The organism is Chroogloeocystis siderophila 5.2 s.c.1, from assembly GCF_001904655.1.
Classification (GTDB): domain Bacteria; phylum Cyanobacteriota; class Cyanobacteriia; order Cyanobacteriales; family Chroococcidiopsidaceae; genus Chroogloeocystis; species Chroogloeocystis siderophila.
Genome location: NZ_MRCC01000010.1, coordinates 57,672 through 115,342 on the forward strand (window position 1 = coordinate 57,672; position 57,671 = coordinate 115,342).

Genomic DNA, 57,671 nt, shown 5'->3' on the forward strand with positions numbered 1-57,671 from the left:
GAATATAAATATAGAAAACCGTGCTTACCGCCCCCCAAAAGAGAAACCAACCCGTATTTGTAATTTCAAAATATTGCCCGATGTATCCGGTATAAATCATCAACAAGCCAGCAGTAATGAAGCGAAACCGCAACTTGCGGAAACGACCAGGTGTTACATCAATCACAAACAACATCTGAGTCAGCAAACACGGTACATCAATCGACCAATTGAGGTAACGATAGCCATTCGAGAAAGTACTTTCTGTATATCTTTCTGCGGTACCGACACCCAAGCCCCAAACTTGTCCATCAAAGGCAAACGCTGACAGCCACTCCAACAGTTGCAAGCCCAAAATCAAAAAAGCTGATACCATGACAACCGCTGATAGCGTTGATGATGGCTGAAAGCGTGGTGAGGAACGTTTATTTGTTGTAATAAAGTAAACAAAACCTACCGCCATTGCACTCACACCAAGTGTTAATAAATGCGATATCAATTGGTGCTGTACTGGCGAGTAAGTCAATAGATTTTCCATAATTGTACCTTCTGGTACAACTACGGTTTGTGCTATGAAATTGTACGAACTTAGTAAGTTTGTTGGTAAATTCCAACTAAACACTTATTTTCCTCCCTAGTTGATAGTTTTTGGTGAAAAAATTAAGTCAAAAATATATAGATCTAATTTTTGATGTGAAAATAACCTTAATGAAATATATCTGTAAATTACTACTTGTAAACTCACTTTTCAACCATCAAAGCTTGTGAAAATACTCCAAAAACCAATGAGATTAGGTATTCTTGAGCAAATCTTATCTATTAAATATTTTATGATATCTATCTCAAGATAGATTATCTTGAGCAGATGACCTTTATAAGAGCTCAAAATCTCGATGAATGGTATATTTTTTTGTGCATCAAGTGCTGAAGTTACTAGTGCGAGAAAACTTGCTCTAGTAAATCTTGATGCATCAACGCTCGATCTACCAAAGATTGTATTTGATCAGAAGTTAGAGAATTGCCGTTGGCATAACATTCGAGCAATGTATTGCAAATTACATAATAATCTTCTGGAATTTCAGTTAAATTCCATCCTGGCAAATCAAGTTCTATCATCAATTTACTGACTTTAGGATCGTAACTTAAGGCAAAACAGCGACAACCTTCCGCCGCAGCCATAATTAGACTGTGGAGGCGCATTCCGATCGCCATTTCGACACCGCGGAAAACCCCTTTTAAAGCTTGAGGATCTTCAAGACAAAGAACTTTATGAACACCAGGAAGTTTTGATGCAACAGCTTCGGCGATCACCAAATCTTGACTTTGCTGAAATGGCACAAGCAAAATACAAGTTTGCGTTGCTTTTTGAAAATCAATCAACGCCCGCGTGAAATTATCAAGGCGAGTTGCAGTTAATTGGGGATGCGATCGCAAAGTTACCGCGACTCTCGGCGCAGGTAAATCCCATAACCCTGGTACGGATGCAGATTCTAACGCCCACACTGGATCGGGGGCGAGAGTACACGGAATTCCCCACTCTGATAATAAAGCTGCACTGCCCTGATCGCGAACACTCACTGCCGTACACTTGCCAAAAGATCGCCGTGCTAGGTTCACTGTCGTATTGCGCTTTAATGGACCAATTCCCTGCGCCCAAGCGATCGTTTTCAATCCAAGCTGTTGCGCTAGAATCATCAATCCACCGTAGTACAACGGGCTAATCGCACTCGTGACGTCTTGAAGCAAACTTCCACCGCCCCAAACGAATGCATCTGATTGGCGCAAAGTTTGGAGTACGCTGAACAAATTCATGCGATCGCACGCTTCAACGTGATAGCGATCGCGCGTCTGTTGTGGATTACCCGAAAGGACAACTGGCGTCACATGGTTTGGTAGCATTTGCAATAAGGTTGCAAGCAAAGCCTCATCGCCACCGTTGCCTTTACCATAATAGCCACACAAAACTACTCGCATCTTGCCCACGTCATTACCTCAGATAACCTAACAAAAACTCTATCCGAGATTGTCATTCCTCAAAAAATTCAAAGTAGTAGCATAATAAAGCACTGAAGTATCTATTTCTTCATCCTGACCTCCGACCCCTGATCCCTTATTATGCACGCCCTGTCAATTCCAACTTGGATTATTCACGTTTCTAGTGTGATTGAATGGATTGCCGCAATTTGGTTAATCTGGACATATGGTGAAGTCACTCATAATCGTAGCTGGTGGGCTTTATCTGTTGCGATGTTACCCGCACTTGTAAGCGCGATGTGTGCTTGTACGTGGCATTTTTTTGATAATGCTGAGTCGCTAGAGTGGCTAGTGACACTGCAAGCGACAATGACAGTTGTTGGTAATTTCACGCTGTTGATTGCTGCGTGGTTGATTTGGCGTTCTACAACCGAAGGAGAGGTCAGAGGTCAGGAATCAGGAGTTAGGGATATAGGAAAGAACTAAAACCCAAGGAGACAATCAAAAATGTCTATAGGCTCAAATCTCGTAGTTGTAACTGTAGGAATTCTCCAATTTCTGGTCTCTGAGTCGTCTTCATTTCAGTGTTAGCCAAAAGGCAAAATTATGATTCAAGATGTCTCGTTCCTTATACACCCTTCCAAAGAAACGCTATTTGCGTTATCGTTGTTTCCTTACTTGGGTTTTTTATGGTTTCTCACGCGTACTCCCCAAATGCCACGTTTAGCATTGATTGGCTTTTACTGCACATTAGTATTTGTTGGTGTCACCATTCCTGCTGGAATTTATGCTCAAGTTCACTATGGTGAATCATTAGCAAACGTTGATTGGTTACACGGAGGTGCAGAATTTTTCTTGACGCTATCGAATATTTTAGTCGTGCTAGGCTTCCGACAAGCCATCAAAGAAAGAGAAGCAAAAAGTTAATCACAGCGAATTACTAGTTACCCTTATGGAAGTTATACCAGCGATAGATTTACTTGCAGGCAAATGCGTGCGGTTATATCAAGGAGATTATGCGCGATCGCAAGTTTTCAACGATAATCCCGCAGACGTAGCGCAGCAATGGGTAGAACAAGGCGCAACGCGATTGCACGTTGTCGATCTCGATGGCGCGAAGCAAGGTAACGTTGTCAATCTAGCTGCAATTGAGGCAATTACTGCGGCGGTATCCATACCAATTCAAGTTGGTGGAGGATTACGCGATTCCACTAGCGTTGCACAGTTATTAAACTTAGGCGTACAGCGCGTGATTGTAGGAACCGTTGCTGTTGAACAACCGCAATTAGTCGCCGACTTATGTCAAGAGTTTCCTGGGCAAATCGTTGTTGGAATTGATGCGCGCAATGGTAAAGTTGCAACACGCGGTTGGTTAAAAACATCGGAAGTGTTAGCAACGCAACTTGCAATGCAGATGCAAGAATTGGGTGTTGCTGCAATCATTTATACTGATATTCACCGTGATGGTACGCTATCAGGACCTAATATAGACGCACTCAGAGAACTTGCAACACAAATTTCGATTCCTGTTATCGCTTCGGGTGGTGTTAGTTCTATCACAGATTTATTAAGTTTACTCGCGCTCGAACCGTTGGGAGTTACTGGTGCGATTGTTGGTCGGGCATTATACACTGGAGATATTTCGCTCAAGAGTGCAGTGCAAGCTGTAGGGCAAGGTAGGTTACAAGATATTCCACCCGATTTAGGATTTTCAGCATTTGCTTAAGTGACAAGTTATGGAAACATTAGCCAAGTGGACACTAGACGATTATCACCGGATGATTGCATCTGGTATTTTAGACGATCGCCGCGTTGAACTATTGGCGGGAAAAATTTACGAAATCACCCCAGAAGCACCACTGCATACATTTTGTGGAGGAAACTTAGCTGATTATTTCCGCGATCGCCTCAATCGTCAAGCCTTCGTTCGCGAAGCCCGTCTAATTACACTTATAGATTCAGAACCCGAACCCGATATTGCAATTGTACGGGGTTCTTGGAGCGATTACCGAGAGCGTCATCCTGGAGCAAATGACATCTATCTGGTGGTAGAGATATCTAATTCAAGTTTAATAAAAGATTTAGAACAGAAGCAGCCCATATATGCAGTAGCAGGAATCTCAGAGCATTGAATTTTAGACCTTACTACGCTACAACTAATTGTATTTCGCGATCCACAAGAAAATGAGTATCAATCGCGGCAAGATTTTAAAGCTGGAATAGTATCTCCACTTGCCTTTCCAAAGATTAACATATCAGTCGAGCAATTATTTTCTGTTTAATGACAGTTGTAGTTCAGAGATTAGTAGAATCATCTAAGCCTGAAAGAGCGTAAGAGATAGAACGATTATCAAATCAAGTTGTGGTTGTAGTTGGAGGCAGATCAGGAATTGGATTAGCTGTGGCAAAACTTGCTCACGCTGAAGGTGCAAGTGTCACTATTTTAGGACGTTCATTAACAAAACTCGAACAAGCAAAAGATTTAATTGGGCAAAATGTCAGAGCGATCGCAACAGATACTATGGATGAAAAGGCAGTTAATCGAGTATTTGCAGAAATTGGAACTTTCAATCATTTATTCATTTCTGCTCAAGAGGCTTCCACTGCGCCATTATCAGAAACTACAATCGAAAAACTGCGTCCTACCCTGGATAGTAAAATTTGGGGAGCCTTTCATGTTGTGAAACACAGCATCTCTCAAATTCGTGCTGATGGCTCAATTACATTTATTTCGGGTTTAGCTGGGCATCGCGGTTATCCTGGCTTAGCAGTAGCAGGAGCCGCGAATGCAGGAATTGAAGCGGTTGCGCGGAATTTAGCGGTTGAGTTAGCGCCAATACGAGTACAATACAGTTTGTGCTGGTGTCGTTGATACAGAAATGCTTGATAGAATATTTGGCGAGCAACGTGCAGAGGTTGTAAAAGTGATCGCGCAAAAACTTCCTGTCAAGCGAATTGGAAAACCTGAAGAAATTGAGGCGGTGCAGTTTTATTTTTAATGGGTAACGGCTTTATGACAGGAACTACTTTGCTAATAGATGGTGGCGATGCATTAGTTTAACTGCGTATAAATACACTAAAAAATAGATATATCGCTATGCAATTTAAGTCTCTGATTACGTAGCATAGGATAATATCTGTGTCTTTAAAAACATTTTTATTATGACTGATTCGCATAAAACTAAAGCACAGCAATGGTTATCAATCGGATTGCCGTTTCCTTTAGTTATCTTAAATGGTTGGTTATTGTTACAAGTTTTCGAGTATTTTCAACCATTAGTGAGTATTTTTGTTTTAGCTGCTATTTTAGCTTTTATTTTAAATTATCCTGTTGATTTTTTGCAACAACGTCAAATTCAACGGAAATATGCTGTTGGAATTGTTTTTATCACAGCTTTAGTCATTTTAGTTGGTTTAGGTATCACTTTAATTCCACTCTTTTTAGAAGAATTAAATGAAAGTGCTAAACTACTACCACAGTGGATTGATTCAGGAAGTGAAAAACTTCACGCCGTTGATGATTGGGCAGCATCGCGAAATTTACCAATTAATTTTACTGAATTAGCGAGTCAAATAACAGCACGTCTACCTGAAGAATTAGAATCTTTAGCACAGCGTTTTTTAGGAGTGGCACTAGGCGCAATCGATAGCGTCTCAGAAGTTATTGTAACAGTCGTTATTAGTTTCTATTTTCTATTAGATGGCGAACGAATCTGGAAAGGAGTTCTTAAAAGATTTCCACCACGTTTTGGTATTGCTTTACAGCAATCTTTAAGACAAAATTTCCAAAACTACTTTGTCGGGCAAGTTGCTTTAGCAGTCATTGTTGGGATTGCAATGACTTTAGTATTTCTCTTTTTAGATGTTCCTTTTGGCTCAATTTTTGGTTTAGGCGTAGGAATTCTTACCCTAATTCCTTTTGGCGATGTTTTGAGTTTTAGTTTGGTGAGTTTATTAGTTGCTTCGCACGATTTTTGGCTCGGAGTGAAAACATTAGCTGTTGCACTTGTTGTCGATCAAATTATCGATCAAATTGTTGCACCTAGGCTACTCGGAAGTTTTACCGGACTTAGTCCTGTAGGAATTATTGCAGCATTAGCTATTGGTACAAAACTTGCAGGGCTTTTAGGATTACTCGTTGCTGTACCTTTAGCAAGTTGTTTGAAAGACGTGTTAGACAATATGCAAGATGAACCTGAAGAAACTAATTCCGCAGTAACCGCAGACCGCTTAGTGTCACAATAACAGTTGAACCTTCATGCCCAATTACACCCAAAGGCAAGGTAATATTACCTACAAAATTCGCAATTAGTAGTAATACAATAAACCCCAAAGCAAACACAATATTTTGTTTAATAATCGATTGCGATCGCCTTCCTAATCGAATCGCTGCAACTAACTTATCCAAACGATCCGCCATTAACACTATATCCGCCGTTTCCAACGCCACATCACTTCCCGCCGCCCCCATGGCAATTCCCACCGATGCTTGAGCAAGTGCAGGTGCGTCATTAATCCCATCACCCACCATCGCCACAGTTTGATATTGCTTCTGTAAATCGCGAATCACATTGACCTTATCTTCCGGTAAAAGTCCCGCATAAACGCGATCAATACCGATATCTTGGGCAATATGACGCGCAGTGCGTTCATTATCCCCCGTCAGCATCACAATTTGCTCAACACCCAGATGCTTTAAGTACGAAACAATTTGAAAAGCTTGCGATCGCACCGTATCCGCCACCGCAACAATTCCTAGTACCTGATTTTCTCTCGCCACCCACACCACAGTTTTCCCTTCAGCTTCGAGTCGCTGGCTGGATTTCCCCAACACTCTTTGGCAAAGGGGTCTTTCTTCGCAGACGAATGTTGCTTTTCCGACTCGAACTTCCTGATTATCTATTTCTCCGCTAATCCCCAATCCAGGATGCGAAAGCACATTCTCTATCTTCTCTTCTCTGCGTTCTCTGCGTCTGTGTGGTTCGTTCCCCGCCTGCACAATCGCCTCACCAATGGGATGTTCCGAATAAGCCTCCAACGCCGCCGCTACCTGCAACACCTCCTCTTGTGTCACCCCATCCGCCGGAATCACCGCTACAACCTGTAATTTCCCCGTCGTCAAAGTTCCTGTTTTATCAAAAGCGATCGCTCTTACTTTTCCCATCATCTCCAACTGTGCGCCACTTTTAAATAAAATTCCCTGACGCGCCCCATTGGCGATTCCCGATAATAATGTAGGCATAATCGCCGCCATCAATGCACACGGCGACGCCACAACTAAAAAAATCAAAGCCCGATAAATTGTTATTTCCCAATTCCAACCCCAAATCAACGGTGGTAAAATTGCCAGTAGAATTCCACATACCACAATTACCCGTGCATATCCGCGTTCAAAACGCTCAATAAATAACTGCGATGGGGGTGCTTCGGTTTGCGCTTGTTTGACAAGTTGAATCACGCGCTGAATTAAACTACTTTCGGGTGGCTGATGTACTCGTAGTTGCAAAGCACCGTAACCATTCAGCGTACCTGCAAAAACTTCATCTCCAATTGTCTTCTCTACTGGTAGCGATTCTCCTGTAATTGCCGCTTCATTAAGCGTCGTGTAACCTTCAACAATAATGCTATCGGTAGGAATCAATTCTCCAGGTTTGACCAAAATGCGATCGCCAACTTGTAATTTAGCAACCGGAATCATTTGTTCTTGTCCGTGCAATAATACTCGTGCGGTATCTGCGCTCAAACTCATCAAACTACGAATATCGCGTTCGGTACGTTGCATGGCATAACCTTCTAACGCACCACTGATTGCAAAGATTAATATTAATACCGCTCCATCAACAATTAAGTAATATTCTCGTCGCCACAAACCCAATCCTGCGGCACCTAATGCGGCGACAATCATCAGCAAGTCAACATCAAGTTCTCTTTCTTTCCATAAAGTTGTCAATCCTTCACGGGCGCTTTCGTAACCGCCAATCACATACGCCGCAAACAGAAGTAACAATCCTAAACCCAGCCAACCCCAGTACAACGATAACCAACCGCAGAATAACAAAATGCCACAGGCGATCGCAGCAAGTGCATCGGGATGTTCTTTAACAACTTGAGTCCAGCGAGGAATTGCAAGGGAATGAGCCATCACAGTAGTCAATTTCATCAGGCGACTACCCTACGCTAAACCTTAACATTAATGTCAATGTCAAGCTATTGCTCCAACAATTAAAGGAAATGTTGCTAATGTAAATATACAAAATATGTCAAATCTGATATAATATTCTAGAATATATAAACGATGGCAATAAACCATTAGTTTGGCTAAGTGGTGAGGTGAAAACACCACCCTTCTCATCTGAGGCTCGCATTGAAGTTGGGTTTTTGTTACGTAAACTCCAGAATGGAGAGACATTATCGTTACCACATTCGCGCCCGATGCCTAGTATCGGTTCTCACTGCCATGAACTAAGAATTACAGACTTGAATAAAGAGTGGCGAATTATCTATCGTATTGATGAAGATGCAATTTTGATTCTAGACGTTTTCCAAAAAACTACACAAAAAACACCATCTTCGGTAATTGAAAATTGCAAGAAGCGGATAAAGCGGTATGACGAAATATAACAAAGGAGTATTGACTATGGATTCAGCAAAACGTCAACGGTTGGAAGCAGCAAGCTGGAAAATTGGCACGGCAGAGGAGTTTCTGGGACTTTCGTCGGCAGAAGTTGCTCTAATTGAAATGAAGCTAGCACTTAGTAGAAAATTAAAAGAGTATCGCTTAAATCGTAAGCTTTCTCAAGCTGCTTTAGCACGGCAGATTGATTCGAGTCAATCAAGAGTAGCAAAAATGGAAGCTGGAGAACCATCCGTTTCTACTGATTTGTTAATTCGTGCTTTACTGTCGATAGGAGCAACACCGAGAGATATTGCTGAAGCAATTTCTGTGACTACCACCAGTATTGAAGATGCAGCAGATAAAAATTTACAGTTGGGTGCAAGTCATTGATTATGGCAAATGAGTACTTAACAATCAAAGAACTGACTGAAACTGTGGGTGGTAATATGACACCACGCATGGTACGGCATTATCATCAAGTGGGGTTATTACCGCAACCGGTGCGATCGCACAGCAACTACCGGCTGTATACGCAACAAGATGTCCAACAATTGCGGCGAATTGTCGCCCTAAAGCAACAAGGCTTTCAACTATCGCACATTCGTCAATTACTCGAAACCGATTCGAGTAGCGAAAACACGCTGACAACGCAACTACAACAGCAATATCAATCGGTAATGCAACAGTTAGCACGGTTACGCCAAACCGCAGCAGCCTTAGAAGGATTATTAGGGCGCGATCGCGCGTGTCAAAATTTGCAAGCCGAAGCAATTGCGCAATTGCGACTTTTAGAAGTCGAAACGCAAGATGGATTAGGACAATTAGAACAGTTGTGGGATAGTTGGGATGCTGCAACGCACGACCATCCTGAAGCTTTTGCCGAGTCGTTGCAGCGGTTATTACCCGATTTGTCGGATCGTTCTGAAATTGAAGCCGATCTTCTTTCCAAGCTTGTGTTGGCGTGTGGTGATGTGAGTTTAGTTAACTTTGTGCGGTTGGGAAATCAGGCGATCGCAGCTGCTAGAAATGCTTTATCATCAAATTGCCAAGTTGTCGGCGATGTTCCTGCTGTAGTTGCAGCCTTCGATCAAACTCGTTTAAAACATCTTGGCTGTAAAGTGACAACACTGATTGACGATCCTCATATTACCAGTGCGGCTGAAGCGGAACAAGTTTTCTGGCATCAACATCAACGAAAATTACAGCAACTTGAACGTGGGTGTGTCTTAGTGGTAGGATACGCACCATCGGTACTCATGGCAGTGTGTGACGCGATAGAAAATGGCATACAACCTGCTTTAATTATCGGAATGCCAATTGGTTTTAGTCATGCCCCCGCAGCTAAACGCAGATTGATGCGATCGCGTATTCCTTTTATTACGACTGAGGGAACGTTAGGAGGTGGTTTACTCGCAGCTGTCGCCCTTAATGCACTTGCAGAATCGTTAATTGAAAAGCCCGACTGTCATTGTTATTTAGATGAGTGTAACTAGGGGCGATCGCAATTTAGATTAATACTCGCCTAAAGACAGAAACTGATGATAAAACTTGCGCTCAATTACCCAGCTTGATTGAGGTGATACAGCACAAATGTCTCTAGTTAACATACATTTTTAGTCCAGAGTCTAAGAAAGATAATTTTTTATAACCCACATCGTATCTACAGAAACGAGGTGATCATTTCGCAACACCGAATTTTGCTATGCCAAATTTAGAACCTCATTCTTCTTAAAAATACTTAGTTGATTGCAAAATTAGCTAAAGGCTTAAAAAGAGATATCCTCTAGGTTCTTATTAAAAAATATTAAAATTTGAATGGACTGCGATTATTTTATCTGTAGATGTAAAGACTAGTAAGTCAAACAATAGTTTCTTCTAAAAATATGTAAAAATTTTAAGCACTTTCCTCACAACTTCCTCACAATTTTATCATACTTTTAAATCAGTATAATACTACATCATTGTTAAGGAAAAGCTCTATCACGAAACACCTTAATTTAAGGCTGTTAATACTAATCTAACTTCCTCCCTGTCAGAGTGGTGTTACTTATGGCAATAAGCCTACTAGCACGGGGGAAAGAGGTATTTGTTTGATTTTTTGTGTAAAAGGGTTAAAGCAACAGAAATCACCACAAAATTTCATCAAATTTAAATAGGAGATTCAAAAATATGGATAAGAACTCTCCAGCCAATGATGTTACCAAATTAACTAACAATAACTATGATGATTATAGTCCATTAATATCAGGTAATAAAGTCACGTGGTATGGCTATCCCGAATTTGATGATTCGGAAATATACTTTTATGATGGTCAAAAAATTACTCGATTAACTAATAACAATAGCTATGAGTTTCCTTCGGATATTTCAGGCAGTAACGTAGTTTGGTCGGATTATGATGGTAATGATAGTGAAATTTATCTCTACAAAGGTACAAATACTATCCAAATTACTGACAATAATAACTATGACTATAGCCCAAGAGTAGATGGCAACAAAGTTGTTTGGTATGCCTATAATCAAGACTTTACTGATAGTAATGTCTATCTTTACGATGGTACTAAAACTATCCAACTAACCAACAATAATACATCAGCTTATGGTCCAGAAATTTCTGGTAATAATGTAGTTTGGTATGCCTATGACGGCAATGATAGTGAAATCTATCTCTACAATGGCACGCAGACTATTCAAATCACCAATAATGATACGCCAGACTACAGCCCGCGGATAGATGGCAATAAAATAGTTTGGTCAGGCTACGACGGTAATGATGATGAAATCTATCTCTACGATGGCACTCAAATCATTCAACTGACTAACAATGACACATACGACTACAGCCCACAGATTTCTGGCAATAATGTAGTTTGGCTAGGATACGATGGCAATGATAGTGAAGTCTATCTCTATGATGGAACTCAATCCATCCAAATTACTAACAATAATTTTTCTGAAAATGACCCACAGATAGATGGCAACAGAATAGTTTGGTCAGGCTACGACGGTAACGATGAGGAAATCTATCTCTACGATGGCGATATCACCCAATTAACAGATAATAACACTTATGATTACAGCCCCCAAATCTCCGGCAATAAAGTTGTTTGGAGCGGATATGATGGTTCAGACTACGAAATTTACCTTTATGAGATTCCGCCAGGTCTTAAACTCGATGGCACAGAAGAAGATGATATTCTAACGGGTGGCAGAGGTCCCGACACAATTTCTGGTTTTGGTGGTGACGATATTTTACAAGGGTTGGGCGGCAATGACCTCATTTTTGGTGGCAGTGGTAATGACCTAATTACTGGAGGAGATGGTAAAGATAGAGCCGAAGGTGGACTGGGTAACGATACGATCTCTGGTAATAGCGGTAACGATATCCTAATTGGAAACGAAGGAAACGACAACATTCTTGGTGGTGAGGGTAATGACTCGATTGAGGGTGGTACTGGTCAAGACCGCTTACTCGGACAAGCAGGCGATGATCTGATCTTGGGTCAAGGTGGTAATGATATCCTTGATGGTGGAGATGGCGTAGATTTGCTCTTGGGTGGAGCCGGAAGCGATCGCCTTGTTGGTGGTAGAGGGAATGATAGTCTCAGCGGCAATGTAGGAGCAGATACTCTCGTAGGTGGATTTGATAACGATAGCCTCGATGGTGGAGTCGGAAATGATCGACTTGTTGGCGTTCACCTTCCTGTTGTTGCTAGTGCCCCTTCAGGATACGGTACTGGTGAAATTGATACGCTTTTTGGCAATACAGGTAGCGATACCTTTGTGCTGGGCGATCAAGTTCGCGCGTACTACGACGACGGCGATCCACTAACGACAGGAGAGTCTGACTACGCTTTAATCACCGATTACAACGCCAGCGAAGATACCCTAGAACGTTATGGTACAGATAATCTGTATAAACTAGACTACTTTACTACTCCAGAAGGACGAGTAGATGCAGCGATGATCTACGATTCAGGGGTGACAGCCAGGGGAGAGACGATCGCAATTTTACAAGGAAAGGCTCCTAATTCCACCGCAACTGCGACAACGCTTGCTGCTCAACCAATCGTAGATGACGATACCAGTGATCCTATTCTTGAAAATACAAACCCATTAGTCCAACTAGAGGGGTTGATAGAAGGAAGAGACTATGCACAAGGCGAGGTGATCATTAAGCTGAACGCTGGAGTCAGCAGTAGCGAAGCTAATACCCTACGCGAAAAACTAGGTGCAGAAGTTATAGAAACTACCAAAACCCTAGGAATTCAACGCTGGTCAATCTCCGGAACAAGTGTTAGACAGGTGATCGAGAGTTTCGGTAACGATCCACGCATTGAGTACATTCAACCGAACTTTATTGTTCGTACTACAGCAACAATTCCCAGCGATCCGCGATTTAAAGAACTTTGGGGACTCAACAATACAGGACAAACAGGTGGTAAGGTAGATGCCGATATTGATGCTCCTGAAGCTTGGGATACTCAAACGGGAAGTGATGTCGTTGTGGGAGTTATTGATACAGGCGTAGATTATACGCATCCAGACCTCAACGACAACATGTGGAAGAATCCAGGTGAAGTTGCTGGAGATGGCATTGACAATGATGGTAATGGATTTGTTGATGATGTCTACGGTTATGACTTCGTGTACGAAGATAGCGATCCGATGGATGTTTTCGGTCATGGAACGCACGTCTCCGGAACAATTGCCGCTGAAGCGAATAATAATCAAGGCATTGTCGGCGTCAACTGGAATGCCAAAATTATGGCGCTGAAGTTCCTGAGCGACGACGGTTGGGGCTATACTTTCGATGCGATTCAAGCAGTAGAATACGCCACCTTGATGAAGAAAAACCATGGAGTCAACATTAATCTAACTAACAATAGCTGGGGTGGTGGCGGCTACGACCAAGGATTGTATGATGCGATCGCAGCCGCAGGTCAAGCAGGACAATTATTTATCGCAGCTGCTGGTAATGGCTACGGTAACGACAATGACACAAATCCTTTTTATCCTGCGACTTACAACCTCGATAACGTCATCTCTGTCGCTGCAACTAACCATAACGATCAACTAGCCTATTTTTCTAATATTGGAGCAACAACCGTCGATCTTGCAGCACCAGGAGAAAATGTTCTCAGCACGGTTCCTGGAGGATATGCTGTCTACAGTGGGACATCAATGGCGACACCTCACGTAGCAGGAGTTGCGAGTTTACTTTGGTCAGAAGACCCTAGCCTCAGCACTCAAGAAGTCCAAGAACTACTGTTAAAGGTCGATCCACTTGCTGCGCTAGCAGGAAAAGTCGTTGCCAACGGTCGGCTTAATGCCTTTAACGCCCTCAGCGAACTAGGACCGCCGAATGAAATTACTGGTACTGGAGGTGATGATGTCATTACAGGTACTAATCGACGCGATCGCATTTTTGGTCTTGGTGGTAATGATGTCATTCAAGCATTAGCAGGTAAAGACACAGTTTTTGGTGGTGCTGGTAACGATCTGATTCTTGCTGACGAAGGTGATGATAGCGTCGAAGGCGGTGCTGGTAACGATAGAATCTTCGGTGGCGACGGCGATGATATTTTATTAGGTCAAGGTGGTAGCGATAGCATCCTCAGCGGCGAGGGTAATGACTCGATTAATGGTGGTGACGGTCTAGATCGCCTTTTGGGTGAAGCTGGCAACGATACAATTAATGGTGGTAATGGCAATGATACCCTTGATGGCGGAGAAGGCAACGACTACCTCAACGGCGGTGCTAATTTAGATCGTCTTTTTGGTGGACGAGGAGACGATACCCTCTTGGGTGCAGCCGGTGCAGATAGTCTTTTTGGTGGATTGGGTAACGATTCGCTCAATGGCGGTGCGGGAAGCGATCGCCTAGTTGGTGTTGATACCTCTACTGGTTTCGGTACAGGTGAAATTGATGTTCTTGCTGGATTAGGAGACGGCGATATCTTTGTTTTAGGAGATCAAAACCGTGTCTTCTACAGTGATAACGATCCTGTAACCACAGGCGAATCAGACTATGCTCTGATTACCGATTTCAACGCTAGCCAAGATTCTATTCAACTACATGGTTTAGCTGACCAGTATAGCTTAGACTTCTTCACGGTTAATAATACGATCAATGCTGCTTTAATTTACGATCCTGGTGATACGGAAAGAGGCGAACTTATTGGTATTTTATCGAATGTTTCTGCCGATCTAACTATCGCTGCGCCTACTTTTGCGTTTGTCTAAGGTTTCGATAGCTGCAAGCATTTATCTGGTGTTGCTGCTATTGTTCATGATACTACCAGTACTGTTAACTGACCTATAATCTGTCGCGGTGCTGGTATCAATTGCGATCACTACTTTCCCTGTTAAATTTGACTAAACAAAGAAGTGGTAATAAATATAAATAAAACGTGTAAGGAATAAATCCTACATCAGTCATTAAAATTGCTGCTGCTACAAGTCTTGCAATATTCCAAGGAATCAAAGGCGATAGAACAACAACTCTATTTTCTAAATCTACGGCTAATTGATATTTATCTAGCTTTTTATGCTAGTAGCTTTCTTGTCCAAGTTGTTGCGTTAGAAGAATCACAATAGTTTGAGTACAGCCAAAAGCCGCTGCGGCAGTTCCTACAATAATTGTACCGAAGAATAATCGACTTTTTGTGCGTGCTTTTTGTAAAAATATTTTAATAACTTGTAAAATTCTTGTTCCACCAATTATTCCTGCTAAAGCTGTAGAAATAATCACAACTATAGAAACTTTGAGCATAGAAATAATGCCACCTCCTTTAAGGATAGAAGCTAAATCAGGTGCCTCATCTAATTCATAGCTAAATACAGCATAGTTAGCAATTTGAAATATAGAGTATTTTTGTGTAGAGTTATTCCTATTAATAAGCTCGTAACTATACTCAATAGTAAAGCCAGCTTAACTTCAACTTGTAACAAGGAAAAAATTAAAATAACACCAACTGGTAGTAATGCATAGATATTCAGGTTGGAAAAAAGAGGAGTTTCAGTAATTAAAGTACTGTTGTCGATAACTATGGGATTGCTAAATGATAAAAATAAATAATGCCAGCAACAAGTAAAGGTAGCCAGCCAGTTATTACTATATTTTTGAGATTGACATACAATTTAGTACTGGTAATCGTGGCAATCAGATTCGCACTAGAAGACATAGGAGAAGCGCGATCGCCCACATACGCTCCAGCGATAATTGCGCCTGCTACTAAGTGTGTATTAACGTGACTTTCTCGCGCCATAATCATTAAAGCAACACCAATAGTACTCACAGTTCCGAAAAAAGTGCCAAGTAGTACGGAAACTATGCTATTTAAAATAAAGGCTGCCATCCAAACAACTGTTACTGCACCGATAAGGAGAATAATATTAATAACAGAAAAAGATTTTTGACTACTAGTAATTGCTAAGGAAAATAGAGTTTTTAGCGCAAATTCCCTGCGCCAAAGTGTGATGGCAAATATGCTAAAAAATTATTAGGGGATAGGCAATAAAACAACCTTGAGTAATGCTAAATATTAAACAAATAAAAGAAACAAGAATAGCAACGATTAAATCTATTATTTATTGATATTTTTCTTAGCAGCATATCAAATCCTGGATGAGCAAACAAATTATTATCTAGATAGCTTCTATGAATAAAATAGATAGCTACTGCGATCGCCTAGTTAAAAAAGACTAAATACTGTAGCAGTCGAAAAAATAGTTAGGATATCGAACACGCTAAGTTGACATTTGACAGTGAAGAGAGTGTGGGAAGATTTTGTCAACTGTCAACTAAGCTCTGCTACATCCTGATAAAATATTGAAAAGCCACCCTTGATGGCAATCTTACAAGGATGGTTTTTTCTACTGCAAATTTTGAGCAAAAAATCTTGCCAGCTTGCACGAATAATGCTAGGCACTTCCGGTAAAGGTAACTTCCGGAAATTTTGCCTGTGCTTCAGCAACTGGGCGATTTCTGCCTTCCTCTTGCCAGTAGTTAATGACTTCGGTTGCTTTATTGAGCAACTCGACGCGCTCTTGATCGGTAATCCAGTTTTTTGATTCTAACTCGTTTTTTAACTCTTCCCAAGCATCATTACGAGGCCAGAAAAAGTAACGAGTCAAAGGGCTTGTGCCTTTACCTACAACTTGATCGACCGCAAGCGCCACATTTTCGTCTAGCCAGAGAACTTTTAAAATGAACTTTGACAATCAAACCTCCGAGGCAGTACCAGGCAAAAATTACTAACTGTGCAACCATTTATATTAACGCAATGCCATAACATCTGCTGAAATGAATTTAAAGGGGTCGGAGATCTGGGGTCAGAGGTCAGAACTTTGTACGGCAGGTGGATGGTATAGATGGGGTAAAATGATGAGGCTCATAGGTGATAATCCCTGAATGGGATAAAGATGACACAACAATCTCAATTACTCGTTTCAGCAATTGTTGTTTTTGATATTGATGGCGTGGTGCGCGATGTCAGTAATTCGTATCGACGGGCGATCGCGGATACGGTGGAACACTTTACGCAAGGCGCGTATCGTCCATCTTTAGCCGATATCGACGTACTCAAATCCGAAGGGATCTGGAATAACGATTGGGAAGCGTCGCAGGAGTTGATTTACCGTTATTTTGAGGGGCAGGGTCAACAGCGCAATTCGCTAGCGCTAGATTACCAAGAAATTGTCCGCTTCTTTCAATCTCGTTATCGCGGTTCCGACCCTGAAAATTGGACAGGGTATATTTGTAATGAACCACTGCTGTTACAAAGTCATTATTTAAACGAACTGAGTAGTGTAGGTATCGCTTGGGGATTTTTTAGTGGTGCGACACGAGGTTCTGCAAACTATGTGTTAGAAAAACGTTTAGGGTTGCAATCTCCGGTGTTAGTCGCGATGGAAGATGCACCGAGTAAACCCGATCCGACAGGGCTAATAGCTACAGTACAAAAGTTAACAAATAATTTTCTTGACAATTGCACGTCTGTAGTGTATGTGGGAGATACAGTTGCAGATATGTACACGGTAGAAAAAGCGCGATCGCTTGCTCCAAATCGAGCTTGGATTGGTGTTGGTGTCTTACCGCCGCACGTTCAGGCATCACGACAACGACGCGATGCGTATGCCCAAACGCTCAAAGTTGCAGGCGCGAAAGTTGTTTTTGACAATGTACAGGAATTAACTCCTCGCGAAATTCAAAAACTGCTGTGACGAAGTACAGGTTTTCGGGTAGCGATCGCTTGTTCGATAATATCCGCCGCGCGACGCACTCCACCCGCTTGCTGAATGGCTTGTTGTAGTTTGAGGGCGTTTTGTTTGTAAGATGCTTCTGTTAGTACTTGTTGAATTGCAGCTTTGAGTTTAGATACACTCAAGCGCGATAATGGAACAAATTCTCCTGTTTTTGTCCAAGCAATCCGCGCTGCAACACCTGGTTGATCGTTCGTGATTGGTATCGCCACCATCGGGACACAATGACTCAACGATTCTAACGCTGTATTTAATCCTGCATGAGTGATTGTTAATGTTGCTTTTTGCAAAAGTTCGAGTTGCGGTGCGTATTGCACAACAAGTGGTTTTCCAGGAAGTTCGGGTAAGGTTTCGGGAGTACTACCACCGCCGAGGGAAATCACTAATTGAACGTCTAAGTCTTCACACGCAGCGGCGATCGCCTGAAAAATCTTCTGCTGTTGATTTTGCAACGTTCCCATCGAAGCATAAATCAGCGGTTGTCCGGTTAATTTTTCATACGGAAACGGTATCGGTTTGCGCCCTGCGGAATCAACAAAGGGTCCAGTAAAGTGAAAACATTCAGGTAGTTGCATCCGAGGAAACTCAAATTCTGCGGGTTGCTGGCTAATTTGTGCTAAATTAGATAACGAGTCAGCAACCTTTTTGTAAAGCGGTAAGTTCCACGTGCGGTGATACTCATCTAATACTTCGCGCACAGGTCGTGCTACGCGCTCTAACACTGCATAAGTGATACCATTGCGGAGTAATGCCCACCAAGCCGTGTTACGTTGCCAAGGTGTCACAAAAGGCGGAATTCCAGGTTCTTGGTTGAGAATCAGTGCATTGCAGATCGTAATAAAAGGAATATTTAAATACTTTGCTACCGTTGCGCTTTCTGGCGACACTTGATCGACTAGCAGCGCTTCGATACCTGATGATGCGACAATTTCTGGAGCATCACGCAGAATGATTGTGCCACCCTGTTTAATCAGATCGAGGGTGAAAGCGATCGCCTTCAAGCCACTGAGTTGACCAAGTTGTGCAAATTTTTGCGCGAGTACCCCAGGGGGAAACTCTTTTTCCCCAATCGCTTGAAACTCTAACCCTGCGGCTAATGCTTGCGATTCGAGTTCGGGAACTTGAATCAAGGTGACACGATGTTTGCGTCGCACTAACTCCTTACCCAATGCCGTCATCGGATTGAGATGTCCAGGAGAACTGGGGCAAAGAATGCCGAAATGTGTCATATTCTTAGGGGTCGGAGGTCAGGGTTATTAAGAAGCCTTTCGACTAAAGTCGAGGCTACTTTACACGAAGTGTGCCCGCGCACACTTTCGATGTGAGGTTTAAGGGGAAAATATGCTTTACTTGTAGTCTACGCAGGTGGATAGGGTTTGGCTAGCAGGAAATTCATTCGCTAAGCGTTTATTGAGTTACGATTTCAATTTTTGAAACTTCTCTAATGCGGCTACCATTACGGGAGGCCAACGACGTATATTTGCTACCCAGTTGATATCTTGATAGCGTTGATCGAGTCCTATTGCTGATACCCAATTACTTTCAGCTTCGCCTTGTTTACCTTGTTCCCAATACGCCGCAGTTAATGCAGCGCGCATATCGGCAAAGCTAGGATATTTGCGGATAATATTGCGCATATTGCGGATTGCTTCGTCTTTTTTACCAACTTGATACAAGGCTAAGGCATAATTCGCACGCGCAAAGGCAAAATTGGGCGCGATTTCAGTTGATTTACGATAGTCGGCGATCGCCTCTTCCCATCGTCCTAACCCAGCTTCAGCATTACCGCGATTGTTGTACGCCATTGCATCATTCGGATCAATTTCAAGAACGCGATTGTAGTCGGCGATCGCCTCTTCCCATCGTCCTAATCCTTCATACGCCGTTCCGCGATTTAAGTAAGGATCGGGTGCGTTTGGGGCTAATTCTACAGATTTATTGTAGTCGGCTAGCGCTTCATCAAGTTTGTTTTGACTGACTCTTGCGTTTCCTCGGTTACTCCAAGCAGCAGGGTTATCAGGAAACAAGTCAATAATTTGCGTCCAGTAAGTTTCGGCGGTGGCAAAATCTCCGCTATTCGTGGCATTTAAAGCTTGTTGGGCTAAACTGTCGAGTTGTTGAAATTGTTCTGCTGTAATTTGGGGTTGGGATTGCGCTAATACTGGCTCAGTCACCCCAAACAAAAGTATTAAGAAGATTACAATGAGTCGTATCATCTAAAAGTTATCGGTATTGAATAATCGATCTCTGGCGAAAGAACCAATTTAAACTTTGAGTAGGCAAGATGCCTAATCCACAAACGCTAAATTCATTTTAGAAGTCTTATGACAAGCATTTTGTGGATAATTCAATTTAAGCACCAATTACCAATTACCTATTACCACGCTTTATATCAATGCTTATGGTAATAAAGAAAGCTGCTCGTTGGGTGGGTTAAAACCCAAGTGTTGATAAGCCGCTGGACTAGCAACTCGACCGCGAGGTGTTCGCTGAAGATAACCGATTTGCATCAAATACGGTTCATATACTTCCTCAATTGTTTGCGTATCTTCTCCCGTTGCTGCTGCCATTGTTTCAATTCCTACAGGTCCTCCATTAAACTGTTCAATCATCACGGTAAGCATTTGGCGATCTGTCCAATCGAGACCGCAAGGATCGACTTGAAATAAAGTTAAAGCTTCGGCTGCAACACTTTGGTCGATTGATCCCGCAGATTTCACTTCGGCGTAGTCGCGCACGCGTTTGAGTAAGCGATTGGCGATTCTTGGTGTTCCGCGCGATCGCCGTGCAATTTCTAGCGCCCCATCATCGGTAATCGCAGTTTGGAGTAGCTGCGCGGTGCGCAAAACAATTTGACTGAGTTCGTCAGGTTGATAAAATCGCAATCGTTGCACTAATCCAAAGCGATCGCGTAATGGTGATGATAGCGAACCAGCGCGTGTTGTCGCCCCCACTAAAGTAAACCGTTGCAAGGGGATACTGCGCGATTTGGCACTTGCACCTTTACCCGTGGTAATATCAACGCGAAAATCTTCCATCGCCGGATACAAAATTTCTTCTGCCATGCGCGATAGCCGATGAATTTCATCGATAAATAACACGTCGCCTGGCTGCAACCCGACAAGAAGCCCTACAATATCTCGTGGACGTTCTAAGGCTGGCGCACTAGTGATTTTGCAATTGACACCCATTTCTGCGGCTAAAATCAGCGCCATTGTGGTTTTTCCTAACCCAGGGGGACCATACAATAGCAAGTGGTCGAGGGTTTCACCTCTAGCTTTTGCCGCTTTTAGGGCAATATCGAGAACTTCTTTTAAGTCTTTCTGACCAATGTAATCAGCAAATTTTTGGGGGCGAATGCTTTCTTCTTGTTTACCATGCTCATCTACCATCGCTTTTGGTTGTAAAAGTTCCTCGCGCGGGCGTGTGGTTCGAGGATTGCGGCGTTCGGGTTCCGAGTGAGATTGCTTAGAAGAAATTATCGCCATGATTAGAAAATTAAAAATCGGTCATATAAATTAATTGTGCTTTGATCGTTACACTACTAACACAGGAGCAGACAATGCTAGCAAAAAGAATTCTTCCTTGTTTGGATGTCAAAGCAGGGAGAGTCGTTAAAGGAGTGAACTTTGTCAATCTACAAGATGCAGGCGATCCGGTTGAACTTGCCAAAGTTTACAACGAAGCGGGGGCGGATGAACTCGTGTTCCTCGATATTACCGCAACGCATGAAGACCGCGACATTATTATCGATGTGGTGTATCGTACGGCGGAGCAAGTGTTTATGCCTTTGACGGTTGGTGGTGGAATTCAATCCTTAGAACAAATTAAAAGTTTGTTAAGAGCCGGAGCCGATAAGGTCAGTATCAACTCGGCTGCTGTACGACAACCTGACTTGATTGACCGCGCGAGCGATCGCTTTGGCAATCAGTGTATAGTCATTGCTATAGATGCACGACAAAGGCAAGATACAGCTAACCCTGGCTGGGATGTGTATGTTCGGGGCGGACGCGAAAATACTGGCATCGATGCGCTTGCTTGGGCAAAAGAAGTTGCCCAGCGGGGGGCGGGTGAGTTACTTGTAACGAGTATGGATGCGGATGGGACGCAAGCGGGATATGACTTGGAATTAACGCGGGCGATCGCGGAGGCTGTTGAAATTCCTGTTATCGCCTCTGGTGGTGCTGGTAATTGCGAACATATTCATGCAGCGCTGACTCAAGGTAAAGCCGAAGCCGCGTTACTCGCATCACTGTTACATTACGGTCAATTAAGTGTTGGAGAAATTAAAGACTATTTGCGCGATCGCGGTTGCTCTGTCCGTTTAGTAGCTTAACAATTTACTCATATTTCGTTTCCGGCACATTGTAACTTTCCTTGTTAAGATATATGAATAAGAATTAATTTTTTCAAAAATGCTGATACCAATTCTCATATTCGACGTAGCGTTAGTGGCTTGGTCACTGCATTTGATGGAAGAAGCGTTCTATCACAAAGAGTTCTCTTTGATGTTAGCAGGAACTCTAGTCGCGCTTGCCGCAGCGGCGATGTTGGTAGTCTATTTTCTCATGGGTAACTGCATGACGTATCTGTTGAGTGCTTCAGGATAACCGCTAACTTGACAATATCAGCCTTATTCGGTCATAATACGAAACGCTCAAGGGGTTATAGCTCAGTTGGTAGAGCACCTCAATGGCATTGAGGGGGTCAGCGGTTCGAATCCGCTTAGCTCCATTTTTGAACGAACCACATAGGCATAGCCTTCCCCCAAGGTAGGGCGCAAAGAACACAAATGAAAGAGATCGGGAGATTTTCTCGAATTGCTATAGGTATGCGATGTCTAGAATAGATATATCTAGAATACGCCGTTGATGTATCTTTTTTTGGGTTGAGAAATTGATTTAATTTTTTTGGGAACGATGACTAACGTTGGTTTGGCTTGGATGTTTTGAACTTCAAAATGACCTTGTACTCTCAACCAGGAGTTAGGAGTAAACATTGCTGCATCAGTTGTGTAAACAGGTAGTCCAAGCGGTACTGTATCTGCTAAACAGCAACGAATGACGTGTCGCACAAGGATGAATTGTTCAGGCGATTTTGTTTGCTGTACGAATCCTATGAGATCGACGGGTTCGCCAGGAAAAGTTTCTAAAGGATCTTTAACTGAGGAAATTAAACGCCGCCACTGTAAGATATTGCGTTTGTATGGATTTGATTCTTCATGAGCTGATTCAGCATATTGCCAAATATCAATTGCTGGTTTTTCTGTAAGTGCAATTCCTGTCACTCGTTTGGCAAAGTCTTGTAGCAACTGAAGTGATTTGTGCATTGCGGTTACTTTATACGAGTGTCGAGCATTTCGGCTAATTCTTGTTCGGCAAAGGCTTTTGTAACTTCAGAACGTAAATGTTCGATAAACATAGCACGATGACGTTCAAACTCTGCGCTAATCACATCACGCGGACGTGGCATATTAATTTTGACACTTTCTAGTACCCTGCCTGGACGCGCTGTGAGAATTATCACGCGATCTGCTAAAAAAACTGCTTCATCAATGTGGTGCGTGACAAAGATAACTGTTTTGTTTGTCCCTTCCCAAATATCGAGCAAAAACTTTTGCATGTTGTACCGAGTTTGCACATCTAAAGCGGCAAATGGCTCGTCCATAAGAATAATATCGGCTCCCAAACATAATGCACGCGCGATGCAAGCACGTTGTTGCATTCCACCCGAAAGTTGATGCGGGTACTTATTTGCAAAGTTACGTAAACCCACTTCACTCAAAAAGTGTTGCGCGCGTTGATAGCGCTCTTTCTTGTTCATTCCTTTTAAAGTGAGTCCGAAAGCAACGTTATCAATTAACGATAACCAGGGTAACAGAGAAGGTTGTTGGAAAATTAGCGAGCGATCGCTTTGTGGTGCTTTGATTGGTTCGCCATTATGCAGAATCGTGCCACTCGTTGGCTTTTCTAAGCCAGCAATCATTGATAGTAGCGTACTTTTACCACAACCACTTGGTCCAATAATGACAACAAATTCACCCGAATTGACCGAAAAGCTAATGTTATCGAGTGCGAGTAATTCATCTGCTGTTCCCATTCCCCAAGCTTTACTGATGTGCTGACAGACAATTTCACCCATTGGTGTTTCCCTCATCTAGATTTGAGCGCTACTCTTCCACCACAGGACACGCTTTTGTATTTGAGCAAATCCGGTATCTAGCAAATATCCCACAATGCCAATCATTGCCATACCCAAAAACATCAATCGCGCATTGAACATCTGTCGCCCTACCATGACGATCGCTCCTAATCCGGTATTGACTCCTACCATTTCTGCGGCTAATACCGCCATCCACGCACCAAATAAGTTCATTCGCAGAATGACGAACAAATCAGGAATAATCGCCGGAATGATAATGTGACGCATCACTTGACTGCGATTTGCACCGAGTACCCGCGCCGTGTTGATGTAAATTTGCTCGACTTTATTAATGCTATTAATCGTACCCAGCGTCAGAATAAAGAAAATACCGACAAAAACAACAAAAATCGCCGCGCTGTCACCAATGCCAAATGCCAGAATTGCTAAAGGAATCCAAGCAACAGGCGCAATTGGAGCAAGTAAGGTAATGACTGGTAACGTTAGCTTACCGAAGATCTTGAAGTAAGACGCTAAACAACCAAAGATAAGTGCAGCAACAAAGCCAAGTGAAATTCCGATCAGTACGCGTTTGAGTGTGGCGGCGATCGCAGTTAATGCAACAAAATTAGCACCTGTGCGTTCTACTCCGATTCTTGGTGTTAAAAACTGTTGTTGATTGCCAATTTCTGCTAAAAACTGATGCGGTGGTGGCAAAATCAGCGTATTAACTAACCCCATCAACGTTAACAGTTCCCAAATACCAATAAATAATCCAATAGAAAGAATCCACCATCCGGCATTAATAGCAAATTCTTTTAAATTATTTCGCAGTTTAGAACGCGGTTTATTTTGATTAGCTTGTATTGTAAATTGACTATCTGTATCTGAAGTACGTTTTGATTTCAACATAATTCACTATGACTTAATTTAATCCAAAAAAAGGTGATAATTAATTAAAAGTCTCTTCCTCAAGAATTACCCATTACCCAATTACGCTGCTTCTGTTTTCACTCTCACGCGCTGCCACAATTCTGGATTTTCTTGAATAACTTGATCGAGCAAGGAAAAATTCACAAAGTTTTCATCAGGTTTTTGATTGATGTAGTTCAACGCCATCATACTTTCTGCGCGCGAATACATAAAATCGCGTTTGTTCCGAATATCAACACCAGGTGGTTGTGCTTGTGCGGCTTGCAGCAAACTTGCCATATCGGTTTTATAGTATTTATCGATGGTTGCTTGTGCTGCTTCTTCAAAGTTGTTTTCGATTAAATATTGTGCTTCAAAAAAAGTGCGGATGACGTTTTTCACAACTTCTGGTTCGTTTTGAATGAGTTCATTTCGTGCTGCTACTACGCAATCGGGATATCCAGCACCATAAATATCTGTTCCGTCTCCAAGTACGTTACCATTTGTTGATGTTCTGGCTTTAGTTGCGTAAGGTTCAATACTGCTAATTGCATCAACTTGTCCAGCTAAATAAGCGTTGAGAACTTCAGTTGAATCGCCAAAGTAAACCATTTCGACATCGCTGTAGCTCATCCCTTTGCGTTGCAGATAGTCGTATACAATAATGTCTAAAGTATCTGCTTGAAATGTACCGATTCTTCTACCTTTGAGGTCTTGGAAACTTTTAAATTCAGGCTTGGCGACGACGATTAAGCCTTCAATACCACTTCCAGCAACAACTTGAAAAGATGCACCTTGAGTATAAGCTGCGATCGCATTTGTAAAGGGAATGACTGCCATTTCGACTTGCCCTGTGGCTAGCTGGGCGGCAATATCTGCATTAAATGGAGTTAAGGCGGTTGTGCCACTAAAACCATATTGCTCAAATAGCTGCTTTTCTGAGGCGTAGAATAAGGGTAAATTGCAAAGTCCGCTGCCGTGCGAAAATCTGATGGTACGATTGCCTGAAGTGCTTGTTGTTTGATTGTTGGTACAGGAATTGAGGAAAATGGGGGCAAGTGCTGCTGCTATTCCTATTCCTATAAAGCGGCGGCGATTGGGGCGAATGCTTAGCATAGTGTTTTTTTTCTGCTTTATTGAGTAAGGTTTTTTTGAAACGAACCACAGAGTCGAGGAAAGAGTTAGAGAGAAATTTAGTGTGGAGTTTTTGAAGATCGTTTCATTAAATTAAGAACTACAAATAATTTCTCCTCTGCTCCCCTGCTGCCTATTTGTATTAACCTTGAAACAAAGCGGTGTTACTGTCGGGCGTTTTGACAGTAGAAGGGATTGCAATGGCTGTGATCTAGCCAACCATCGTAGAATTGTTTGACATAAGGAAAGACCTCTTGCGCTAGTACACAACGACGTTCTTCGGCTGGGGTTAGTGGAATTTTGAGTGAATTTGCTAATTCTTCTAGTGCTTCGGCTTTATCTACTTTGGTGAATTTGCCTTCTTTGTAAATCACTTCTCCTGCAACTATGACGGTTTCTACTCCTGATGTACGACTGCGGTGGAGTACTGCATCTAAAATTGGGATTGCTTTATCTAGGTACGGATAGGCAATATGTTGCCAGTTCATGATGACGATATCTGCGGCTTTATCTGCTTCTAAAGTGCCGACTTCATGGGCGAATCCTGTTGTTTTTGCACCGTGTTCTGTTGCCATTTGGAAGACTTGCGGTGATGTTGGGACTAATTCTTCCATCCCAGGGACGCGATGTAGTTTTAAGACGAGGCGCATCTCTTGCAACATATCGCGATCGTCGTTGATTCCTGCTTCGTCTAACCCCATACCCACGGTGACGCCGCGTTTGACGTAATGATTTAAGGGGGCAATTCCACTTTGCAATCGCAGGTTAGAACTCGCGTTATGACAAATCATTGTGCCTGATTCTGCAACCAAATCGATATCGTCTTCGGTGAGCCAGACACCGTGTCCTAACGTAAGATGTGGTCCTAGAATTCCTAGATCGTGAAGATGGCGAACGGCAGTTTTATTAGTGCGTTTTTGAGCATAAACTTTTTGGTATGCTGTTTCCAGCAAGTGCATATGCATTCCGACGTCGTACTTTAAAGAGTATGTTTGCAATTTTTCTAAAGCTTCATCAGAACACCAATGCAAGTTAGCTGGCGCAAGCTGAATGCGAATTCTGCCGTTTGCTTGGCGATTCCATTTTTGCCAGAGATGCTCGAAAAAGCCGAGGTAATCTTGTAGTGGTACTTCTTGCACTTTCAGAATCGCTGCAATTTCTGGTGCAATATGCGCCGGTAGCTTTTTGACAAATTCTTCGTTTGCTTCGTAGACAAAGTGATTTTGATCGCGGACTGCAAAGCAATAAGACGATCGCATCCCAATATCGTGATATGCTTGCAACACTTGATCGGCAATTCCAAACCACGTTGAGGCAGGACCAGGACGCCAACCATGAATATGTTGTACAGTGGTGACTCCTGATTCGATCATCTCAAATGCGGCATAGAGTGTATCGAGGTAAAGATCGACGTTTCGCGCTGCAAGCCGACTCGCAAACCACAATTCTAACGGGTAGTCGAGCGAACCGAGTTGAAATGGCGTAAGTCCTACGTGATGATGGCAGTTAATTAACCCAGGTAAGACAACATCTTCGGATGAACCAATGATTTGATTTGGTTGATATTTCTCAATGAGATCTGTGTATTTTCCAACTTCAATAATCTTGCCATTCTGTTGAAAAATAGCGCCGTCTTCAATAATTTCAACATCAGTTCTACTTAGCGCTTTGCAAATTACATATTTGCCACGAATTAATGATGAGTTCATGAGACTTTTGTCAATTCAATTGTTGAAGTAAGCTCAAGATTTTGCTAGTCTTCTTAGAAAGAAATTGAATCAATTTAAATATTGATGATCACAACAAATTGAAGAAGGAAGATATGATTTCTTCTTATGTCATTAATAGCGATCGCTTGCTTTGTAGAATTCATCATAGTAGCTCGACGGGTGGCTTCAATCAGGATTGTTGCGCTAGCGTTCTAAGACGCTTTATCTATAAGCTTTAGCCACGCCAAGCTAAGCTATTTTCTAGCTTAAAATTCTTCTAATCAGAAAACTGTATCAGATAAAACAAGTTATAACTTTGCAACAATATCTAATTATTGGGTAATGGGTAATAGGTAATAGACATGCTTACCAATTACCGATGACCATTTACCAGCCTTTAAGTTACGTTTGTCACCCAGTTTCCTATTAATTGGATAAGTATCTTTACTAAAGCCAATGATGGCGAAAGTTTAATCTCTCTTGTAGTAAATAAGCAAATTGAAGTAACTCGGCTTCTCCTCTGGGTTTGCCGATTAATTGCATACCAATAGGTAAACCTGATGTTGTCCAACCACAGGGAACTGAAATAGCAGGTAAACCTGTTAATGAGATTGTGTAGGTAATTGTCAAGTAATCAATAATATTACGCAATGGAGTGTGATTGATTTCTAGAATCTCTGATTGCGTGTGCAGAAATGGAGGAACACTGGCGCTTACCGTTGCAAGAATATCGTACTTTTTGAAGAAGTTTAAGAAGTTAAGATATAGGCGATCGCGTTCGGCTTCGGCGTTTAAGAGATCAGCAGCAGAAATTCCCTTACCGCGTTCAATATTCCACCGCACACTTTCTGAAAGTAAATCGGCGTACTTTGCATAATGATGCTTTTGTTTGTGTAGTAGTGTCGCAGCCCGCAGCGTCTCAAACGCAAATTGCGCCATTGAACAATCAGGATGTGCAGCATCTACCTGAGGACACAAACTTGTAATTTGTGCGATCGCACGTTGAAAAACAGCTTCAACTTCAGCATCAATTGTGGCAATTCCTAAATTCGCACTGAAGCCAACACGTACACTGTTTGTTAAGCGATCGCATATCTGCGGTGAAAAATCTGGTCTATTCCATTGACTACCTACGGACAATGGATCGCCCCAGTCTTCACCAGCCATTGCTGCCAGCATCAATGCGGCATCTTCTACTGTACGCGCTAAAATTCCATCGGTATCTAAATAATCCCATAGCAACATCTTGCGACGACGCGGTATCCGCCCAGCAGAAGGGCGCAACCCAACAATATTACAAAAGCTTGCTGGAGTTCGCACTGATCCACCCATATCGGTTCCTTGGGCTAGGTAACACATCCCCGTTGCAACTGCGACGGCTGCACCGCCACTCGAACCACCACAAGTGTAATTGGGATTGTAAGGGTTAGTAGTTGGTCCGTAAAGTGAGTTTGTACAATGCGCACCTAATCCAAATTCGGGTGTATTCGTTTTACCGATTAAGATACCGCCACAAGATCGCGATCGCGCGACGCAAAGTTCATCGTGTTGAGGGACATAATCTTGATAAATGACTGAACCAAATGTTGTGCGCACTCCTGCTGTTGGTGTCAAGTCTTTGGCTGTAAAAGGAACACCCTGTAGAATTCTGAGGGTTTGCCCTTGTTCAATCGCTGCATCAGCTTGCTTTGCTTCTACTAAAGCGCGATCGCGACAGGTTGTCATGATTGCTTTAAGACGATCATTGTGTTGTTCAATTTGTTCAAAACACGCAGCCACTGCGTCAACAACGCGGATCTGCCTACTTTGAATTGCACGGGCGAGTTTTGTCGCCGTTAACTGATGAATCATAAAATGAATTAGACTAACTTGTAATTATCAATTTTCTCCTACGGGCAAGGCACTGCCTTGCCCCTCTGCCTGGGACGGGCGAAACTGGATAAACCACACGATAAGAATTTACCACGCCCTTTTTGTGCAATCACTTCGCCGTGCTGATACACGATTTCACCCCGCGATATGGTTATTTCGGGATAACCTTGTAGTGCAATACCTTCGTAAGGTGTGTAATCTACGTTGTGGTGTAGCATCTCGTTTGCGATTGTGACTTGTCGCTGCGTATCCCAAATGACTAAATCTGCATCCGAACCAATTGCGATCGTACCTTTTTGCGGATACAATCCGTAGAGTTTTGCCGGATTCGTTGCGGTGAGGGCGACAAAAGTATTTAAATCAATACGTCCTTGGTTAACACCTTCAGAAAAGAGCAACGGTAATCGGGTTTCAATTCCAGGAATACCATTAGGAACGTATTGAAATGAACCGTGCGTGCCACAAATTTGTTTACCTTGCGGATGGGCATAACGAAATGGTGCGTGATCTGAGGAAATGACTTGAAAGACGCCGTTACACAATCCATCCCAAATCACTTGCTGATTTGCTTTGTCGCGTGGCGGTGGACTGCAAATGCACTTTGCGCCTTCAAATCCAGGTTGATCTAAATCGGCTTCGGTCAAAAATAAGTATTGCGGACAAGTTTCTGCATAGATGCGTAATCCCCGATTTTGCGCCCATTGAATTTGCTCGACGGCTTCTGCGCCAGAAACATGCACAATTAAAATGGGTACATCTACAAGTTCAGCTAAAGCGATCGCCCGATGTGTTGCTTCGCGTTCGACAACCTGGGGACGGGCTGTCGCATGGTATCGTGGAGAGATTTTCCCAAGTTGTGCTAAACGTTGTACCATCCAGGCGATGCAATCGCTATTTTCTGCGTGAACCATGACAAACGCACCTTCTTGTCGCGCTACAGCTAAGACATCAAGTAAAGCGCGATCGCTCAATTTCAGATCGTCATAAGTCATGTAAACTTTGAATGATGTATATCCTTTCGCAATCAGTTTGGGGAGTTCCTCATCTAAAACGTGTGGCGTAGGATCGGTGACAATCAAGTGAAACGCATAATCGATCACTGCTTTGTCGGTGGCGCGTTGGTGATAATCTTCTACCGCTTTTGCAAGAGAGTGTCCTTTCATTTGACACGCAAAGGGAATCACCGTCGTTGTTCCACCACACAATGCTGAGAGTGTGCCAGTGTAAAAATCATCCGCCATTACCGAACCGTCATTCATTGGTTGATCCATGTGACAGTGTGCATCAACACCACCAGGTAAAACGAGTTTATCTGTAGCATCAATTTCTTGCGTTCCCTTGGGAAGTTCCGCTGCAAGTGCGACAATTTGTCCTTGATGGATGCCGATATCACAGTTCATCACATCCGCTGCTGTCGCTATTTTGCCATTACGAATGACTAAATCAAATTCTGTCATATGCCCTACTTACCAACTGAGTGCGAGAATAAACTACCCCATCCCTCAACGCGGCGAGAATCAACACTAGTCATACAAAGTGACTTCCATACGGCGGCTGCAACGGTGTCGTAGATCGGGATACCAAGTTCTTTTTCTAATGCATCAACTAGTGGTGCAGCCCGCAAATTAGTACAAAAAGTCAAAATTGCTTGTGGTTGTTCCGCCGCCACAGTACGAATCATCGACGTTAATTTATCTGCGGTAACTTCCGAAAAATCAAAGTTAACTGATAAATTGAGGTGTTGCTCAGCAATACAATGAAAGCCTGCTTCGGCGAAGTTGACGATAATGCGTTCTTGAACATCGGTAAGGTATGGTGTAACAAGTCCAAACTTTGTGATTTGGCGATCACGCAAAATTTCTAATAGTGCTAGCACCGAAGTTGTTGCCGGAATTCCTGTCACCCCTGTAATCTGCTGACAGAGTTGCACATCAGCCTCAAATCCTAACCAACCTGCGGATGTGCCATTCCAGGCGATCGCATTTACTTTGGCATCGGCTAAAAGTTGCGCAGCCTCAACAAGTGGTGTGGTGTCAAATTGCTGTAATGCTTGCTCTTGCAACGATATTTCTGTCACGCGAAACCGCCCAAAATGTGCCGAAACTTCAGACAAGCTACTCACCATCGCACTCGTTACCGGTTCGAGAACGGTATTTGAGGAAGGAGTTAGCATTCCTAAAAGAACTCGCTTAGCCATGCATGATTCGCAATAAATCTAAAACAGTACAGTGATGCAATGCTCAGTAAGTAAAAAACTAAGTGCGACGGAAATATTTACTCTGAAGTTTTTTGCACAATGTTGCATGAAATTATCAAATCACTGTATACAAGCATGATGATGAGAACTGTATCGCAAAGTACATTTAATTAATTTGTAATTATCTACTCTCCCCGCCAAACGACTTAAAATGTAAAGTCCCCTACAGGTGGGGGATTTAGGGGTGAGAAGCTTTGTATAGAAATTACAAATTATATTGACGTTAAATTAGGAAAAGAATCAAAGACTATTCGCTACAAAGGAGATGTAAGATTGTCTTCTCAATTGCCACAACGTAGTCAACCGCTATACGAACAAACGTATCTAGCCTTACGTTCAGCAATTTTAACGGGAGAAATCGCTGTAAATGAGCGACTCATTGAAAGTCAACTTGCACAACGCTTTCAAGTAAGTAGAACTCCAGTACGCGAAGCAATTCGCCGCCTACAGCAGGAAAATTTATTAGCGTCGGATGGTGATGGGGCATTGTATATTACTAAACTTTCGTTACACGATGCCATCAAACTCTACGATTGCCGAATTGCGCTAGAACAGCTAAGTGTTGTAGGAGCCTGCGAAAACGCCACCGCCGAACAGTTAAAAGGAATTGAGCAAACAGTTATCCAATCCGAACGCTTAGCCCAGCAAGGACAATATCAATTACAAAATAAACTATTAGAATTCAATTTTGACTTTCATCGTTTAATTGCCCAAAGTTCAGATAATCCTTGGTTAGTGCCGCTATTGGATCATCTATCAAATCATACCCGACTACTAAGAACTCAAACATTACAAGCTGAACCTGACATTACCAACATTCATAGAGAACATCGACAAGTGTATGAAGCGATCTCCCGTCGCGATGCACCAGCCGCAGTGGAATACATTACGCATCATCTCAAAGCAAGCCAGCAGCGAATTAGAGAAATATTCGAGCGATCGCTGCCAATATCATCAGCAGAAAAACCGCAACAAGAAGCACTGCAATGCCCTCGGTGTTTGTCTTTTGAGGTAAGCCGTAACGGAAGGCGTATGGGTAAGCAAGGTTATATTTGTAAGCAGTGCGGACGGCAGTTTCTTGCTACTTATGGGTCATCTCGCTACTCAGCAGAAATTCGCGAGAAGTGCATAGTTTTACACAATAACGGCATAGGATTTCGCGAAATTGAGCGCATTACGGGTGTTAATCATAATACGATTATTCGCTGGGTAAAATCTCCTCAAGACAAATAAACATTTAAGGGCTGGTAACTGGTTACTGGTAATTGGTAAGTATATCTATTACTCATTACCCGACAATTGTTGGACGAAGTCCGCTTGGAGCACCACCTTTGCACCGCACTGGCTTTTCTGCCTCAATGATTTCCCAAGAAAAACAACTCCCCAATCTTGGTATATTCCACCGCACCACCTAATCGCGTAATCGGCTTCATGCGGACAGTATCAACTAATCCCATTTCAGGACGATACAAGTCTTCGCGGACATGAAAGCGTAAGATACGACCTAACACCATAACATTTGTCGCTCCTTCTACAGGAACAATCTGCGTGACTTGACACTCCATCGCCACAGCCGCATCAGCAATCCGTAATGGCTGCACATCAGTTGCTGGAATAGTAGTGAGTTGCGCGAATTCAAATTCATTTATGCCATAGGGTAAATCAACTGCGGTTTCAATCATGGCGTTTGCCATTGTCTCATCGACAATATGACAGACAAACTCCTTAACCTCGCGTACATTGCGTAATGTGTCTTTTTCCTTGGGTTCCTTCGTTTGGCGATACGATACCGAAAACATAATTGTGGGTGGAAAACCCGCAACAGCATTGAAAAACGAGTAAGGTGCAAGATTTGGTTTACCATCTTGACTGATTGTGGACACCCAAGCGATCGGACGAGGTGCAACAATACTAGTTAGTAAGTGATAAGGAGCGCGAGGCTTCATTTCTTCAGGCACAAAAGAAAGCATTATGCCTGTACCTCTCGGTTAAACCGCTCAATCCAAGCCGATCGCTGCGTATTAATCGTTTTCCAATCTAAGATACTGACTCTTTGCATAAACTCAGTTAAATTGCTTGCTTGTAGCTGTTCAGCAATTTCAGGTGCTAAGGGTACATTTGAATTTGCCGGAATATAGAAGTAGGGACTACTAGAAAGATATGACTGCACCTCGTCAGAAAGTGCTGTATCGATATACGAAACTGCTAACTCTAAACTCGATCGCGGATTGCTGACAACGTTCATGCTGTAACGCGCCCCAACAAGTCCAGATTCAGGGACTACCCATTCTACTGGTATTCCTCGCGTTTTTAAATATGCAGCATCGTTATGCCACATTGGTGCAATGTCAACTTCTCCTTGTTGAAACAACGTCAACAATGCGCCAGGATTTGCAGCAACACCATTGACATTCGGTAATATTTCTTGCAGCATACTAAACGCAGGTTCAATATTTGATTCACCGCCTCCCCGCGTGCGTGCTAACTCGACCATAAAGCTGGTTCCTAATACACTATTCATACTCACTAAGCCAGCACTACCAGAAAGATTGCTGTTTGATAAAGCTTCCCAAGAAGTCGGTGGAGTTTGAATTCTTTCTGTGTTGTAAGCTAAGACAACTCCTTGCGCGTAAAAAATGGGAGCGAAACCTTCAGTACTCAGAAACGCAGACTCAACATTTTTAGTGTTCTCACTCGAATCTGCTGGAAACTGTTGAATTAAACCTTCGCTTGTAGCAATATTTGTTTGTCCGTCATCTAGCAGTACTACATCAAAAGGTGGATTAGTTTTAGATGCTTGAAGACGTGCGACTTGTTCAAATGCTAATAATGGCACAAGACTTACTTGCGTTCCAGTCGCTTGAGTAAATTCAGGTGCTAATTTTTCCCTAGCCAAGGTTTCGGTTGTACCAGGAAACACTGCGGCAACAAATTGTCCACTACCTTGAGGTGAATCTGTAGCTGTATCAGCAGCACAACTTTTGAGTAGCCAACTTGCACCCGCAAACATAGCAGCGCCAAGAACTGTACGACGTGAAAACTGATGAGCAAACAACTTTGACATAATCTAATTTAAGTAACCTTCAAAAAACGACGTTAACTATCCGCCGCGAAACAGCGAAAAACCCCAAGGTGAAACCTTAAGTGGAAGATGACAATGTTGCTCGACGTCACTAATACCAAAGCGAAACGGAACAACATCTAAAAAAGGAAATTCATTAGGTAAAGCGTAACCAAGTTGACGGTAAAACTCACCAATATGGAAGACAACTTCGTAGTTACCAGGTTCAACATTTTCACCACGAACCACAGAATGATCTAACACGCCTTGGTGCGATAACACATCTGCTGCAATCTTCTCGCCGCCAACTTTGAAAATTTCTACTTCCATTCCGGTGGCGGGTAGTCCCCGCGTGACATCGACAACATGAATTGAAATTCCACCTGCCATAAAAGCGCTTCAAGAAGAATGGTTAAAGAGAAAAAATTGATTTACTGCGAAGTTCGGAGTGAATGGTAAATATCTTTTACTACCAATTACCCATTACCTATTCCCTCTTCTTTTAAGACTTAACCAAGAACTTAGATAAACCTGAGATGCGTTCCATTAATACCATCAGCAATGCTGTTGCCACAATCAAGATTCCTGAAATTGCTGCCGCGCGGACATCTAAATCGTTTTCAATCATTGACCACATCCGAATTGGTAGGACTTCGGTGCGGGCATCTGATAAAAATAAAGAAACCGTGATATTGTCAAACGAAGTCAAAAATGCCATAAATCCACCAGTAATCACCCCTTGTTTAATCAGTGGTAACGTGACATGAAAGAACGTATAAGCAGGACTTGCACCAAGTACCGTTGAAGCTTCCCGCAACGATGTTCCCAGTTGAATCAAACTTGCAAGTGTCGTGCGCACAAGGTAGGGAATACAGATCACAACGTGACTCAATACAAGTGTTACTAAGGAAAGTCTTACTCCAAGTACACTGAAATAAGTCAGAATTCCCAAACCCACAGCGATACCTGGTAAAGCCAACGGCGACATGACTAAAGCATCCATCGCTGCTACCCAGCGGGCACGACTGCCTGCCATTGCTAAAGAAGCACAGACACCAAGTACAATACAAATGAGCGTTGTCCACAATGCCGCTTGAAGACTTGTTACCGCTGCTGACCATAACTCTGGATAATCGAATAAAGCTAGATACCACTGCAACGAGAAACCTGTTGGCGGAAATCGCAGCGTTTGTGCGGAACTAAATGAAGCAATTAAGACAATTACAGTAGGTAGTGACAAGATAATCAGACTAAAAATGGCAATACCCCACATGACCCAACCGAAAGATAAGCGATCTAACTTATCAAGTTGACCTGATGAAGCGCGAACTGTAGTAGTTGACACAATTAACTCCTAGTGAACGTAATCACGGCTTTTTTGACCTAAGTTACTCAGTGCAAAAACAACGATTAAAACCATTGCCAGTAAAATCGCAGAGATCGTTGCAGCAAAGGAACGATTTAAAAGCACAACGCCTTGTTGATAAATCAGCGTTGGCATATACATAATTTGACCGCCACCGATAATAGAGGGAGTTACAAAAGAACTTACGGTAATTGCAAAAACCAGCAAGCAACCAGAAATGATTCCAGGTAATGTCAGAGGAAAAGTAATTTTCCAGAATGTCCGCCAAGCGCCACCACCTAAACTTGCTGATGCTGCGGCGAGTCGCGGATCGATCTGTGATAATGACGCCACAATAGGCAAAACCATAAAAGGCAGTTGAATTTGTGTCATGGCGATCGCCACACCTGGATGGGTAAACAACAGCCTGATCGGTTCTTGTGTTATCCCCAAACCTTGCAATAGCGAATTAACGAGTCCTTGTCTACCTAAAATCACCACCCAGCCAAAAGTCCGGACAACTGAACTTGTTAGCAGTGGTAACAAAATCAAAAAGGTCAAAATTCCTTTCCACTTCGCGGGTGCATTTGCATAAACGTAGGCAACGGGGTAGCCAAATAGCAAACAAGCAAGTGTGACTTGCACTCCCAGCCAAAAAGTGTCGAGTAAAACTTTACGGTTGACGGCATCTTGGAAAAATTGCCCGTACTGTGCCAAAGTAAAGCTAGGTTCACCAGGCGCAGTTTGAAAGCTTGATGCTAGCAAAACAGCCAACGGAGCGACATAAAATAAGTGTAAGAAAATAGCAAGTGGTAGTGCTAACTGCCATTCTCGTGGGGCAAATAACTTAGCGGTCATTTTAAATTTTCACCTCTCGATCAAAACGTTCAATCCAAGCTGAACGATTGGGGTTGATAGCTTGCCAATCGGGAATAAATATTCTGGCATCGACGCGATCGCGCGCATTTTCGCTTAGTAATTGTGCTAGTTCTACAGGAATCGTCGCGTCTTGGTGCGTGGGTAGAAAGTTGTAAGGTGGCTGCGCCATCGCATTTTGGACTTCTAACGAAAGTGCCGTATCTACATAAGCAGTTGCCAGTTTAGTCGCTTGTGAATTTCTCACAACCTGTAATGAGGAACTCGATGACGCAAGTTCTTCAGTCGGAGCAACCCACTCAACGACAGCTCCTCTACCACGAATTCCACTAACGTAGTCGAACCAATGCGGCGCAATATCAATTTCACCCTGTTGTAATAGGGTTGCTAAACTTCCAGGATTGGGTGCAACTGCAGCAAGATTGGGGCGTAGTTGTGTTAATTTTGCGAATGCACCTTCTACGTCATTTTCACTACCTCCTTCTAACCGCGCTAGTTCGACAAAAAACGTCGTTCCCAACCCACTTTCTAATGAAGGAATCCCGACACGATCGCGATACTCCGAACTCCAAAGATCTAAGAGCGATCGCGGTGGATTAGAAATTCGTTCTGGATTGTAGGCAATTCCCAAAACCTGCGAAGCTACCATTGGGGCTAATGCTTGATTGTGATACTGCGGCAGAATATTGGCATGATTTTGACTCGCATCTGGTGGAAATTCTTGCAGCACACCTTCGGCTTGTGCTGTAAACATCGGTCCTTCCGGAATCAAAATGACATCATACGGAGGTTGCTGTCGTGCTGCTAATACTTTGGCAACAGCTTCTAAACCTGGTTCAGAAATCACACGCACATTAGCGTTATGAGTTTGTGTAAATGAACTCGCAAGTTCCCGACGATGCCCTTCTTCCCAAGAACCACCATAAGTTGTCACAATTAATTCTTGGGTACTTGATACCGATGATGCGTTTTGACATCCTTTTAACAACAAACTAGAACCAACAAAAAGTCCAGCACCAAGCACAGCACGGCGAGTCATTTTAGTGGTAAGTATGTGAGACATAGTGTTTTCAGTAGATGGCAACAGCTACACAGAGAAAGAAGCAGGGAAGATTAGATCATTGAATTTTTAATTATTTTTGTTGATATGCTATAGACGAGCTTTACTTTTATTGGTTTATACAACCTTGATGTCATAAGTCCACGCAGGTAGACTGAGTTTTTCAGCCGTGACTTTAGTCACTAGGCTATCTTCACGTCAAACTTGTACCTCGCGATCAAATCGCTCAATCCAAGCCGTACGCTGTTTATTAATAGCGTTCCAATCAAGAAGTACCAATTTATCTAAAACCTCTTCTGAGTTATTACCCAGCTTTTCTGCCAACACACCCGATAACACAACATTACGATTAGAAGGTAAAAAGTAATAAGGCTCCGATGCCATTGCACTTTGCACATCAGCACTCAGCGCAGTATCAATAAAAGTAGCTGCCAATTCTGGATCGACAGTTGTATTTCTAACAATCTGTTGCGCCGGACGTAAAGCAATTCCGCCTTCTTGAGGCATTACCCAATCAATATTCACGCCACGCGATCGCAAAGCAACAACATTATTGAGATCGTGTGGTGCTAAATCAATTTCCTCTTGTTGAAAGAGTGTCGCTAAAGCTCCTGCATTTGCCGCAATTCCTGTTAAATTTGGTTTTAAGTCTTGTAGTGCGCTAAACGCTGGCTCAATATTTGTCTCATCTCCCCCATGCATCTTCGCAATTTGCACCATCAAAGAAGTTCCTTGAGTCGTCTGCATTCCTTGCATAGATACTCGATTGCGATACTTGGAATCCCACAGATCATCCCAAGAATTCGGCGGAGTTGCTACTGTTTTGGGATTATAAGCAATACCCATAACTTGAACGCCTGTCGTTGGTGCCCAGCCATCAGGATGTTGCAACTCAGGTAAGACATCAGCGTAATTTTGAATTAAATTAACGTCAGGCTTGACAAATAACTTTTCTTGTGGAGCAGCGTTGAATGGACCTTCATCAAGTAAAACAATATCAAACGGAGGATTATTCGGTGAGGCGTTTAGTTGAGCAACTTGCTCTAGTGACACCATTGTTACTAAGCTTACTTCTCCCCCGTGAACTTTAGTAAAAGCTGGAATCAGAACATTGCGATAAAACTGTTCCCAACTACCAGCAAAGCAGGTGGCAACAATCCTTCCACCACCATTACCTCCACTCGTCGCAGTTGTTCCACCACAAGCTTTGAGAACGAGACTTGTCCCTGCAAATAAACTTGCTCCCAAAAAAGCACGTCGAGAAAGAGAATTTAATCTCCGGTGGGACATGATCACATGATTTCCCATAAATCACAACAAAATTAAGTTAGGCTTGGACAGTTTGATCAAATTGCTCAATCCATGCTGTGCGGTGCTTGTTAATTGTTCCCCAGTCCAGAAACTCAAGCTTTGTCAAGATTTCTTCGAGATTGTTACCGAGTTTCTGAGCGATCGCTTCTGGAATCGGAACATTACGATTAGTCGGCAAAACATAATTTGTCTGGGTCATTTGCGTTTGAACATCAGTACTGATCGCAGCATCAACATAAGCAGTTGCTAGTTCCACACTTGCTGTGGGATTTTGTACAATCGTCATAATTGGTGTCAGTGCAAATCCTCCTTCTTGAGGCATTACCCAATCAATATCAACTCCTTTTGATTGCAGCAATTTGACACTATTTAAGTCATGTGGTGCAAGATCTACCTCGCCTTGCTGAAATAAAGTAATAAGTGCGCCTGCATTTGCAACAACACCTGTCAAATTTGGTGTGAGTTCTGCTAAAGCCGCAAACGCTGGTTCTAGATTCTCACTACTACCACCGTGAATTTTGGCAATTTTCTGCATAAAACCAATCGTGTGATTATTCCGCATTGCCATGAGTGCTACGCGACCTTTGTATTGCGAACTCCACAAATCTTGCCAAGAAGATGGCGGTGTTTTGACAGTTTGGGGATTATATGCAATACCTACTGCTTGTACTCCAATTAAAGCACCCCAAGCATCTTGAGTTTGAAATTGTGGAGCAAGTTCGTTGTAGTTTTGCAGTTGTGCGATCGGCAATTTCTGAAAAAGTTTTTCTTTCGGAACACCTTCAAATACACCAGAATCTAGCGATAGGACATCAAAGGGTGGATTATTAGGAGATGCTTGTAATTTAGCAACTTGATCTGCTGAAACTAATGGAACTAGCGCGGCTTCAGCATTGGTATCCGCAGCAAACTTAGGTACAAGAACAGTACGATTAAATTGCTCCCACGAACCTGGTAGAGTTGTGGCAATTAATTTTCCGCCAGTAGTAGCCGGATTAGTTGTTGCGTTGTTAGCACACGCCTTTAGAAGTAAACTTGCGCCTGCAAACAAACTTGTTCCTAGCATAACTCGACGACTCATGACGAGCATTCGGCGGTTTGACATAGTGTTTTTTTATACCGTTACTTCGCGGTTAAAGCGCTCAATCCATTGCGATCGCTAAATCACTGCTTCCTTGCGATTGAGAGTTACAAGAACCTAACCCTGTCATTGCTACACCTGCCATAAAACTTGTGCTCAGAAATGTGCGGCGCTTCATGAGATGGTTCATGTTCATATATGCATTGTCAGACAGGATGATGCTTAACTCATTGCGGGAAACAACGCACAAGCTTGTGGTGATACAAGTTCTAGGTAAATTTGCTGTCCTTGTTGCAGAGGACGAGTTCCAGGAAGGCGTGGTTGTGTTACCTTAACTTTCGTATTAGGTGCAATTTGCACTTCGTATGTCATGACAGCACCCAACGGTAAACACATTTCTACGATAGTCGGTAAGCAATGCGTGCCAGGTTGCGTTTGAATCCGCAAATTTTCAGGTCTGACTGCTAACAAAACATCGTTGTGTGACTGTACTCTTTCCTGATTTGCAACTCGGAGTTTTCCGCCTCCAGGTACTTCTACAAGGCAATCTGAAGTATCGCGTTCAACGAGCTTACCAGGTAAAAGGTTGCAAGTACCAACAAACGTACTCACAAAAAGTGTTGCAGGTTTATCGTAAATTTGGCTGGGAGGATCAAATTGATGAATTGTTCCCTGGGACATGACCGCAATGCGATCTGACATACTCATTGCTTCTTCTTGGTCGTGAGTGACCAAAATCGCAGTAATATCTTGCTCTTTCAACAAGCGGCGAATTTCAATTTGCATATCAAGCCGCAGATTTTTATCTAGCGCACTGAAAGGCTCATCCAAGAGCATGAGCTTCGGTTCTACTGCTAACGCACGCGCGATTGCAACTCGCTGTTGTTGTCCGCCGGATAATTCACTCGGATAACGCTTGGCAAGATGACTTAGTTGCACAAGCTCGAGCATCTCGCCAACTTTATTAGCAACTCTACCACGCGGCACTCGGTTAGCACGCAATCCATACGCCACGTTGTCCCAAACCGTCATGTGGGGAAACAAGGCGTAGTTTTGAAAGACAATTCCTACACCCCGCTGCTTGGGTGAAAGTGCGCCTACCGATTGACCATCGATCAGAATTCTGCCAGAAGTTGGTTTGAGAAAGCCAGAGATAATTCGTAGCAACGTTGTTTTACCGCAACCGCTCGGACCAAGCAGCGAGACAAATTCACCTGGTTGAATATTCAGATGAATATCTTGCAGCGCCACCATGTCGCCAAAACGATGCACGATCTCCTCAAGCGCTAAGCTATGACCAGAGTAATCTTCGCTAGCTCGAACTGGAACAAGGCTGCTCACTAACTCAATATGCTTCACCGATTCCATGTGTTTGTACTTAAGTAGGGTTTATATCAGCGTCGCAATATAATTTGCAATAATTCGACATCTTACTTTGTGCTGATTTTGTGGTCGTTCAAAAGAGATATTAAACTAATGATTGACTAGGATACTGTATACAAAAAAGCATGATGTATCACAAATAACAAAATTTTCAGCGTTATTGGGCGATAAACAAATTGCGGGCAGCGTACAGCAATAACGAAGTATGAATATCAACGTTGCGATCGCAAATTGACTCTGGACAAATCAGAAAATCATGATTGCCATATGTCGTTATTTTTACTAACTTTCCTGCTGCCAAGCTGTATCTTCATGCTTACTTTGAATCACTCAGAAAACGACTTATGTCTGATTTAATACGGATGTCGCGTCGCGCTCTTTTGGGGGCTGGACTTTTTGCAGGAACAAGCTTACTGCTCAAAGGTTGTGGTGGGAATGAAGCATCGCAAGGCAATGGTGGTAGACTTGTTGCAGCAACCTTTACAGGAAGTTGGGAAGAAGCACATCGGACAATTTTAGTGCCTTACTTTGCCGAAAAAACTGGAACTACGACGAACTTAGTACCGCAATTAGCAATTGACCAAGTTGCACAACTCACAGCATCAGCTAATAGCCCTCCTTATGATGTGGCACTTTTAGATGAAGGACCGTTTCGCAATGCTCCAGTTGAGGAAATTTTACAACCTTTTCCTGTTGACCTGAGTGAAAACTTTCAAGATCTGTTACCACAGTATCAAACAAAAGCGGATCAATGGGGACCTACTATAGCTGTTCAAGCAATTGGTATTGGTTATAATACTGAACGCATTTCCACACCACCGACATCATGGGAAGATTTATGGAAGCCAGAATATGCAGGTCGTCTTGGGCTTGTGAGCATGCAAAGTACCGTAGGAACTGCTTTTATGGTGCAACTTGCGCGGATGCGCGGCGGTGGTGAAAACAATATTGAACCTGCTTTTGAGGCAATTCGTGAAATACTACCAAACGTTGCTGCGGTTGCTTCTAATCCTGGTGCGCTTTCGGTTTTGTTTCAGCAAGGAGAGATTGATATCGCTCCGCATTATTTGAATAATATGGCTCCTCTCACAGCCGCAGGAACGGAAGTAGATTGGGTTGTTCCGCAAGAGGGTGCACTATTAATTAGCCCGTCAATGCACATTGTCAGAAATCCTAGAGAGCGCGAACTCGCTACTGCGTATATCGATGCAGCAATTAGCCCTGAAGTGCAAACGCAAATGGCTTCAGCACCTTACTATTTTGTCCCAACGAATAGCAAAGCTCAAATTTCTGGTTTCATTGCCGAAAGACTAGGTAATACAACCGAGGCGGTTGTTGATAAACTTATTCCTCTCGATTGGCAAACAATTAGTAAAAACTTGCCAACGTGGATTGAACGCTTCAATCGTGAAGTTGTGGTTTAACGAATGAGTATTTCGGCAATAACAGATAAGTTGATCGTTAAAAATGCTTTGGTATTAGCATCAGGAGATGCATCACCGCAACTGCATACAGATATTTTGATTGATAAGGGGACAATTGTCGCAGTTGCTGCGAATTTAGCGATTCCTCCAGGCTGTAGTGTCATTGATGCAACGGGGTTGTTAATAACTCCTGGCTTGATTAATGGACACTTTCATTCGCACGAGCATTTTCATAAAGGACGATTTGATAATTTGCCGCTGGAGTTGTGGATGCACTTTGTGCGCCCGCCAGTTGCACCGCCTGCTCTAACGCCAGAGCAAGTTTATCTACGCACGATGATTGGAGCGATCGAAGCGATTCGCACAGGAACAACGTTTGTTGTCGATGATGTCAATCATGCTCCTCATTATTCTATGGAGTGTATTGATGCGGTTTTTCAAGCTTATGAAGATATTGGGTTACGCGCGTTAGTGAGCGTTAGTTTATGCGATCTTCCTTTTTACCGCGCTGTCCCTTTCTTTGATGAAGAAATGCCAGAACATCTGCGCGAACAGCTTGATAGCCAAGCTTTACCCAATCGCGATCGCCTCTTAACTATTGCGCAACATCTCGCACAAACGCGCCACCCAAATCAACATCGTGTCGGATATATCGTTGCACCTTCAGCACCGCAGCGTTGTAGTAAATCTTTCCTAGTTGAGCTTGAGAAACTCGCAAAAATATACAATCTACCTGTAATGCTGCATTTACTCGAAACACGTCTACAAGCGGTTACGGGTCAATTATTTTACCAGCGTTCGATGACCGAGTATTTAGCCGATTTGGGTTTTTTAAGCGATCGCGTTGCTTTGCAACATTGTGTTTGGCTGACACCGCATGATGTAGAACTTATTGCTGAATCGGGAGCGAGTGTCATTTACAATCCACTATCTAACCTCAAACTTGGTAGCGGTAGAATGGCGGTGCGGGCGATTCAAGCCGCAGGAGTCAACATTGCGCTTGCGAGTGATGGTTGTGGATCGCGAGATAGTCTGAATATGCTCTCTGTCGTACAGGCGGCGGCGATGCTCAACAAGTCACCGACAACCGCTCCAGAACACTGGATTTCTGCCGAAGAAGCCTTTGAGTTTGCAACAATAGGTGGGGCTAAAGCCTTTGGCGTTGCGCAACTCGGAAAAATTGCCCCTGGCTATAAAGCTGATTTTGTCGGCTACCGACTCGATGCACTATCTTTTGTACCGTTGAATCATCCATTACGGCAACTCGTGTATGCAGAAACGGGTGCTGCTGTTGATTTAGTCGTCGTTGATGGCATTGCTGTTATGCGCAACGGTAAGCTAACTCAAGTTAACGAGCAAGCCTTGATTGAAGCAATCTGCAAAGTACATCATCAGATTTTACCCGCGATCCAAGCATCTGAAGCAACGGTTCAAAATTTTTTACCGTACTACCGTCGAATTTATAATCGCTGCTTATCCCAAACCGTCGATCCAGCAATCCTTACTCCTGATAATCAACCCTCGCCTATCGACATGAATCGTACTGAATAAGTCTTGTTATGTTCCTTGGACTGCGATTCTATGAATTCGAGGAGGTTGAAGTTGTAGAGGCACCGATCGCACCCATTATCCCTGCACTGACTGCGGTTTGTACGCTGATAACAGTATCAAAAACTGCCTTACCTATTTGTTCGCCTTTGGCGATCGCATCAATTCGCCGCCGCGCTTCGCGTCGTTCTTCTGGTACAAATAGATGGTGCGTCAAGTTGCAAGCTTTAATCAAGCTAATGAGCACTGTCGTTCGAGCTTCAAGTTGCGCATCGTGCAAAACCACCATCCGCAAGCGATTGATGATAGTTTGTTTGGCGATCGCATCGGCGATTGGGTATCGCTGAACCGGAAAGACACCTAAGATCCGCTGTTTGTGCTGCTTGAGTATGCCTAATTCTACTAAATTGCTCAATCTTGCAAAACTAACTCCATCAGCACTGCACTCATTAAACCGTAAGGAAGAGATGCAGCGGCAATTGATTCAGCCATCTAGAGATCAGAGTTAAAAGTTATGATTTTGAACATTTCAGCATTATTTTGATTTGTGGGTGAGGCAAACTCTTAAGTTGTTTTGAGTAGCAAGCGCACCTCCAGGGAAGCACCTAGAGAATCTCAATTTTACCTGAAAATATTCTGAATAATTACACAACTCATTGCATAATTCTTCCTTGTTAGACCGATATATGTATAGACGTTATAATTGCCTTGCTTCTCTAAACTCTATACTGAACTCAATATGTACAACCAAAGCCCTGGCGTTACGCTAGGGCTTTATAATTTTGCTAGTTTTCAGATAAAGTGACAACAACCGCTTTCACAGGTAACGTCCTTGATTCTCTGGCACTCGCTGACTCATAATCACCTGTTAAGAAAGCGATCGCGATTGTTAATAATAAGCTAATTCCAAAACACCAAGCAATTGTACTTTTAATCTGAACAGCTTTGGCTACACTATTGAGATTATTATCAATCATCCAGAGTGGCGGCGAACTTTCATTTTTTATATCCCAAACTTTCCAGCAGCGCTTTTATCAAAATACATTTTGTTTTCCAATAGCTTTGTAGTTCTTAGTACACTGTGTCAGCAAACAAAAATGACAACTCGTATTACGTGTCTGGAAAAATGAGAGATGATTACCAAAAGTAAATGCTATTTTATTAAGTAATGTAGACATAACAAGCTGCTTAACAAATGTCTACCTGAACTGTTAGTCAACCTCTAGTTATTTTTCTTTCGATTACCAATCTTGTATGGATGTTAATGAATAAAGGATGATAGATCGGGAGCATGTCACTTTTTCTACAAGCAATTATGCTGAGCGGCTGGGCAATGGTGAGCCAATTAACCCATTCAGATAAGCACAACGATGAGCTAAAGTCCAATCAATCAATTGAGCATTATTTTGAAAGTTAGCGAGCATTCCTTGGTCTGTGGCAATCGCTTTGTCATCTTTCCATTCGCATTCCTCGCTTTGTCTGGGGAGTAGATTGCTTTGATTTTCGCCGATATAGCCTAACTTTTCCAGTCCTCCTGTCCTCCTTAAGCATTTCTACTTAGTGCAAAGGTGACATGCTCCCTTCTGTCTTTTACCTATGACTATCTATTACTTAACAATGAGTAGCAACGTAGAAGAAATAGCTAATCATTATGGCTCTATTTGACTGAAGCATTTGTTTGTAATGCTTTGTGAAAAGTTTCCATTTGAGCGATGATTTGCTGTAATTGCTCTTGCAGTTCCTCGACTGGCGATGGTTCAGGTGCAGGCGCTAACTCGGAAACTTGTGAATTATGCTGCTTTTGAGTAAAAGTTGCTTGCGTGTATGCTAGATATGTTTGTGCTAGAGCAAACTGTGCAGTAGCTGATTGAACTGTTGAACTAGGCGCTTCTTTTGGCTCTTCTGTAATGACAATGAACGGTTTGATAGCTTCTACTGGCTGCGATGAATGCTGTGGTGAAGTTGTTGTATTTTCTGAAGCAGAATTGGATATTTCACCATCTAAGAATGAATTTAATCCGAAATTTGCTAAGCGATATTCAGAAAGTTTGAGTTCTTTTAATAATTCTTCTTTTTCTTGTAAATGTTGTTGCAATCCAGATAACTGCTGCTCTACTTGCGCTGATTTACGGGAAGATTGTTGCCAGCCTGCAACTGCAACACTTGCAAGTCCTGTTCCTAAACTTAATAAGCTTGATAAGCCAAGATAAGGAGTAGCAATATCTCTAAGTTGACCGTGAAAAACAGGTTCTTCTTGTAACTGAATTTCTACAGGTTTAGAACCTAGTAAAGCTAAAGGTAAAGTTAGTGTAGCAAAAACTCCAGCAGAAAGAAGTACAGGAGGCAAAACAAATTTTTTGAAGATAGATGCAGTCATATTTAATAATTGTAAGTGATGTTGTTAGGAAATAAGAAAAGGAAAGAATGTTTTGAAAACTAAAGTAAATACTAGGCTTTAATTTAATGATTATTATTTGTCAATATTTAGTAATAGAATACTAATGAAACTCATTTTTATTTGTGCTGTTTAATCGGCTCGTTGTTTTCTACACCAAGTTTAACTTTGGTAGCGCAATTGTCTGTATAGAAAAAGTAAAGTTACGTGGAATTACTTAAATCTATTGTAAGGATTTTTAGTGAAGTAAGTCAACGACTGTTGTACTAAATCGTTGCAATTACTTATGCTGCAATGATTTGGAGTGAGGTAGAAAGATAATAGTGTGCGATCGCGCTCTAAGCGATAGAGGCACTTTTTGATACTCAAGCCTATCATATTCAATAGAAAGCCTGACGCATAAGTTGGCGGCTCATAAACTTCATTTAAATACGTGCAATAACTGTTGCAAAGGCTCTTTTAGATACTTTTGTCACAACTACTCCAAGGATATTCCTGACTTCAAAGAGAATATTGCACTTCATGCTGAACGGAACTGTAACTAATTTGCTGCATATATATAAGTATGACTAAACCTTTTTTAGTTCATTTGACTCGTTTACTAAGTTTACTAGTATTTATACTGAATAAATTAGTTCAATTTTTACTCTCAAGTGCTTATTTGTTTAACGGAAGTCATCGCTGGCACTTTCTGTGGGGGGAGAAGTATGACCAACGCCGTAGCAAGATAACATTTGCACAGTTGCTATGTTTATTCGTTTTAACGACAACTGTATTGATAATTCCTGCGCTATGGCAAGAAACAAGAGCAATAACGCGCGCAGATACAACAATACAGCTTCCTTTGTCTACTCAAGGCTCAAAAATTATTGATACCAAAGGCAATCAAGTGTTACTCAGGGGTGTAAATTGGTTTGGAATAGAAACCGAGTTACATATACCGCACGGTTTATGGCTACGTGATTATCAGGAAATGCTAGCTCAAATCAAGCATCTAGGATATAACACGATTCGCTTACCTTACTCCGTACAATCACTGAGGAGCACAACTACCAGTGGAATCGACTACAAAAGAGGTGCTAATCAAGAACTTGAAGGGAAAACACCCCTAGAAGTCATGGACTGCATCATTCAAGAAGCACAGCGTCAAGGCTTGTTTATTTTATTAGACAGTCATCGGTTGAATGATCGGCAAATTCCTGAATTATGGTACGGTGATGGATTTACGGAGCAAGACTGGATTGATACATGGAAAATGCTAGCGGTTCGTTATCAAAATCAAGCTAATGTCATTGGTGCCGATTTAAAAAATGAACCTCACGGTCGTGCAAGTTGGGGAACTAACGATTTAGCAACTGATTGGCGACTTGCTGCGGAACGTGCAGGTAATGCGATTCTTGCGATCAATCCTAACTGGTTAATTGTAGTCGAAGGTGTCGAGAACAATGTTCCAGGACAACGATTATCAGGACATTGGCAAGGAGGTAATCTTGAAGGTGTGCGACGTTATCCCGTGCGGTTGTCGCGTCCTAGTCAATTAGTCTATTCTCCGCATGAATACGGTCCTGGAGTTTACAATCAGCCTTGGTTTAGGGAGCAAACTTTTCCTAATAATCTCTACCATCGTTGGGAAACTGGGTTTAATTACATTGCTACGCAAAATATCGCTCCAATTTTAGTTGGGGAGTTTGGCGGTCGTTATGTCGATAATTTATCTAAAGAAGGTATTTGGCAGCAGCAATTTGTGAAGTACATTCACAAAAATCATCTCAGCTTTACCTATTGGAGTTGGAATCCTAATAGTGAAGACACAGGCGGGATTCTGCAAGATGATTGGCAAAGTATTAATGTACCTAAACAAAATTTGTTAAGTCGGTTATTAGATAATATTCCTTTTGCTCCAGCCACAGCAAGCGACGCGATCGCATCCAAAAATCCGATTCAAAGTCCTTCTCGCAAGCTCAAAGTGACAACTCAATTACAATCTGATTGGCAAACAGGGTTTTGTGTGAGTTTACAAGTCGCTAATCAAAGCAGTACTTTGATAAACGATTGGCAAGTTAGTTTCCAAATGCGCGACGCAACGATTAACAATATTTGGAACGCGACATTCAAAAAGCAGCACCATAAGCGATCGCACTACATACTCTCTCCAGAAGATTGGGCAAAAAATATTGCACCAAATCAAGTGAGAGGTTTTGGTTTTTGTGCAACTAAGCAAGGTGCAAACTATCACCCGCAACAGGTATCTGTTTCTAGCCTATAAGCTTTATTTCCTTCATCAAGAAACCCTCTAAACCAAAATAGGATTAGAGGGTCTTTTTATCTCAGTTTGAAATTAGCTGATGAGAAGTTGTTATTGCTTAGATATCGTCATCATCATCTTCTTCGTAATCATCCTCGTCTTCATCCTCTTCTACTTCAAAGTCCTCAATTTCATCACTAATCATCAAGTCCTCATCATCATCTTGAATAAAGGAATTACGGTCAAAGCTAAAACTATCTCCCAAACCGCCGTCTAGATTGTAAGCGCGAGCCGTACGGTCATCAAGCACAACATCGAGCGAATCTTCGCCATCGTCAAAGACACTTCCTGAATCAAGCGAGAGATCTTCACTCATCGGACTTGTTAATTCCTCGTAGGCATTAAAGCCTGTTCCCGCAGGAATCAGTCGTCCAATAATCACGTTTTCTTTCAAACCGCGCAACCAGTCTGATTTTCCTTCAATTGCGGCTTCAGTGAGGACTCGCGTCGTTTCTTGGAAGGACGCGGCTGAAATAAAGCTGTCGGTATTGAGCGATGCCTTAGTAATACCGAGGAGCATTGGCGTATATTGCGCTTTAGCACCTCCGGTAATACTCATTGCTTCATTAACTTGCTCAATTTGCCGCAGTTCAACCAACTCACCAGGAAGCATCGTGGTATCACCACCATCATCAACACGGACTTTGGAGGTCATTTGTCGCACGATGACTTCGATATGCTTATCAGCAATATCAATTCCTTGCGATTGGTAGACGGTCTGTACTTCGTTCACTAAGAAGGTTTGCACTTGCTGCAATGCTTCTAAAGCATCTGCATACGCGCCTTGCTGTGTGCCATACTCGAAGAAAATTTCGAGAATCTCGTGCGGATTTGCAGGTCCTTCGGTGAGAGGCATTCCGACTTCTACCCTTGCGCCATCAGGTACAACAGCATTCTGCCCAGGTCCAATCGGATATTCGGTAACAGCGCCAGAATCTTCGACAACTCGAATTGCGACTGTTTCATCCTCCAACCTGCCAACTTCAACTGTTCCAGGTCTACGAGCAAGAACGCAAGCTTCTTTAGGCTTACGAGCTTCTAGGAGTTCTTCAATTCTCGGTAAACCTTGAATGATATCTCCAGTCTTAGCCCGCTCAAATACGAGTAGTACTAAGTTATCACCACGTTGAACTAAACCGCCATCCTCAACTTGTAGTACAGCGCCTGGTGAAACGCGATACGGACGCGCAATGCGCAAAACGACTTCGTAATTGTTACTAGCTAAAGCAGTATCGGCAGCACCTTGACTTGCCGTCATCGGGCTTTTAACTTCCAGTACTTGACCGGACTCTTGCAGAACGATTCCTGGAGCGATTTCGCGACCAGCAATGAGTAAGTCACCGACTTTGACGTGAGGTTTCTCTTTCGTTGTTACCGTAAATTGATCCGTAGATCGAACAACCAAGATCCGCCGAATTGCTTCTGCGCCCTCGCGGATACCGCGAATTTCTCCTGCTTCTTTACACTGAATCTCAGTACGGGCGACAACAGCACCAGGCTCGATTGTTTGTCCATCTTCGACGAGGAGCCTCGTTTGAGTACTACCTTGAGTCGCATCCGCCGCAATATCGCGCCGAATCACTAAGGATTCAAGAATCACTAGCTGCAAGCGTTGAACGTTAGGATCTTCCTCATCGGGAACTAACTCGATGTCAGCCAGCATGGGCGAACCTGTGTGTTCAGGTGATTGCATTTGCTCAATTTCTAATACCAATTGAGTTCGTAGCAGTTCTACTCCTTCGACCGATCTGACTCGCTCTGAGTCTTTGTAGGGAACGCGTTGCACGGCTCGCAGTGTAATCGATCGACCCGCGCCTGCACTCGATTGCGTGCTTGGCACTGAGGGTTCATCAGGTACCGCAAATTCAGTGACTGGGCGTAGTAATAACGCCGGTCCCTCTGGTGATTCGACATACTCGATGTAACGCAAATCAGAGAGTGTGTGACCTGGTAAAATCTCCTCACCTGGTTGACCAAACGTGCCATCGCGGTTCATCACTGCTTCAGGATCGTCTACCATCAGCAGTTCGCCAGGTTTGATAACTAGCTCGCGGAGGATATCGTTTTTCTGAGTGACTTCGACTACACCACTGTTTTGGCAGAAGATATCCTTAACGACTTCTGTGCCAGCTTCAACGTATTGAGCATCTTCCACCATCAAGAGCGAGATATCTTTGTTGACTTCGTGAGTTTCTTCAGGAATCCACAAGATTGTTCCGCCTTGAACAATTTCGTAGCCTTGCTTAGCTTTACCTTTTTTCGCGAGTTCAATGCCAGAATACTTAATCAAACCACCAGTCGTGGTGCGATATGCGTCAGAAATTAGTTCTGCAACGACTTGATTATTTTGCACTTTTGTGCCTGGAGTCGCGAGCAGCGAGAACATTTGGTTATTGTTGGTTTCGATCAGATATTGATCGCGACCTTGACTGTGTTCTACACGGACTTTAGCAGTATCTAGCACAACAGAGGCAGTGATAATTTCGATTTCTCGTCCACCTTTGCCGTTGTTGACACTGGTTGTAGGTATGCGAACAGTACCACCATAGACTGTATTTAGCCGTGTTTCTGCCAGGACGCTGTTTGCTTCTACCTGAGTACCATTAACAACCGATGGCTCGGCGCCTGGAGGTAAGTTATACACTTCTCCCGATAAAATCCAGATCAAGCCACCGCGTGCAGCGGTAGTTGTTGTATTACCTTGGCGGTCGGTTTTTTCTTCAGGTACGACGTCAGCAAACTTAACTTCACCTGCTAAGTCTGAAGCAACGTCTTTGGTCGCTTTTTCAGTATGTGCGCGGGTGTTACGACCACCGATCGCAACTTCGGCTAAAAGTTCGCCAACTTTTACTTTTTGACCGTCGGTGATATATAGCGTCGAGCCTTGTGTTACTGGAATTGTGACTTTCTCGCCGGAAGTTGCCTCAACCGTTAATGAACCATTGGCTTCGACAATCAATGCGTCTTCACCATGACGCGTACGGAAAGGTCGAGTCCGCAAGCGGCTAGGAATGCGTAATGTTCCTTCAACTTCACTGCGTACTTGGCGGGCGACTTCACCCGTGAACACGCCTCCTGTGTGAAACGTCCGCATCGTTAACTGCGTTCCAGGTTCGCCAATACTTTGCGCCGCAATGATTCCTACAGCTTCGCCAAGATCGACCATTTCGGCATGAGCTAAACTCCAACCATAACAATGTTGACATACGGATCGCGCCGCTTCACACGTGAGAGGCGATCGCACGATGACTTCTTCAACGCCTGCTTTCTCGATGTGTTTCGCAACTTCGTCAGAAATTGGCTGATTTTTCTTGTGCAAGACTTCTTGCGTTTCGGGATGCACGATATCGGTTGCGGCGACTCTGCCTAACAGTCGCGAACTCAGCGGAATCATGACGCGATCACCCTCGCGCATCGCGCGTAGTGAAATCCCCCGCGTTGTCCCGCAATCAATTTCGCGAATGATCACATCTTGTGCAACGTCTACTAGACGACGCGTCAAGTAACCAGAGTCAGCAGTTCTGAGTGCGGTATCAACCAACCCTTTTCTCGCTCCGTAAGAAGAAATAATATACTCAGTTACGGTTAAGCCTTCGCGGAAGTTCGTTTTAATCGGTAAGTCGATGATCTCACCTTGAGGATCAGCCATCAAACCGCGCATTCCTACCAACTGGCGCACCTGGGAAATGTTACCCCGCGCCCCAGAGAATGCCATCATGTACACCGAGTTCAACGGATTCGTCGCACGGAAGTGATCGACGACTTCATCTTTGAGCGCTTCACTCGTACTATTCCAAGTATCGATAACTTTCTGGAAGCGTTCGACTTCGGTAATTTCGCCGCGCGTATAGCGTTCTTCGGTCGCTCGAATTTCTGCTTCAGCGGCTTCGAGTAAAGCACGCTTGCTCGGAGGTACCATTAAGTCATCAACGCTAATGGAAACACCCGCTTTTGTGGCGTAGCGAAATCCCAAGTCTTTCAAACGGTCAGCGATCGCGGCTGTGCGAGCCGTTCCATAATTGGTAAAAGCCCAAGCGATTAAATTTTTCAGCTGCCCCTTGTCAACAACCCGATTGCGAAAAATCATTCCCTTTTGTTCTGCCATTTTTCTACTATCCCTATTAGCGATTGGCGTTCGGCAATTAGTTCTCGTTGCTCATTGCCTACTGCTTTACTGCAACGCTTCCTGAATTACTTTGTTGTAAATAACGCGACCTGGAGTTGTTTGTATAAACTGAGAAATCAAATTTCCATTAGCATCTTCACGGGTACGCCGTTCGCGATAGTGTTTTGTTACCGTGCCATCATCATTTTGTTCGACTTTAACCGGTTCAGTATCTGGTTTTGTTGATTCGACTTCGCCATCAAACCGTACCCAGACTTTGGCATGAAGTGCGACTTGCTCTTGTTCGTAAGCCATAATCGCGTCGTCAAGCGAAGCAAAGAAGCGTCCAGCACCTTTTTGGCTGTGGGGATTTTCTGCTGTTAGGTAATAGCACCCCAAGACCATATCTTGGCTAGGAGTAATAATTGGTCTACCTGTTGCTGGTGACAGAATATTATTAGACGCCAGCATCAGTAATCGTGCTTCGGCTTGTGACTCTAAAGACAATGGCACGTGAACCGCCATTTGGTCTCCGTCAAAGTCAGCGTTAAACGCAGGGCAGACAAGCGGATGCAGTTGAATCGCGCGCCCTTCTACAAGAATCGGTTCAAAGGCTTGAATTCCTAAGCGGTGCAGCGTCGGCGCGCGGTTGAGTAAGACGGGATGACCTTCAATCACTTCTTCGAGGACATCCCACACACTTGGATCGCCTCGCGAGATTAGCTTTTTAGCCGCTTTAATGTTGTTGACTAACCCCGACCGAATCAATCGGTGAATGACAAAAGGTTGGAACAACTCGATCGCCATTTCTCTGGGTAAACCGCATTGATGAATATGAAGTTTTGGTCCCACAACAATGACGGATCGCCCTGAGTAGTCAACCCTTTTACCGAGTAAGTTCTGCCGGAAACGACCTTGTTTACCCTCAATGATGTCTGACAAAGATTTCAGCGGTCGGTTATTTGCGCCTACCACAGTTCGACCGCGACGCCCGTTATCAATTAGCGCATCGACGGCTTCTTGCAACATCCGCTTTTCGTTGCGAACGATAATTTCAGGCGCTAAAATTTCCTGCAATCTTGCCAAGCGATTATTGCGGTTAATGACTCGACGGTAAAGGTCATTCAAGTCAGAAGTTGCGAAACGACCGCCATCAAGCTGCACCATCGGGCGCAAATCGGGAGGAATGACAGGAATAACAGTCATCACCATCCAATCAGGTTGCGAGCCAGTGGCGATAAAGTTATCGATTACCCGCAGTCGCTTAATCAGCTTGGCGCGTTTTTGTCCTTTGGCGTTAGCGATTTCTTCGCGCAGTTTTTCGGCTTCAGTTTCTAAGTTGATATCCGATAGCAAACGCGCTAGCGCTTCCGCACCAATGCCCACTTCTACGCCAGTCAGCTGCGAGTCTTCGCTGTAGATTTGGTCTTCAATTTCGAGCCACTGGTCTTCGGTTAAGAGTTGTTTGTAAGTTAAAGTCTCAGCATTACCAGGAGACAGAACAACGTAAGCGTTGAAGTAAACAATTTGTTCGACATCGCGTAGGGGCATATCGAGCAAAATTGAGATATAGCTTGGTATCCCTTTGAGATACCAAACGTGCGCAACAGGTGCAGCAAGTTTGATGTATCCCATGCGATGGCGGCGAACGCGGGATTCGGTAACTTCTACTCCACAGCGTTCGCAGACAATACCACGGTGTCGTACTCGTTTATATTTACCACAGTGACATTCCCAGTCTTTTGCTGGACCAAAGATGCGTTCGCAAAATAGCCCATCCATCTCTGGTTTAAGTGTTCTGTAGTTAATTGTCTCTGGTTTGGTAACTTCCCCGACGATTTGACCGTTAGGCAGGGTACGTTCTCCCCACTGCCGAATGCGTTCGGGTGAAGCTAAACCAATCTTCACATAGTCAAACTGCGTTGTTTGCGCGTGTCTCATATCTAAGGGATTGGAAATTGGAAGGGAATAAGGAGTCAGGGGTAAGAGATCGGGGGTAGACAGCGATGTACTCTGCCTCTCCCCCTAGACGGATTACATATCGTCTTCTAGTGCCTCGCGAGTTAAGGATTCGTAGGTAGGACGTGAAGGCGTGCGGCGATTACCAGTGTCTGCCATCAGATCGACTTCGGCATCTGTAGTACTACCGTCTGCTTGCGTTTCGACTTTGTGGACGGCAATATCTAACCCTAGCGATTGCAGTTCGCGCATCAACACTTTGAAGGATTCTGGTGTGCCTGGTCGCGGAATGGCTTTGCCTTTAACGATCGAATTGAGTGCTTCGTTACGTCCTTGCATATCATCCGATTTGACGGTGAGCAATTCCTGCAAGGTATACGCTGCACCAAAGGCTTCTAATGCCCATACTTCCATCTCGCCAAAGCGCTGACCTCCTTGTTGTGCCTTACCACCTAGAGGCTGCTGTGTGACTAAAGAGTATGGTCCGGTAGAACGTGCGTGAATCTTATCATCGACAAGGTGAACGAGTTTGAGCATATACGCCATACCAACGGTGATTGGGCGATCAAATGCCTCTCCCGTACGACCATCAAATACCTTGATTTTGCCTGGGGCTTCGGGGTCAAATAACCAATTTTTACCGCTGCGATCGCGAGCTTCACTTAATTTGCTGTGCACTAGCGTTCGCGATGACTCTTCGCCGTACATTTCGTCAAACGGCGTTACTTTGAACCGCGCACCTAAGTTTTCTCCAGCCCAACCGAGTAAGCACTCGAAGACTTGACCGACGTTCATCCGCGAAGGTACACCCAGCGGATTTAGCACAATGTCTACAGGTGTGCCATCTTCTAAGTACGGCATATCTTCCATTGGCAAAATTCGGGAAATAATGCCTTTATTGCCATGACGTCCTGCCATTTTGTCGCCAACTTGAATTTTGCGCTTTTGCGCGACGTAGACGCGTACCACCATATTTGCTCCAGGCGGCAGTTCATCGCCTTGTTCGCGGGTAAATACACGCACATCGACGACCCGACCTTTTTCGCCGTTGGGGACTCGCAAGGAGTTATCGCGGACATCACGGGCTTTTTCGCCGAAAATGGCACGTAATAATTTTTCTTCGGGGGGTTGATCCGATTCGCCTTTGGGAGTGACTTTACCGACGAGAATATCTCCGGCTTCTACCCAAGCACCGATGCGGATGATTCCCTGTTCGTCGAGTTGTCGTAGTGCGTCTTCCCCGACGTTCGGAATTTCCCGCGTGATTTCTTCGGGACCTAGTTTAGTTTGTCTTGCTTCAATTTCATACTTTTCAATGTGAATTGAAGTATAAGTATCTTCCTGAACGAGTCGTTCCGAAATCAAGATCGCGTCTTCGTAGTTGTAGCCTTCCCAGGGCATGTAGGCAACAAGGATATTTTGACCAAGTGCCAATTCACCGCCTTCGGTTGCCGAACCATCTGCGATAACTTGACCCGCAACGACGCGATCGCCTTTTTGCACCAAAGGTCGTTGGTTCAAACACGTGTCTTGGTTTGAGCGCTGATATTTTGAGATTTGATACTCAATCTCGGTACCATTGCCATCGGGACGAACGCAAATGCGGTTAGCATCGACATACGAAATCACACCATCTGTGCGACTCACAATCACCATTCCAGAGTCGCGTGCGGCTTGGGCTTCTAAACCAGTTCCGACCAGGGGACGTTCTGGTTTAAGCAACGGTACTGCTTGCCGTTGCATGTTCGACCCCATGAGCGCGCGGTTCGCATCATCATGCTCTAAGAAGGGGATCATGCTTGTTGCTACCGACACAATTTGCACGGGCGATACAGCAACATAGTCTACTTGCTCTGGTGTCGTTGTTGTCCAGTCTTGGCGATAGCGGACGGGGACTTGCGCTCCCAAAATATAACCGTTTTCGTCAACTGGAGTATCTCCTGGCGCAACGCGCAGA

Annotated in this window: 48 protein-coding genes, 1 tRNA gene and 1 pseudogene (2 of these 50 cut by a window edge); 18 read left to right on the plus strand and 32 right to left on the minus strand. The window is 43.4% G+C overall.

Going from position 1 to position 57,671, the window contains the following annotated elements; translation table 11 throughout:
• Together NIES1031_RS13325 and csaB are read right to left on the minus strand one after the other, a co-directional pair.
• A protein-coding gene (locus NIES1031_RS13325) for a bacteriorhodopsin (protein WP_073549921.1) crosses the window boundary here: on the minus strand, window positions 1–601 show its 5' portion. It extends 371 nt beyond the left edge of the window; only the first 601 of its 972 coding nucleotides appear in the window; it begins with the start codon at window positions 599–601; the stop codon falls past the left edge of the window.
• A 311-nt stretch (window positions 602–912) separates the two neighbouring features.
• Complete coding sequence (gene csaB, locus NIES1031_RS13330; protein WP_073549923.1) at window positions 913–1,953, minus strand: polysaccharide pyruvyl transferase CsaB; 1,041 nt, start codon at window positions 1,951–1,953, stop codon at window positions 913–915.
• 141 nt (window positions 1,954–2,094) lie between these two features.
• On the opposite strand from csaB, the gene NIES1031_RS13335 reads away from it, so the two are divergent.
• From NIES1031_RS13335 to NIES1031_RS13360, 6 genes are all read left to right on the plus strand, one after another.
• Entirely contained in the window at window positions 2,095–2,439 is a 345-nt protein-coding gene (locus NIES1031_RS13335; RefSeq protein WP_073549924.1) for a DUF2499 domain-containing protein, read from the plus strand.
• A gap of 120 nt (window positions 2,440–2,559) precedes the next feature.
• On the plus strand, window positions 2,560–2,880 hold the full coding sequence (locus NIES1031_RS13340) for a DUF3593 domain-containing protein (protein ID WP_015190519.1): 321 nt from the start codon (window positions 2,560–2,562) through the stop codon (window positions 2,878–2,880).
• A 25-nt stretch (window positions 2,881–2,905) separates the two neighbouring features.
• On the plus strand, window positions 2,906–3,679 hold the full coding sequence (hisA, locus tag NIES1031_RS13345) for a 1-(5-phosphoribosyl)-5-[(5-phosphoribosylamino)methylideneamino]imidazole-4-carboxamide isomerase (protein ID WP_073549926.1): 774 nt from the start codon (window positions 2,906–2,908) through the stop codon (window positions 3,677–3,679).
• Window positions 3,680–3,689: 10 nt separating this feature from the next.
• Window positions 3,690–4,085, plus strand: coding sequence for a Uma2 family endonuclease (locus NIES1031_RS13350; RefSeq protein WP_330219965.1), 396 nt, complete (start codon window positions 3,690–3,692; stop codon window positions 4,083–4,085).
• Window positions 4,086–4,291: 206 nt separating this feature from the next.
• Window positions 4,292–4,825, plus strand: coding sequence for an SDR family NAD(P)-dependent oxidoreductase (locus NIES1031_RS13355; protein WP_084544344.1), 534 nt, complete (start codon window positions 4,292–4,294; stop codon window positions 4,823–4,825).
• Between the two features lie 290 nt (window positions 4,826–5,115).
• Window positions 5,116–6,198 carry an AI-2E family transporter gene (locus NIES1031_RS13360; RefSeq protein ID WP_073549928.1) on the plus strand — a complete coding sequence of 361 codons (1,083 nt, stop codon included), beginning with the start codon at window positions 5,116–5,118 and terminating at the stop codon, window positions 6,196–6,198.
• On the opposite strand, the gene NIES1031_RS13365 is transcribed toward NIES1031_RS13360, so the two are convergent.
• Complete coding sequence (locus NIES1031_RS13365; protein WP_143167772.1) at window positions 6,158–8,095, minus strand: heavy metal translocating P-type ATPase; 1,938 nt, start codon at window positions 8,093–8,095, stop codon at window positions 6,158–6,160. The two genes, NIES1031_RS13360 and NIES1031_RS13365, sit on opposite strands and share 41 nt — an antisense overlap.
• A 146-nt stretch (window positions 8,096–8,241) precedes the next feature.
• Between NIES1031_RS13365 and NIES1031_RS13370 the strand changes: the two genes are divergently transcribed.
• From NIES1031_RS13370 to NIES1031_RS26055, 4 genes are all read left to right on the plus strand, one after another.
• Window positions 8,242–8,574: a type II toxin-antitoxin system RelE/ParE family toxin gene (locus NIES1031_RS13370; protein ID WP_073549929.1), complete on the plus strand. Its 333-nt coding sequence runs from the start codon at window positions 8,242–8,244 to the stop codon at window positions 8,572–8,574.
• Window positions 8,575–8,590: 16 nt separating this feature from the next.
• Window positions 8,591–8,959 (plus strand): helix-turn-helix transcriptional regulator, encoded by a 369-nt coding sequence (locus tag NIES1031_RS13375; RefSeq protein WP_073550080.1) that lies wholly within the window; start codon window positions 8,591–8,593, stop codon window positions 8,957–8,959.
• A gap of 2 nt (window positions 8,960–8,961) precedes the next feature.
• A complete protein-coding gene (locus NIES1031_RS13380) occupies window positions 8,962–10,062 on the plus strand; it encodes a precorrin-8X methylmutase (protein WP_073549930.1) in 1,101 nt (366 codons plus the stop codon).
• A 676-nt stretch (window positions 10,063–10,738) separates the two neighbouring features.
• On the plus strand, window positions 10,739–14,815 hold the full coding sequence (locus NIES1031_RS26055; protein ID WP_073549931.1) for a S8 family serine peptidase: 4,077 nt from the start codon (window positions 10,739–10,741) through the stop codon (window positions 14,813–14,815).
• A gap of 307 nt (window positions 14,816–15,122) precedes the next feature.
• Here NIES1031_RS26055 and NIES1031_RS24985 read toward each other — a convergent pair whose 3' ends face one another.
• From NIES1031_RS24985 to NIES1031_RS13395, 3 genes are all read right to left on the minus strand, one after another.
• Window positions 15,123–15,491, minus strand: coding sequence for a Na+/H+ antiporter NhaC family protein (locus NIES1031_RS24985; protein WP_218596804.1), 369 nt, complete (start codon window positions 15,489–15,491; stop codon window positions 15,123–15,125).
• Between the two features lie 127 nt (window positions 15,492–15,618).
• Window positions 15,619–15,870: a hypothetical protein gene (locus NIES1031_RS24990; protein WP_218596799.1), complete on the minus strand. Its 252-nt coding sequence runs from the start codon at window positions 15,868–15,870 to the stop codon at window positions 15,619–15,621.
• Window positions 15,871–16,495: 625 nt separating this feature from the next.
• Window positions 16,496–16,795 (minus strand): 30S ribosomal protein PSRP-3, encoded by a 300-nt coding sequence (locus NIES1031_RS13395; RefSeq protein WP_015190535.1) that lies wholly within the window; start codon window positions 16,793–16,795, stop codon window positions 16,496–16,498.
• 201 nt (window positions 16,796–16,996) lie between these two features.
• Between NIES1031_RS13395 and NIES1031_RS13400 the strand changes: the two genes are divergently transcribed.
• The gene (locus NIES1031_RS13400; RefSeq protein ID WP_073549932.1) at window positions 16,997–17,797 is read left to right on the plus strand and encodes a TIGR01548 family HAD-type hydrolase; all 801 of its coding nucleotides are present in this window, start codon (window positions 16,997–16,999) and stop codon (window positions 17,795–17,797) included.
• Here the strand turns inward: NIES1031_RS13400 and NIES1031_RS13405 are convergent.
• The 3 genes from NIES1031_RS13405 to ruvB form a co-directional block, all read right to left on the minus strand.
• Complete coding sequence (locus tag NIES1031_RS13405; RefSeq protein WP_073549934.1) at window positions 17,782–19,065, minus strand: glycosyltransferase; 1,284 nt, start codon at window positions 19,063–19,065, stop codon at window positions 17,782–17,784. The two genes, NIES1031_RS13400 and NIES1031_RS13405, sit on opposite strands and share 16 nt — an antisense overlap.
• 186 nt (window positions 19,066–19,251) lie before the next feature.
• Window positions 19,252–20,052: a tetratricopeptide repeat protein gene (locus NIES1031_RS13410; RefSeq protein ID WP_073549935.1), complete on the minus strand. Its 801-nt coding sequence runs from the start codon at window positions 20,050–20,052 to the stop codon at window positions 19,252–19,254.
• Window positions 20,053–20,235: 183 nt separating this feature from the next.
• Window positions 20,236–21,324 (minus strand): Holliday junction branch migration DNA helicase RuvB, encoded by a 1,089-nt coding sequence (ruvB, locus tag NIES1031_RS13415; RefSeq protein ID WP_073549936.1) that lies wholly within the window; start codon window positions 21,322–21,324, stop codon window positions 20,236–20,238.
• 74 nt (window positions 21,325–21,398) lie between these two features.
• Between ruvB and hisF the strand changes: the two genes are divergently transcribed.
• The 3 genes from hisF (at window position 21,399) to NIES1031_RS13430 (ending at window position 22,570) form a co-directional block, all read left to right on the plus strand.
• Window positions 21,399–22,172 carry an imidazole glycerol phosphate synthase subunit HisF gene (gene hisF / locus NIES1031_RS13420; RefSeq protein ID WP_073549937.1) on the plus strand — a complete coding sequence of 258 codons (774 nt, stop codon included), beginning with the start codon at window positions 21,399–21,401 and terminating at the stop codon, window positions 22,170–22,172.
• A 79-nt stretch (window positions 22,173–22,251) separates the two neighbouring features.
• Window positions 22,252–22,446 carry a hypothetical protein gene (locus NIES1031_RS13425; protein WP_015190541.1) on the plus strand — a complete coding sequence of 65 codons (195 nt, stop codon included), beginning with the start codon at window positions 22,252–22,254 and terminating at the stop codon, window positions 22,444–22,446.
• A gap of 51 nt (window positions 22,447–22,497) precedes the next feature.
• Window positions 22,498–22,570: transfer RNA gene (locus NIES1031_RS13430), tRNA-Ala, on the plus strand.
• Window positions 22,571–22,691: 121 nt separating this feature from the next.
• Here the strand turns inward: NIES1031_RS13430 and NIES1031_RS13435 are convergent.
• From NIES1031_RS13435 to NIES1031_RS13470, 8 genes are all read right to left on the minus strand, one after another.
• Window positions 22,692–23,165, minus strand: a complete 474-nt coding sequence (locus NIES1031_RS13435; RefSeq protein WP_073549938.1) for a TIGR03943 family putative permease subunit — start codon at window positions 23,163–23,165, stop codon at window positions 22,692–22,694.
• A gap of 5 nt (window positions 23,166–23,170) precedes the next feature.
• Entirely contained in the window at window positions 23,171–23,977 is an 807-nt protein-coding gene (locus NIES1031_RS13440; protein WP_073550082.1) for an ABC transporter ATP-binding protein, read from the minus strand.
• Between the two features lie 15 nt (window positions 23,978–23,992).
• Window positions 23,993–24,889 carry an ABC transporter permease gene (locus NIES1031_RS13445; RefSeq protein WP_073549939.1) on the minus strand — a complete coding sequence of 299 codons (897 nt, stop codon included), beginning with the start codon at window positions 24,887–24,889 and terminating at the stop codon, window positions 23,993–23,995.
• 81 nt (window positions 24,890–24,970) lie between these two features.
• A complete protein-coding gene (locus NIES1031_RS13450; RefSeq protein WP_073549940.1) occupies window positions 24,971–26,005 on the minus strand; it encodes an ABC transporter substrate-binding protein in 1,035 nt (344 codons plus the stop codon).
• Window positions 26,006–26,187: 182 nt separating this feature from the next.
• On the minus strand, window positions 26,188–27,732 hold the full coding sequence (locus NIES1031_RS13455; protein WP_073549941.1) for an amidohydrolase family protein: 1,545 nt from the start codon (window positions 27,730–27,732) through the stop codon (window positions 26,188–26,190).
• Window positions 27,733–28,179: 447 nt separating this feature from the next.
• Window positions 28,180–29,583, minus strand: a complete 1,404-nt coding sequence (locus NIES1031_RS13460; RefSeq protein WP_073549942.1) for an amidase — start codon at window positions 29,581–29,583, stop codon at window positions 28,180–28,182.
• A 38-nt stretch (window positions 29,584–29,621) separates the two neighbouring features.
• A complete protein-coding gene (hydA, locus tag NIES1031_RS13465) occupies window positions 29,622–31,061 on the minus strand; it encodes a dihydropyrimidinase (protein ID WP_073549943.1) in 1,440 nt (479 codons plus the stop codon).
• Window positions 31,062–31,066: 5 nt separating this feature from the next.
• Complete coding sequence (locus NIES1031_RS13470; protein ID WP_073549944.1) at window positions 31,067–31,801, minus strand: maleate cis-trans isomerase family protein; 735 nt, start codon at window positions 31,799–31,801, stop codon at window positions 31,067–31,069.
• 333 nt (window positions 31,802–32,134) lie between these two features.
• On the opposite strand from NIES1031_RS13470, the gene NIES1031_RS13475 reads away from it, so the two are divergent.
• A complete protein-coding gene (locus NIES1031_RS13475; RefSeq protein WP_143167773.1) occupies window positions 32,135–33,094 on the plus strand; it encodes an FCD domain-containing protein in 960 nt (319 codons plus the stop codon).
• A 122-nt stretch (window positions 33,095–33,216) separates the two neighbouring features.
• On the opposite strand, the gene NIES1031_RS13480 is transcribed toward NIES1031_RS13475, so the two are convergent.
• The 10 genes from NIES1031_RS13480 to NIES1031_RS24410 form a co-directional block, all read right to left on the minus strand.
• Window positions 33,217–33,831, minus strand: coding sequence for a flavin reductase family protein (locus tag NIES1031_RS13480; protein WP_073549946.1), 615 nt, complete (start codon window positions 33,829–33,831; stop codon window positions 33,217–33,219).
• Window positions 33,831–34,925, minus strand: coding sequence for an ABC transporter substrate-binding protein (locus NIES1031_RS13485; protein ID WP_073549948.1), 1,095 nt, complete (start codon window positions 34,923–34,925; stop codon window positions 33,831–33,833). Before NIES1031_RS13485 ends, NIES1031_RS13480 begins: the two co-directional genes overlap by 1 nt.
• Window positions 34,926–34,961: 36 nt before the next feature.
• A complete protein-coding gene (locus tag NIES1031_RS13490) occupies window positions 34,962–35,312 on the minus strand; it encodes a hydroxyisourate hydrolase (RefSeq protein WP_073549949.1) in 351 nt (116 codons plus the stop codon).
• Window positions 35,313–35,424: 112 nt separating this feature from the next.
• Entirely contained in the window at window positions 35,425–36,267 is an 843-nt protein-coding gene (locus NIES1031_RS13495) for an ABC transporter permease (RefSeq protein WP_236738833.1), read from the minus strand.
• Window positions 36,268–36,276: 9 nt separating this feature from the next.
• Complete coding sequence (locus NIES1031_RS13500) at window positions 36,277–37,125, minus strand: ABC transporter permease (protein ID WP_073549950.1); 849 nt, start codon at window positions 37,123–37,125, stop codon at window positions 36,277–36,279.
• 1 nt (window position 37,126) lies between these two features.
• Window positions 37,127–38,206: an extracellular solute-binding protein gene (locus tag NIES1031_RS13505; RefSeq protein ID WP_073549952.1), complete on the minus strand. Its 1,080-nt coding sequence runs from the start codon at window positions 38,204–38,206 to the stop codon at window positions 37,127–37,129.
• 195 nt (window positions 38,207–38,401) lie between these two features.
• Entirely contained in the window at window positions 38,402–39,493 is a 1,092-nt protein-coding gene (locus NIES1031_RS13510; RefSeq protein ID WP_073550086.1) for an extracellular solute-binding protein, read from the minus strand.
• A 37-nt stretch (window positions 39,494–39,530) separates the two neighbouring features.
• Window positions 39,531–40,619: an extracellular solute-binding protein gene (locus NIES1031_RS13515; protein ID WP_084544346.1), complete on the minus strand. Its 1,089-nt coding sequence runs from the start codon at window positions 40,617–40,619 to the stop codon at window positions 39,531–39,533.
• 198 nt (window positions 40,620–40,817) lie between these two features.
• Window positions 40,818–41,963, minus strand: a complete 1,146-nt coding sequence (locus NIES1031_RS13520) for an ABC transporter ATP-binding protein (protein ID WP_073549954.1) — start codon at window positions 41,961–41,963, stop codon at window positions 40,818–40,820.
• 172 nt (window positions 41,964–42,135) lie between these two features.
• Window positions 42,136–42,279, minus strand: coding sequence for a hypothetical protein (locus NIES1031_RS24410; protein WP_178378138.1), 144 nt, complete (start codon window positions 42,277–42,279; stop codon window positions 42,136–42,138).
• Window positions 42,280–42,322: 43 nt separating this feature from the next.
• On the opposite strand from NIES1031_RS24410, the gene NIES1031_RS13525 reads away from it, so the two are divergent.
• Window positions 42,323–43,402, plus strand: coding sequence for an extracellular solute-binding protein (locus NIES1031_RS13525; RefSeq protein ID WP_073549955.1), 1,080 nt, complete (start codon window positions 42,323–42,325; stop codon window positions 43,400–43,402).
• Window positions 43,403–43,405: 3 nt separating this feature from the next.
• The gene (locus tag NIES1031_RS13530; RefSeq protein ID WP_073549956.1) at window positions 43,406–44,953 is read left to right on the plus strand and encodes an amidohydrolase family protein; all 1,548 of its coding nucleotides are present in this window, start codon (window positions 43,406–43,408) and stop codon (window positions 44,951–44,953) included.
• A 28-nt stretch (window positions 44,954–44,981) separates the two neighbouring features.
• On the opposite strand, the gene NIES1031_RS13535 is transcribed toward NIES1031_RS13530, so the two are convergent.
• The 3 genes from NIES1031_RS13535 to NIES1031_RS13545 all read right to left on the minus strand — a co-directional run bounded on the left by NIES1031_RS13535 (window position 44,982) and on the right by NIES1031_RS13545 (window position 47,327).
• A complete protein-coding gene (locus NIES1031_RS13535) occupies window positions 44,982–45,365 on the minus strand; it encodes a GOLPH3/VPS74 family protein (protein ID WP_073549958.1) in 384 nt (127 codons plus the stop codon).
• A 370-nt stretch (window positions 45,366–45,735) separates the two neighbouring features.
• The gene (locus NIES1031_RS13540) at window positions 45,736–45,927 is read right to left on the minus strand and encodes a hypothetical protein (RefSeq protein WP_073549959.1); all 192 of its coding nucleotides are present in this window, start codon (window positions 45,925–45,927) and stop codon (window positions 45,736–45,738) included.
• Window positions 45,928–46,607: 680 nt separating this feature from the next.
• Window positions 46,608–47,327 carry a hypothetical protein gene (locus NIES1031_RS13545; RefSeq protein WP_073549961.1) on the minus strand — a complete coding sequence of 240 codons (720 nt, stop codon included), beginning with the start codon at window positions 47,325–47,327 and terminating at the stop codon, window positions 46,608–46,610.
• A 679-nt stretch (window positions 47,328–48,006) separates the two neighbouring features.
• On the opposite strand from NIES1031_RS13545, the gene NIES1031_RS13550 reads away from it, so the two are divergent.
• Complete coding sequence (locus NIES1031_RS13550) at window positions 48,007–49,611, plus strand: cellulase family glycosylhydrolase (RefSeq protein ID WP_236738834.1); 1,605 nt, start codon at window positions 48,007–48,009, stop codon at window positions 49,609–49,611.
• Between the two features lie 97 nt (window positions 49,612–49,708).
• Here the strand turns inward: NIES1031_RS13550 and NIES1031_RS13555 are convergent.
• Both NIES1031_RS13555 and rpoB read right to left on the minus strand, forming a co-directional pair.
• A pseudogene (locus tag NIES1031_RS13555) lies at window positions 49,709–55,696 on the minus strand (DNA-directed RNA polymerase subunit beta').
• A gap of 93 nt (window positions 55,697–55,789) precedes the next feature.
• Window positions 55,790–57,671, minus strand: partial view of a DNA-directed RNA polymerase subunit beta gene (gene rpoB / locus NIES1031_RS13565; protein ID WP_073549966.1) — the 3' portion only. Its footprint extends 1,418 nt past the window's final position; the window shows 1,882 of its 3,300 coding nt (coding positions 1,419–3,300); the start codon falls outside the window, past its right edge — the gene reads right to left on this strand; it ends in the stop codon at window positions 55,790–55,792.

What these genes read in the sequence shown, in the direction of transcription:
- NIES1031_RS13410 (WP_073549935.1), bottom strand. Translation starts at nt 20,052, where the DNA reads ATGATACGACTCATTGTAATCTTCTTAATACTTTTGTTTGGGGTGACT.
- NIES1031_RS13490 (WP_073549949.1), bottom strand. Translation starts at nt 35,312, where the DNA reads ATGGCAGGTGGAATTTCAATTCATGTTGTCGATGTCACGCGGGGACTA.
- NIES1031_RS13470 (WP_073549944.1), bottom strand. Translation starts at nt 31,801, where the DNA reads ATGGCTAAGCGAGTTCTTTTAGGAATGCTAACTCCTTCCTCAAATACC.
- NIES1031_RS13505 (WP_073549952.1), bottom strand. Translation starts at nt 38,206, where the DNA reads ATGTCTCACATACTTACCACTAAAATGACTCGCCGTGCTGTGCTTGGT.
- NIES1031_RS13450 (WP_073549940.1), bottom strand. Translation starts at nt 26,005, where the DNA reads ATGCTAAGCATTCGCCCCAATCGCCGCCGCTTTATAGGAATAGGAATA.
- NIES1031_RS13440 (WP_073550082.1), bottom strand. Translation starts at nt 23,977, where the DNA reads ATGGGTGAAATTGTCTGTCAGCACATCAGTAAAGCTTGGGGAATGGGA.
- NIES1031_RS13375 (WP_073550080.1), top strand. Translation starts at nt 8,591, where the DNA reads ATGGATTCAGCAAAACGTCAACGGTTGGAAGCAGCAAGCTGGAAAATT.
- NIES1031_RS13545 (WP_073549961.1), bottom strand. Translation starts at nt 47,327, where the DNA reads ATGACTGCATCTATCTTCAAAAAATTTGTTTTGCCTCCTGTACTTCTT.
- hisA (WP_073549926.1), top strand. Translation starts at nt 2,906, where the DNA reads ATGGAAGTTATACCAGCGATAGATTTACTTGCAGGCAAATGCGTGCGG.
- NIES1031_RS13350 (WP_330219965.1), top strand. Translation starts at nt 3,690, where the DNA reads ATGGAAACATTAGCCAAGTGGACACTAGACGATTATCACCGGATGATT.
- NIES1031_RS13460 (WP_073549942.1), bottom strand. Translation starts at nt 29,583, where the DNA reads ATGATTCATCAGTTAACGGCGACAAAACTCGCCCGTGCAATTCAAAGT.
- NIES1031_RS13380 (WP_073549930.1), top strand. Translation starts at nt 8,962, where the DNA reads ATGGCAAATGAGTACTTAACAATCAAAGAACTGACTGAAACTGTGGGT.
- NIES1031_RS13520 (WP_073549954.1), bottom strand. Translation starts at nt 41,963, where the DNA reads ATGGAATCGGTGAAGCATATTGAGTTAGTGAGCAGCCTTGTTCCAGTT.
- NIES1031_RS13530 (WP_073549956.1), top strand. Translation starts at nt 43,406, where the DNA reads ATGAGTATTTCGGCAATAACAGATAAGTTGATCGTTAAAAATGCTTTG.
- NIES1031_RS13525 (WP_073549955.1), top strand. Translation starts at nt 42,323, where the DNA reads ATGTCTGATTTAATACGGATGTCGCGTCGCGCTCTTTTGGGGGCTGGA.
- NIES1031_RS13455 (WP_073549941.1), bottom strand. Translation starts at nt 27,732, where the DNA reads ATGAACTCATCATTAATTCGTGGCAAATATGTAATTTGCAAAGCGCTA.
- NIES1031_RS13480 (WP_073549946.1), bottom strand. Translation starts at nt 33,831, where the DNA reads ATGCTTTCTTTTGTGCCTGAAGAAATGAAGCCTCGCGCTCCTTATCAC.
- NIES1031_RS13365 (WP_143167772.1), bottom strand. Translation starts at nt 8,095, where the DNA reads ATGGCTCATTCCCTTGCAATTCCTCGCTGGACTCAAGTTGTTAAAGAA.
- hisF (WP_073549937.1), top strand. Translation starts at nt 21,399, where the DNA reads ATGCTAGCAAAAAGAATTCTTCCTTGTTTGGATGTCAAAGCAGGGAGA.
- NIES1031_RS13445 (WP_073549939.1), bottom strand. Translation starts at nt 24,889, where the DNA reads ATGTTGAAATCAAAACGTACTTCAGATACAGATAGTCAATTTACAATA.
- NIES1031_RS13400 (WP_073549932.1), top strand. Translation starts at nt 16,997, where the DNA reads ATGACACAACAATCTCAATTACTCGTTTCAGCAATTGTTGTTTTTGAT.
- NIES1031_RS13435 (WP_073549938.1), bottom strand. Translation starts at nt 23,165, where the DNA reads ATGCACAAATCACTTCAGTTGCTACAAGACTTTGCCAAACGAGTGACA.
- NIES1031_RS26055 (WP_073549931.1), top strand. Translation starts at nt 10,739, where the DNA reads ATGGATAAGAACTCTCCAGCCAATGATGTTACCAAATTAACTAACAAT.
- NIES1031_RS13340 (WP_015190519.1), top strand. Translation starts at nt 2,560, where the DNA reads ATGATTCAAGATGTCTCGTTCCTTATACACCCTTCCAAAGAAACGCTA.
- NIES1031_RS13485 (WP_073549948.1), bottom strand. Translation starts at nt 34,925, where the DNA reads ATGTCAAAGTTGTTTGCTCATCAGTTTTCACGTCGTACAGTTCTTGGC.
- NIES1031_RS13540 (WP_073549959.1), bottom strand. Translation starts at nt 45,927, where the DNA reads ATGATTGATAATAATCTCAATAGTGTAGCCAAAGCTGTTCAGATTAAA.
- csaB (WP_073549923.1), bottom strand. Translation starts at nt 1,953, where the DNA reads ATGCGAGTAGTTTTGTGTGGCTATTATGGTAAAGGCAACGGTGGCGAT.
- NIES1031_RS13510 (WP_073550086.1), bottom strand. Translation starts at nt 39,493, where the DNA reads ATGTCCCACCGGAGATTAAATTCTCTTTCTCGACGTGCTTTTTTGGGA.
- NIES1031_RS13335 (WP_073549924.1), top strand. Translation starts at nt 2,095, where the DNA reads ATGCACGCCCTGTCAATTCCAACTTGGATTATTCACGTTTCTAGTGTG.
- NIES1031_RS13515 (WP_084544346.1), bottom strand. Translation starts at nt 40,619, where the DNA reads ATGTCAAACCGCCGAATGCTCGTCATGAGTCGTCGAGTTATGCTAGGA.
- hydA (WP_073549943.1), bottom strand. Translation starts at nt 31,061, where the DNA reads ATGACAGAATTTGATTTAGTCATTCGTAATGGCAAAATAGCGACAGCA.
- ruvB (WP_073549936.1), bottom strand. Translation starts at nt 21,324, where the DNA reads ATGGCGATAATTTCTTCTAAGCAATCTCACTCGGAACCCGAACGCCGC.
- NIES1031_RS13405 (WP_073549934.1), bottom strand. Translation starts at nt 19,065, where the DNA reads ATGACACATTTCGGCATTCTTTGCCCCAGTTCTCCTGGACATCTCAAT.
- NIES1031_RS13425 (WP_015190541.1), top strand. Translation starts at nt 22,252, where the DNA reads ATGCTGATACCAATTCTCATATTCGACGTAGCGTTAGTGGCTTGGTCA.
- NIES1031_RS13500 (WP_073549950.1), bottom strand. Translation starts at nt 37,125, where the DNA reads ATGACCGCTAAGTTATTTGCCCCACGAGAATGGCAGTTAGCACTACCA.
- NIES1031_RS13360 (WP_073549928.1), top strand. Translation starts at nt 5,116, where the DNA reads ATGACTGATTCGCATAAAACTAAAGCACAGCAATGGTTATCAATCGGA.